The 46932-nt window shown below is 60.2% G+C and carries 48 protein-coding genes (1 of these 48 only partly in view); 21 read left to right on the forward strand and 27 right to left on the reverse strand.

Features of this window, described 5'->3' with window-relative positions; genetic code table 11:
- From HDE77_RS16880 to HDE77_RS16895, 4 genes are all read left to right on the forward strand, one after another.
- Positions 1 to 10: the 3' end of a hypothetical protein gene (locus HDE77_RS16880; RefSeq protein WP_184419087.1), read on the forward strand. It extends 416 nt beyond the left edge of the window; only the last 10 of its 426 coding nucleotides appear in the window; the start codon falls outside the window, past its left edge; it ends in the stop codon at positions 8 to 10.
- 136 nt (positions 11 to 146) lie between these two features.
- Complete coding sequence (locus HDE77_RS16885; RefSeq protein ID WP_184419088.1) at positions 147 to 740, forward strand: TetR/AcrR family transcriptional regulator; 594 nt, start codon at positions 147 to 149, stop codon at positions 738 to 740.
- A gap of 2 nt (positions 741 to 742) precedes the next feature.
- Positions 743 to 1186 (forward strand): PaaI family thioesterase, encoded by a 444-nt coding sequence (locus HDE77_RS16890; RefSeq protein ID WP_221444339.1) that lies wholly within the window; start codon positions 743 to 745, stop codon positions 1184 to 1186.
- 256 nt (positions 1187 to 1442) lie between these two features.
- Positions 1443 to 2150, forward strand: a complete 708-nt coding sequence (locus tag HDE77_RS16895; protein ID WP_184419090.1) for an SDR family oxidoreductase — start codon at positions 1443 to 1445, stop codon at positions 2148 to 2150.
- A 174-nt stretch (positions 2151 to 2324) separates the two neighbouring features.
- Here the strand turns inward: HDE77_RS16895 and HDE77_RS16900 are convergent, their stop codons facing one another.
- From HDE77_RS16900 to HDE77_RS16915, 4 genes are read right to left on the reverse strand one after another with little or no spacing between them, the layout of a single operon-like run.
- Entirely contained in the window at positions 2325 to 2930 is a 606-nt protein-coding gene (locus HDE77_RS16900) for an ABC-type transport auxiliary lipoprotein family protein (protein WP_184419091.1), read from the reverse strand.
- On the reverse strand, positions 2927 to 3865 hold the full coding sequence (locus HDE77_RS16905; RefSeq protein ID WP_184419092.1) for an MlaD family protein: 939 nt from the start codon (positions 3863 to 3865) through the stop codon (positions 2927 to 2929). The genes HDE77_RS16900 and HDE77_RS16905 overlap by 4 nt, the downstream gene beginning before the upstream one ends.
- Positions 3866 to 3867: 2 nt before the next feature.
- A complete protein-coding gene (locus tag HDE77_RS16910; RefSeq protein ID WP_221444327.1) occupies positions 3868 to 4674 on the reverse strand; it encodes an ATP-binding cassette domain-containing protein in 807 nt (268 codons plus the stop codon).
- Positions 4668 to 5840 carry an ABC transporter permease gene (locus HDE77_RS16915; RefSeq protein WP_255482778.1) on the reverse strand — a complete coding sequence of 391 codons (1173 nt, stop codon included), beginning with the start codon at positions 5838 to 5840 and terminating at the stop codon, positions 4668 to 4670. The genes HDE77_RS16910 and HDE77_RS16915 overlap by 7 nt, the downstream gene beginning before the upstream one ends.
- 288 nt (positions 5841 to 6128) lie before the next feature.
- On the opposite strand from HDE77_RS16915, the gene HDE77_RS16920 reads away from it, so the two are divergent.
- Positions 6129 to 6608 carry a nuclear transport factor 2 family protein gene (locus tag HDE77_RS16920; RefSeq protein WP_184419094.1) on the forward strand — a complete coding sequence of 160 codons (480 nt, stop codon included), beginning with the start codon at positions 6129 to 6131 and terminating at the stop codon, positions 6606 to 6608.
- A 173-nt stretch (positions 6609 to 6781) separates the two neighbouring features.
- Here the strand turns inward: HDE77_RS16920 and HDE77_RS16925 are convergent, their stop codons facing one another.
- Positions 6782 to 7411 carry a WHG domain-containing protein gene (locus tag HDE77_RS16925; RefSeq protein ID WP_184419095.1) on the reverse strand — a complete coding sequence of 210 codons (630 nt, stop codon included), beginning with the start codon at positions 7409 to 7411 and terminating at the stop codon, positions 6782 to 6784.
- Between the two features lie 204 nt (positions 7412 to 7615).
- Between HDE77_RS16925 and HDE77_RS16930 the strand changes: the two genes are divergently transcribed.
- Both HDE77_RS16930 and HDE77_RS16935 read left to right on the forward strand, forming a co-directional pair.
- Positions 7616 to 8563 (forward strand): helix-turn-helix domain-containing protein, encoded by a 948-nt coding sequence (locus HDE77_RS16930; RefSeq protein WP_184419096.1) that lies wholly within the window; start codon positions 7616 to 7618, stop codon positions 8561 to 8563.
- Positions 8564 to 8701: 138 nt separating this feature from the next.
- Positions 8702 to 9820: an FAD-dependent monooxygenase gene (locus HDE77_RS16935; protein ID WP_184419097.1), complete on the forward strand. Its 1119-nt coding sequence runs from the start codon at positions 8702 to 8704 to the stop codon at positions 9818 to 9820.
- 138 nt (positions 9821 to 9958) lie between these two features.
- Here HDE77_RS16935 and HDE77_RS16940 read toward each other — a convergent pair whose 3' ends face one another.
- Together HDE77_RS16940 and HDE77_RS16945 are read right to left on the reverse strand one after the other, a co-directional pair.
- Positions 9959 to 10240, reverse strand: coding sequence for a hypothetical protein (locus tag HDE77_RS16940; protein ID WP_221444328.1), 282 nt, complete (start codon positions 10238 to 10240; stop codon positions 9959 to 9961).
- A gap of 292 nt (positions 10241 to 10532) precedes the next feature.
- Positions 10533 to 10973 (reverse strand): lysozyme inhibitor LprI family protein, encoded by a 441-nt coding sequence (locus tag HDE77_RS16945; protein WP_184419098.1) that lies wholly within the window; start codon positions 10971 to 10973, stop codon positions 10533 to 10535.
- Between the two features lie 246 nt (positions 10974 to 11219).
- Between HDE77_RS16945 and HDE77_RS16950 the strand changes: the two genes are divergently transcribed.
- Positions 11220 to 11624, forward strand: a complete 405-nt coding sequence (locus HDE77_RS16950; RefSeq protein ID WP_221444329.1) for an MliC family protein — start codon at positions 11220 to 11222, stop codon at positions 11622 to 11624.
- Positions 11625 to 11791: 167 nt separating this feature from the next.
- On the opposite strand, the gene HDE77_RS16955 is transcribed toward HDE77_RS16950, so the two are convergent.
- Entirely contained in the window at positions 11792 to 13063 is a 1272-nt protein-coding gene (locus HDE77_RS16955; RefSeq protein WP_221444330.1) for a lipase family protein, read from the reverse strand.
- Positions 13064 to 13068: 5 nt separating this feature from the next.
- Positions 13069 to 13449 carry a hypothetical protein gene (locus HDE77_RS16960; protein WP_255482779.1) on the reverse strand — a complete coding sequence of 127 codons (381 nt, stop codon included), beginning with the start codon at positions 13447 to 13449 and terminating at the stop codon, positions 13069 to 13071.
- Positions 13450 to 13763: 314 nt separating this feature from the next.
- Between HDE77_RS16960 and HDE77_RS16965 the strand changes: the two genes are divergently transcribed.
- Positions 13764 to 15155, forward strand: coding sequence for a PLP-dependent aminotransferase family protein (locus HDE77_RS16965; RefSeq protein ID WP_184419099.1), 1392 nt, complete (start codon positions 13764 to 13766; stop codon positions 15153 to 15155).
- A 21-nt stretch (positions 15156 to 15176) separates the two neighbouring features.
- Here the strand turns inward: HDE77_RS16965 and HDE77_RS16970 are convergent, their stop codons facing one another.
- Complete coding sequence (locus HDE77_RS16970) at positions 15177 to 16208, reverse strand: AraC family transcriptional regulator (RefSeq protein ID WP_184419100.1); 1032 nt, start codon at positions 16206 to 16208, stop codon at positions 15177 to 15179.
- A 560-nt stretch (positions 16209 to 16768) separates the two neighbouring features.
- Here HDE77_RS16970 and HDE77_RS16975 point away from each other — a divergent pair.
- From HDE77_RS16975 to HDE77_RS16985, 3 genes are all read left to right on the forward strand, one after another.
- Positions 16769 to 18124: a DUF3300 domain-containing protein gene (locus tag HDE77_RS16975; protein WP_184419101.1), complete on the forward strand. Its 1356-nt coding sequence runs from the start codon at positions 16769 to 16771 to the stop codon at positions 18122 to 18124.
- A 48-nt stretch (positions 18125 to 18172) separates the two neighbouring features.
- Positions 18173 to 19108, forward strand: a complete 936-nt coding sequence (locus HDE77_RS16980) for a DUF2950 family protein (protein ID WP_184419102.1) — start codon at positions 18173 to 18175, stop codon at positions 19106 to 19108.
- A 440-nt stretch (positions 19109 to 19548) separates the two neighbouring features.
- The gene (locus HDE77_RS16985; RefSeq protein WP_184419103.1) at positions 19549 to 19788 is read left to right on the forward strand and encodes a hypothetical protein; all 240 of its coding nucleotides are present in this window, start codon (positions 19549 to 19551) and stop codon (positions 19786 to 19788) included.
- A 70-nt stretch (positions 19789 to 19858) separates the two neighbouring features.
- On the opposite strand, the gene HDE77_RS16990 is transcribed toward HDE77_RS16985, so the two are convergent.
- The 6 genes from HDE77_RS16990 to HDE77_RS17015 all read right to left on the reverse strand — a co-directional run bounded on the left by HDE77_RS16990 (position 19859) and on the right by HDE77_RS17015 (position 25172).
- Positions 19859 to 20665, reverse strand: coding sequence for a DeoR/GlpR family DNA-binding transcription regulator (locus HDE77_RS16990; RefSeq protein WP_184419104.1), 807 nt, complete (start codon positions 20663 to 20665; stop codon positions 19859 to 19861).
- Complete coding sequence (locus HDE77_RS16995) at positions 20658 to 21299, reverse strand: HAD family phosphatase (RefSeq protein ID WP_184419105.1); 642 nt, start codon at positions 21297 to 21299, stop codon at positions 20658 to 20660. Before HDE77_RS16995 ends, HDE77_RS16990 begins: the two co-directional genes overlap by 8 nt.
- Entirely contained in the window at positions 21299 to 22474 is a 1176-nt protein-coding gene (locus HDE77_RS17000) for an MFS transporter (protein ID WP_184419106.1), read from the reverse strand. The genes HDE77_RS16995 and HDE77_RS17000 overlap by 1 nt, the downstream gene beginning before the upstream one ends.
- A gap of 172 nt (positions 22475 to 22646) precedes the next feature.
- On the reverse strand, positions 22647 to 23348 hold the full coding sequence (locus tag HDE77_RS17005) for an SDR family oxidoreductase (protein WP_184419107.1): 702 nt from the start codon (positions 23346 to 23348) through the stop codon (positions 22647 to 22649).
- A 102-nt stretch (positions 23349 to 23450) separates the two neighbouring features.
- Complete coding sequence (locus tag HDE77_RS17010) at positions 23451 to 23900, reverse strand: Ohr family peroxiredoxin (RefSeq protein WP_184419108.1); 450 nt, start codon at positions 23898 to 23900, stop codon at positions 23451 to 23453.
- Between the two features lie 384 nt (positions 23901 to 24284).
- Positions 24285 to 25172 carry a LysR family transcriptional regulator gene (locus HDE77_RS17015; RefSeq protein ID WP_184419109.1) on the reverse strand — a complete coding sequence of 296 codons (888 nt, stop codon included), beginning with the start codon at positions 25170 to 25172 and terminating at the stop codon, positions 24285 to 24287.
- Between the two features lie 166 nt (positions 25173 to 25338).
- Between HDE77_RS17015 and HDE77_RS17020 the strand changes: the two genes are divergently transcribed.
- Positions 25339 to 25962, forward strand: coding sequence for an isochorismatase family cysteine hydrolase (locus tag HDE77_RS17020; RefSeq protein WP_184419110.1), 624 nt, complete (start codon positions 25339 to 25341; stop codon positions 25960 to 25962).
- A 213-nt stretch (positions 25963 to 26175) separates the two neighbouring features.
- Here HDE77_RS17020 and HDE77_RS17025 read toward each other — a convergent pair whose 3' ends face one another.
- The 5 genes from HDE77_RS17025 to HDE77_RS17045 all read right to left on the reverse strand — a co-directional run bounded on the left by HDE77_RS17025 (position 26176) and on the right by HDE77_RS17045 (position 29986).
- Positions 26176 to 27018, reverse strand: a complete 843-nt coding sequence (locus HDE77_RS17025) for an enoyl-CoA hydratase/isomerase family protein (protein WP_184419111.1) — start codon at positions 27016 to 27018, stop codon at positions 26176 to 26178.
- A gap of 127 nt (positions 27019 to 27145) precedes the next feature.
- Positions 27146 to 27823, reverse strand: a complete 678-nt coding sequence (locus tag HDE77_RS17030) for a VOC family protein (protein WP_184419112.1) — start codon at positions 27821 to 27823, stop codon at positions 27146 to 27148.
- A gap of 212 nt (positions 27824 to 28035) precedes the next feature.
- Positions 28036 to 28713 carry a VOC family protein gene (locus HDE77_RS17035; protein WP_184419113.1) on the reverse strand — a complete coding sequence of 226 codons (678 nt, stop codon included), beginning with the start codon at positions 28711 to 28713 and terminating at the stop codon, positions 28036 to 28038.
- Positions 28714 to 28901: 188 nt separating this feature from the next.
- Positions 28902 to 29213: a carboxymuconolactone decarboxylase family protein gene (locus tag HDE77_RS17040; protein ID WP_255482780.1), complete on the reverse strand. Its 312-nt coding sequence runs from the start codon at positions 29211 to 29213 to the stop codon at positions 28902 to 28904.
- Between the two features lie 611 nt (positions 29214 to 29824).
- Positions 29825 to 29986, reverse strand: coding sequence for a hypothetical protein (locus HDE77_RS17045; RefSeq protein ID WP_184419114.1), 162 nt, complete (start codon positions 29984 to 29986; stop codon positions 29825 to 29827).
- A 252-nt stretch (positions 29987 to 30238) separates the two neighbouring features.
- Here HDE77_RS17045 and HDE77_RS17050 point away from each other — a divergent pair, with 252 nt between their 5' ends.
- The 4 genes from HDE77_RS17050 to HDE77_RS17065 all read left to right on the forward strand — a co-directional run bounded on the left by HDE77_RS17050 (position 30239) and on the right by HDE77_RS17065 (position 34609).
- Positions 30239 to 31018, forward strand: coding sequence for a gluconate 2-dehydrogenase subunit 3 family protein (locus tag HDE77_RS17050; RefSeq protein WP_184419115.1), 780 nt, complete (start codon positions 30239 to 30241; stop codon positions 31016 to 31018).
- A 2-nt stretch (positions 31019 to 31020) separates the two neighbouring features.
- Positions 31021 to 32790, forward strand: coding sequence for a GMC family oxidoreductase (locus HDE77_RS17055; protein ID WP_184419116.1), 1770 nt, complete (start codon positions 31021 to 31023; stop codon positions 32788 to 32790).
- 5 nt (positions 32791 to 32795) lie between these two features.
- The gene (locus HDE77_RS17060) at positions 32796 to 34139 is read left to right on the forward strand and encodes a c-type cytochrome (RefSeq protein ID WP_184419117.1); all 1344 of its coding nucleotides are present in this window, start codon (positions 32796 to 32798) and stop codon (positions 34137 to 34139) included.
- Between the two features lie 68 nt (positions 34140 to 34207).
- Entirely contained in the window at positions 34208 to 34609 is a 402-nt protein-coding gene (locus HDE77_RS17065) for a cupin domain-containing protein (RefSeq protein ID WP_184419118.1), read from the forward strand.
- Between the two features lie 246 nt (positions 34610 to 34855).
- Here the strand turns inward: HDE77_RS17065 and HDE77_RS17070 are convergent, their stop codons facing one another.
- Positions 34856 to 35605: a glucose 1-dehydrogenase gene (locus HDE77_RS17070; RefSeq protein ID WP_184419119.1), complete on the reverse strand. Its 750-nt coding sequence runs from the start codon at positions 35603 to 35605 to the stop codon at positions 34856 to 34858.
- A gap of 244 nt (positions 35606 to 35849) precedes the next feature.
- Between HDE77_RS17070 and HDE77_RS17075 the strand changes: the two genes are divergently transcribed.
- Complete coding sequence (locus tag HDE77_RS17075; RefSeq protein WP_184419120.1) at positions 35850 to 36152, forward strand: antibiotic biosynthesis monooxygenase; 303 nt, start codon at positions 35850 to 35852, stop codon at positions 36150 to 36152.
- Positions 36153 to 36260: 108 nt separating this feature from the next.
- Here HDE77_RS17075 and HDE77_RS17080 read toward each other — a convergent pair whose 3' ends face one another.
- Together HDE77_RS17080 and HDE77_RS17085 are read right to left on the reverse strand one after the other, a co-directional pair.
- Entirely contained in the window at positions 36261 to 37145 is an 885-nt protein-coding gene (locus tag HDE77_RS17080) for a LysR family transcriptional regulator (protein ID WP_184419121.1), read from the reverse strand.
- Between the two features lie 732 nt (positions 37146 to 37877).
- A complete protein-coding gene (locus HDE77_RS17085) occupies positions 37878 to 41162 on the reverse strand; it encodes a protease pro-enzyme activation domain-containing protein (protein ID WP_184419122.1) in 3285 nt (1094 codons plus the stop codon).
- A 952-nt stretch (positions 41163 to 42114) separates the two neighbouring features.
- Between HDE77_RS17085 and HDE77_RS17090 the strand changes: the two genes are divergently transcribed.
- On the forward strand, positions 42115 to 42822 hold the full coding sequence (locus tag HDE77_RS17090) for an SDR family oxidoreductase (protein ID WP_184419123.1): 708 nt from the start codon (positions 42115 to 42117) through the stop codon (positions 42820 to 42822).
- 464 nt (positions 42823 to 43286) lie between these two features.
- Positions 43287 to 44810: an MFS transporter gene (locus HDE77_RS17095; RefSeq protein WP_184419124.1), complete on the forward strand. Its 1524-nt coding sequence runs from the start codon at positions 43287 to 43289 to the stop codon at positions 44808 to 44810.
- On the opposite strand, the gene HDE77_RS17100 is transcribed toward HDE77_RS17095, so the two are convergent.
- From HDE77_RS17100 to HDE77_RS17110, 3 genes are read right to left on the reverse strand one after another with little or no spacing between them, the layout of a single operon-like run.
- Positions 44738 to 45661: a LysR family transcriptional regulator gene (locus HDE77_RS17100; protein ID WP_184419125.1), complete on the reverse strand. Its 924-nt coding sequence runs from the start codon at positions 45659 to 45661 to the stop codon at positions 44738 to 44740. The genes HDE77_RS17095 and HDE77_RS17100 overlap by 73 nt on opposite strands.
- Positions 45662 to 45699: 38 nt before the next feature.
- Entirely contained in the window at positions 45700 to 46176 is a 477-nt protein-coding gene (locus HDE77_RS17105; protein WP_221444331.1) for a RidA family protein, read from the reverse strand.
- Complete coding sequence (locus tag HDE77_RS17110; protein ID WP_184419127.1) at positions 46176 to 46421, reverse strand: SDR family NAD(P)-dependent oxidoreductase; 246 nt, start codon at positions 46419 to 46421, stop codon at positions 46176 to 46178. Before HDE77_RS17110 ends, HDE77_RS17105 begins: the two co-directional genes overlap by 1 nt.
- Positions 46422 to 46535: 114 nt before the next feature.
- On the opposite strand from HDE77_RS17110, the gene HDE77_RS20600 reads away from it, so the two are divergent.
- On the forward strand, positions 46536 to 46670 hold the full coding sequence (locus tag HDE77_RS20600) for a hypothetical protein (protein WP_255482781.1): 135 nt from the start codon (positions 46536 to 46538) through the stop codon (positions 46668 to 46670).
- Positions 46671 to 46932 lie beyond the last annotated feature (262 nt).

Genomic DNA, 46932 nt, shown 5'->3' on the forward strand with positions numbered 1-46932 from the left:
CTCACCGTAGATGCCGCTCTACGCACGTATGGAGCTCGACCAACGGGGGAGGTCGGCAGGCGCCGTGCTATCGGGGTTCATGGGGTCACTTGCATCGCTTGGGATTTGTAATATGATGATGATCATATCAACGCGGCGAGACGTCCATGCGCTACGACACCGAGCACAAGCAAAAGACCCGCACCAAGGTGCTGCAGGCGGCCGCGAAAGCGATTCGCGCTGACGGTCCGCATCGTGTCGCGGTAGCTGGCGTGATGGCCGATGCCGGGCTCACGCATGGCGGCTTCTACGCCCACTTCGCCTCCAAGGACGAACTGGTCGCCGCGGCGATCGAGCACATGTTCGATGAAACCCGCGCGCGCGCGCAGCACGAAATGGAAGGGCGCGGCCCCGCCGAAGGGTTGGTGGCGTATATCGATTTCTATCTCTCCAGGAAGCATCGCGATGCACGCGACAGCGGCTGCCCGATGGCTGCCCTGGCCTCGGACCTGCCGCGGCTGGATGAAGCGGTGCGCGAGCAGTTCGCTGACGGCGCAAGTCGACTTACCGCCACGCTGAGCGAAAAGCTCGCTGCGCTGGGTCACGTCAATGTCGACGCGGAAGCGCGCTCCATGGTCGCCGAGCTTATTGGTGCGCTTTCGCTGGCGCGCATCGAGCCTGATTCGAAACGCTCGGATGCCATCCTCTCCGCCTCACGCCATCAGCTGAAAGAGCGGCTGGGCCTGGAGGCAAGTGCGTGAGCATGGTGACCGACATCGGTGCCGGCCTGAGCGGGCTGGAGCAATTACGCGCGTTCATCGCGTCGGGCCAGCGGCCGGGTATCGCTGATGCGCTCGACTTCGACCTGGTCGAGGTGGCCGACGGCCGTGCGGTGTTCGCCGGAGTGCCGGGGCCGCATGCGTATAACCCGATGGGCATCGTGCATGGCGGTTACTTCGCCACGTTGCTCGATTCGGCCTGCGGCTGTGCCGTGCATTCGAAGCTGACTGCGCAACAAGCGTATACAACGCTGGAGTTGAAGATAGCCTTCCACAAGACGGTGACGGCGCAGACCGGTCGCGTTCGCGCCGAAGGGGCTGTGATCACGATCGGTCGTCGCGTGGCATTTGCGGAAGCCAGGCTGATCGACGCCAGCGGCAATCTCTACGCGACAGCCACGTCTACGTTGCTGGTGATGGAGCGATGAGCGCCGAAACGTTCCGTTTCGTCATCGCTTTCGCGCAGCAAGCCCGCAGCGCTTGCTCCTGTTGCGCCACGCATTGCTCGTCGCCGCGGTCACCGTGCGGCTGGAAGCAGCGAGAACGACTGAGGCACGACGCCAGGTATTCCCCGCAGCTTTCTTTTGAAAAGACTATGCCGGCGAATGTTGCATGACCCGGCGAAGAGCGATGGCGCTTCGCCAGGGCCCCCATACCCAGCCATCTCGACAGAGGTAACGAACGATGAAGATCAAGGGCAGCACGGCACTCGTCACGGGTGCCAATCGTGGATTGGGGCTGGCTTATGCGAAGGCATTGCTGGCGGCTGGTGCACGCAAGGTCTATGCGGGTGCACGCGACCCATCAACCGTTAAGCTGGCAGGTGTCGTGCCGCTGAAGCTCGATGTCACCAGCGCCGAAGACATTGCCGCAGCAGTGGCTGCATGCGGCGACGTTGACCTGGTGATCAACAACGCAGGGATCATCGGTACCGACGACTTGCTCGGCAGCAGCGGGGTGGAAGGACTGAGGTCGGTTCTGGAAACCAATCTGTACGGCGTATTCGCGGTGAGTCGCGCGTTTGCCCCGGTGCTGCGTGCCAATGGCGGTGGCGCACTGGTCAACATGCTCTCTGCCTTGAGTTGGGCCAGCCTGCCGACCACCGGTCCCTATTCGGTATCGAAGGCGGCCGCATGGTCGCTCACCAACGGCCTGCGCAATGAACTGCGCGAACAGGGCACCCTCGTGGTTGGCGTACACGCCGGTTACATCGATACCGACATGGTGAAGGGCGTCGATGGCCCCAAGTCGCGTCCCGAGGACATCGCGCAGGCAGTGCTTACGGGCATCGAGGCCGGCGAGCAGGAAGTACTTGCTGATGACACCGCGCGGCACGTCAAGGCGGGTTTCGCGCAGCCGCAGTCGATGTATCTCGGCGCAAGGAATGCCTGAGGCGACGGACAGCCAGCTCTTCGAGGGAGGTCTTCATCAAGAACGCAGCGATGAAGACTGCCTCGAAACCTGGTCTCAGGTCATCAGCGTTCGCCGAGGCCGCGACCACATTCAGGGGTAAGTCCTTTTCGAGAGGCTCTCAATCTGGGTCGCGGTGGGCGGTAGTTGACATTGCTATCGGAGCGCGACGACCCAGGCGACGACGTCCGTGGTCAGCGTATCCGAAGCTACGCCAAAGGCATTGACCGCGCTGACGACGGCCTTGTCGCTGGGCGCGGAGCGCGCCTCGAAGCTCCTTGTGGCGATGATTCGACGCGTGTGAACTTCGACGACCTGCGCGTCGTAGCGGATCACTACGATCGGTGCGCCGTTGATGTATTCCGTCTGAAAGGCCCGAAGCTGTCCGTCGAGTTCACGATCTGCACGTTCGTTCGCATCACCGTTGCTGACCAAGGCGAGGCGGGCATCCATCCGAAAAGCATCGACTAGACGGTCGCGTACCAGCACCGCTGCATCGTCACTCCAGCGTGCGCCCTGATACACGGTAATTCGCGATGCATCAGGCATCACGGCAATGCGGTTGGAATCCAAATATCCCGTCGCTTTCGGTGTGTTGATCCGCAGCGACCAGGTGACCGGCGGCGACGCAGAGGGTGGCGCCCCGGTAGCGGCCGGCAGCACGTAAACATCCCGTGTCTCAGCTTTGGGCAGGATGGAACAGCTCGCTACCGCCGCAGCGAGCAGCACCGCGATGCCGACTCCGATGGCTCGACGAATCATGGCTTGAATTCCTTGGTTTGTTCGCGACCCAGGATGTAACGCGTGGGATTGTCGTTGATCTGACGCACGATTTTGTGCAGCGAGTTGATCGTCTCGTGAAGCTCATGAATCGTCGGTCCGAGCTCAACCAGACCCTGCGCACCACTATCGATGGCGTCTCGATTGGCTACAAGAATATGGTCCAGCGACTCGCTGGTTCTCTCCAGCGACGCCAGGGTCTCGCGAGCGCTGGCAAGTGTCTGTACCCCTGGGCCGGTCACCAGGCCGTTGGCGTTGTCGATCAGCACCCTGGTTGCCTTGAGCGTGTCGTTGGCTTGTTTGCTGGCCAGGGCAAGTTGACTCAGCATCGCGTGGATATCTGCGCGATCATCGGACACCGTGCTGGTTATCTTGTCGATATGGTCGAGCGTTCGCCCGATGCGGGCCGTGTTCTCCGGCGATAGGAGGGCACTGGCGCGCACCACCGCCAGGTTGATGTTGGTGACAAGATCCTCGCCATTGCTCAGTAGTTTGGCCAGCGGCGACGGGTCCGCGATGATGCGCGGTACCGAGCCGTCTGTTGTTTCGAGAGGTTGGCTTGGCGGCGCTCCACCGCTGAGCTGGATGACGGCAACACCCGTGATACCCGTCAACGCGAGCTTTGCACGCGTATTGGTTCGCACGGGCACATCACCGCCAACACGAATTCGCGCGATGACTCGGCGTGGATCGGTGGGATCGAGTTGAATGCGATAAATCGTACCGACCTTGATGCCGTTGTATTCGACGGCACCGCCTCTGCCCAGGCCGGTCACCGCCTCGTTGAAAATGATGTCGAATTCGTGGAACTGACGCTCGGCGCTCGACCGTGCGAGCCAAACGGCAAACAAAAGGCCAGCGCTCACGATGAGCACAGTGAAAATTCCGATAAGCACATGGTGCGCGCGAGTTTCCATAGTCAGTCTCCGCGGGCTTCAATAGATGGGGCGGTGCGCTGCTCGGATTGAGCTGCTCGGCCACGAGGGCCGTGGAAATATTCGTTTACCCACGGGTCGTCTGCAGCAGCGACTTGCGCAAGCGTTCCCGCCACCAAAACCCGCTGGTGTGCCAGAACCGCCACGCGATCACAGACTGTGTACAAGGTATCCAGGTCGTGCGTGACGAGAAAAACGGTAATGCCGAGCGCGTTGCGCAAGGTCAGCAGCAGTTGGTCAAACGCTGACGCACTGATCGGATCAAGACCCGCCGTGGGCTCATCGAGGAACAGTACTTCGGGGTCCAGCGCCAGTGCGCGTGCCAGCGCAGCACGTTTGGTCATGCCACCGGAAAGTTGTGACGGATATTTCGCGCCAGTAGCAGCGGGCAAGCCGACCAACGCGAGTTTGACGGCCGCCAGATGCGTCGCGTTCGCGCGCGACATTCCGGTGTCCTCGATGAGCGGCATCGCGATATTTTCAAAAACGGTCAACGAGGAGAACAACGCGCCGTCCTGAAAAAGTACCCCGAAGCGTCGCTCGATAGCCGAACGCGCGTCCTCCGACAGGGCGAGCAAGTCCTGCGAGAAAACCCGGACGGACCCTGCATTCGGACGACGTAAACCAACGATGGATTGCAGCAGGACGGACTTGCCCGTACCCGAGCCACCCACCACGCCGAGGATCTCGCCCGGATAGATATCGAGGTCAAGATGATCATGGACAATCTGTTCGCCAAAGCGATTGACCAGGCCGCGCACCTCGATGATTGGTTTGGCGTCCATCACCATCCCATCTGCATATAGAAAATGGCGGCTATCGCATCGACCAGGATCACAACGAAGATCGACTGCACAACAGACGAAGTGGTGTGCTCACCCACCGATTGCGCGCTACCTGAAACCTTGAAGCCCTCCATGCATCCGATCGTTCCAATGAGGAACGCAAAGAACGGCGCCTTCGCGATCCCAATCAGAAATTGCGAGACCTTGATGTCGGCCTTGAAGATGGAAATGAACTGGACAGGTGAGGTGCCCAAAGTAAGCTGGCAAACCAGGGCGCCGCCGATAATGCCCGCCATCATCGCAATGAAGGTCAGCAGCGGCAGCGATATGAGCAAGGCGAGAACGCGCGGCATGACCAGCAGCTCCACGGGGTCGAGGCCCAAGGTTCGCAGGGCATCAATTTCTTCCCGCGCCTTCATGGAGCCGATTTGCGCGGCAAACGCGCTCGCGGTCCGGCCAGCCAGGAGGATGGCCGTGAGGATGACGCCGAACTCCCTGAGAAACGCGTAGGCAACGAGATCCACAGTAAAGATGGACGCGCCAAACCCCTTGAGGACGGACTCGCCGAGGAAGGCCACGACGGCGCCGACCATGAACGACAGCAGGGACAGGATGGGTACGGCGTCAAGCCCGATCTGTTCGACTTGCGCCACAAGCGAGGTCACGCGCCAGTGGCGTGGCTGGAATGCAGTCCGGGCGAACGTCTCGAAAATAAGTCCGATGAAGCCCAGCAGCGTGGCAGTCTGCTTGACGAAGTCCTCAACGGCGCAACCGATGCGCGCAAGCACGATGGGAATTACCGCGCGCTCACGCGGAGTGGGTGGTCTTGAGCAGTCGATCAGCGCCTTTCCAACCGCATCAAGAAGCGCGCGCCGCGTCGAGGGCATCGCTGACTGGGAGCTTAGGGACGCCAGGCGCGCCGGGCCGAACAGATCTGAAAGCAGGGAGGCGCCGGCCGTGTCGAGAGCGGCTATACCGGAGATATCAATCTGGGATCCGCTCATCACATCGGCGTTGATGCTCAGTATCTGCTCACGGATCGTGGCGTAGTGGGGAAGCGTCCAGTCACCGGTCGCTATCGCCACTGATTTGCCTTCGCGCGTCTCAAACCGAATAGAGCCGGTGCCTGCTGGTCTCGGCATCTGCATTCGATGTGGCGCAGTCGCATTCATTCGAATTTCCCAGGGGGATCCGTGACGCGTTTGTGCTCTACGTAATCAACTTGTCATTCGCAATGGGCGGCATGTAAGTCGACCGACAAATCGCGCTGGGGCCTCCGGGAAGCTACCGTCTTGGGTCAACGAAAGCGGCCACCGGTGTTCGATGTCTCTTAACGCGCCTGTTCGACTCCACTGGGATCATACTTCTTGATGATAGCGCCGAGAGAATGTTCGACATAGGGTCCGTCCACCGCAGTAGTCCGAAACGCCATTCACACTAACCAGCCCAGGAGAGTCGCGATGTCTTCATCTACCGAACAACGGCCGCCGCTTCCCCCGTTCACGCGTGAAACGGCCATTCTGAAGGTCCGTCTTGCCGAAGATGGTTGGAATTCCCGAGACCCGGCCAAGGTGGCGCTCGGCTATTCGTTGGACACCAAGTGGCGAAATCGCGCGGAGTTCGCGAACAACCGGGAAGAGGCGAAGGCGTTCCTCGAACGCAAATGGAAAAAAGAGCTGGACTATCGCCTGATCAAGGAATTGTGGGCGTTCAATGACAACCGGATCGCCGTGCGTTTCGCCTATGAGTGGCACGACGATTCAGGGAACTGGTTCCGCTCCTATGGCAACGAGAACTGGGAGTTCGGCGAAGACGGCTTGATGAAGCATCGTCATGCAAGCATCAACGATATGCCGATCCAGGAATCAGAACGTAAATATCACTGGCCCCTGGGCCGACGTCCAGATGACCACCCGGGCCTTAGTGAGCTTGGGTTGTAGGCAGGGTTACGATCCCAGGGCGCCGTCTTGCGCAGCCGCATGGCGCAAACCTGTCTGCCAAGGCATAGGGACTGCAGGACATCATCGCGACATATTTAATGGTCAGGGCCAGGCGTTCCGCGGCGTCCGCGTTTTTCGAGCGTCTCGCTGGCCCACAGAATCCTGGGGCACCTTCATCCTCCTTCAGACGCGGGTAACGATTCATCCGTAGGTCCGAACGATTTGCGGTCGGTGGATGCGAGCACGGCTTCGAATAGATCATCCATGCTCGTTCCTTTCGGTGCCGCAGCGAGTACTGGTTTGAGACGGCCGTCCAAAAGCAGCATGGAGAAGCCGTGGATCAGGGACCAGCCGCCGATGATGTTGCCCAACTCTTCGACGGAGGGTGTGTCGGTGACGACACCGCGTGCCTGAGCCAGCAATCTATAGGCCTCCGCGCGCGCTGCGACAAACGATGGACGACTGATGTCCAGGCGGTCCGAGCGAAACATCAATTGGAAGAGGGCAGGGTTCGCTCCGGCAAAGGCGACGTAGGCGCGCGCGCCATCCCAGCGCTTGCGATGGGGCGATGCGTTGATCTCCTTCAGTTGCGCGGCGAATCGTGCAAATCCCACGGCTGCCAGCTCGGTCAGCAGGCCGGGCAGATCGCCGAAATGATGGGAGGGCGCTGCGTGCGACACACCGGCTTCGCGAGCAGCTGCGCGCAAGGTAAGTGCAGGCAGGCCGTCTCGCCGAATGATGGTTTCGGCGGCCGCAAGAAGGGCCTCCCGCAAGGCGCCATGGTGGTAGGGGGTCGTTTTCATGGATTCAATCTTAACACTGTAAAGATTTTACTTGACAAGGTCTTGCAGTCGAATTTAAGCTATCTAGACACTGTAAAGATATGAGGCCCGCGGCTGCTCATAACGCCGCGCCGCAGGCCAACCCCACCGTCACCTCTAGTCAAAGGCGATACCCGACCAAGAGAGCGATCACCAGGCCACAGCAGCTCTGGTGGGAGACCCGATATGTACGTGCAGTTCGATCACCACCCCATGGACCAACGCCTGCGGATGCCCTCGGCGGCTGCGGGCGGTCAGCCAGACGGCCAAAGCGATCTGGCGAGTCCCTGTGAATTTGTTGCGGTCGATGGTGGTGCTGACGAGGTTCGCGCGTCGCTAGCGCGGCACGAGCCCCGTGGCCCGTGCACGCAGACCGCTTTCACGCCGGCCGATACGATCGTCGCGCGGATCTTCATGGGGCCGTGCGCGCTCTCGGTGAAGCTGGGAGCGCAGTGGATCAGCTGCGGCGAGGTGAGCGAGGGCTGTTTGCATGTGAGTCCCCCACAAGAGGGCGTGCGCACCGAATGGCGCGCCGCCAGAGAGGCGTTGATTCTGCATGTGCCTGTTCGCTATTGGCGTTCACGTGTGGCGAGTGATTTGCCCCTTGCGATGACCCCTCACGAGTTGGGTACATGTGTCGACGCGCCTTTATTGCAACTGGCAAAGATGCTCTTCTGCGCTGCGTTGGATGCGCACGATCCTGCTTTTGCCAGGCACCTGGTGGATGCCATCGTGGCGCGTATCAGTGTGTTGTTTGCGCAGCGCACGGTGCCGGCTGCTGCCGTTGTACGCAATGGGTTGCCGCGTTGGCGCCTGCAGCGTGTGGTCAGTTACGTCCGGGAGCACGTGAGTGACGCCATCAGCCTCGCGGATATGGCGGCGGCCGCAGGCATGTCCGCCATGCATTTCGCGGCGCAGTTTCGTGCAGCCACGGGACTTCGTCCGCATCACTATCTACTTCAGTGCCGTATCCAGCAGGCAAAAGTGTTGTTGATGGATACGACGCGCTCGCTGATCGATATTTCCATCAGCGTGGGATTTCGCACCCAGTCGCACTTCACCACGGTGTTCAAGAACTTCGAGTACACCACGCCCATGCAGTGGCGTCGAAATCGCGTGCAAGACATGCATTGATCGCGGCGCAACCAGGCCTCGCTTCTCAACCATCGGGCTATAGACCTTTTCTTATCGACCCGTCATAGGTAACCGACTCATGACCAACAAACGACATCGCACATCGACCAAGGCACCCTTTCTTGCGCGGGGTGCTGCATGAATCGCACCGTACTTATTTCTGGTGGCGGTGTGGCCGGGCTCGCACTCGCTTATTGGCTGCAACGCGAAGGGTTCACCACAACGTTGATTGAGCGATCGCCCGAGCTGCGCAGCGGAGGCCAGGCCGTCGATATTCGTGGCGTGGCATTGGACGTCGTGAAGGCCATGGGTCTCCACGATGCCGTTTATGCTCGCCGCACAAGGTTAGGCGGCATGTCGATTGTGGATGCCGAGGGTCGGGAGATCGAGCGTACGGAGGAGCGAACCTTCAGCGCAGGCCGTCTGGATAGCGACGATATCGAAATCTTCCGCGACGATCTTTGCGGGCTTTTGTTGAATCAGGTGGGTGAGCATGTCGAGTACATCTATGGCGACAGCATTACCGCCATCCAGCAGGATGCAAACAGCAACGCCGTGTCTTTTCGCAGTCACCCCGACCGACATTTTGACTTTGTGATCGGTGCCGATGGCGTTTACTCCAATGTGCGCAAGCTGGTGTTTGGCAGCGATACATCTTTTGTAAAACCATTAGGCGTCACGATGGCCTTGTTCACGACGCCGAACCTGATCGACCTGCAGAGCTGGCAGCTCGCTCATCGCGAAGAGACGGTCGGCTACGTGATTTACCCCAGCTTCGACCAGACGCAGTTGCGGGTGGGTGTGGGATTCGGCGCGGAGCCTGGCGAGGTGTCCCGTAACGACGTGGCCGCTCAGAAGGCGATGATTGCAACGAAGTGCAAGCATCTCGGCGGTTATTTCCCGCAGCTGCTCGACGCCATGCGTGATACGTCCCAGTTCTATTGTGGGGATCTCGCACAAATCCATATGCCGGGCTGGACGCAGGGTCGTGTCGCGCTGGTAGGGGATGCTGGCTATTGCGCGTCGCCGTTCTCGGGGCAGGGTACGAGCCTGGCGCTGGTGGGGGCGCTGATCCTGGCCAAAGCATTGGCGCAAACCCCTGAAGATTTCGCCTTGGCGTTCGCCGCCTATGAGGAGCGCATGCGGCCTTTCGTGAAGCTCAATCAGGAGCTGGTGGACATGGAGCGCCGCGGTCACGTCCCCGATGATCAACTCACTGCCGCGAAGTACGGTATCTCACTCGACGGTTTGCTTTAAGCCCAGCGTTACCCCGCGCAATGGCAGGTGTACAGCGCGCATCTGCCTTTGGTCTCATGCAAGACAAGCACGAAAGACAACGCATGGCCCATGCTTGCATGGTCCATGCGTGTCGGTGGTCTCCTCTCTTGGCGAGGCTTAGCGGCCGTGCTCGTTGGCCACGTCGGCGGCCAGGCGCAGCTCTTCATTCGCCTCGGTGAGCAGTTCCTTGGCACGGCCGGCGTGACCGCCGAGGCGTGAGTCGTTGTCGAATTGTGCGTCGCTGACAAGCTGCCACGCCTGAACAATGTATTCCTGCGCGCTGCGCAGGTTGCCGTGGCGGTTGCCGATATCCACGTGGGGCGCTCCCTGGGCCATGGTGGCGCAACCAAAGGTGCAGGCAGCGCCAAGCAGGGCGCCGATCAAAAATGCTTTCTTCATGTTGATGAACTCTCGTCGGATAGTGAAAGAAAATGGTCCGACCACGCCGGGTCGGGAATGGAATGAGACATCCTTGTTCGGCGAGCTGCCGATACGAGGTCGACGGCGATAGCAATCCTTCATCGGGTGCCGCTATGGAGCGTGCCGGTAGGCGCTGCTCCGGAGTGACTACCACTCGATCGCTTGATGACCTGTGAGCTTATGGTAGGCAGCTCGGCAGCCTCGCGTTTTCCTTACCGCACGCGGCTTTTTCAAATGCCACGGCGCAGACGCGTGGATCTGCTACTGGCGCTTAATCCGCTATGTGGCGACCAAAGGTGAGGCCTGCATTCGCGTCGAACAATTTGAGCAGGGTGTCGATGCGATGGTCGTAAGCGCGATCCAGGCAGGCGGCGTCAGCCTCACAGGCCTCGCGTGCCTTTAGCCATTGGCGCTGGTCGCTGCGCAGCATGTCGTCGAATTCGCGGTACGCCATGCCAGCGGCGGAAGGTTTCAAGCGCAATAGCAGTTGGAAGTAGGCCGCCAGTGTCACGTCTTTGGCACCCAGCGCGGGCGATGCGCACACAGCCTTCTCGGCGCGCGTCGATGCTTTGCCGCAATCGAAGCTTGCCACTTGGGCATGTGCAACACTTGCTGCAGCGAGTAAAAGTATTGAAAACAGTGCGCGGCGTGCGCTGTAACCATCCAGAGAGGCTAGCTGCGGGGAGTGGGCTGCATGGGTGGACTGATTCATGAATCATTGTCCTCGGGTTAGGCGTTGTATTCGTCATGGAGAGTTGTGCGGACGTACGCCTTCATTGTGTTGTTGTAGACCTGTGGCGCTTTGCACAAATGCACGGTCTTATGATCTGCATGAGCAGATAAATGGTGATGCATGAATAACCATCGTTCGTATTGGAAAGACGGCGTGGCAACTGGAAAGTAGAAGATGGCGTGCAGATATCACCATAAGCTTTCAAACGAAATGAGGTTGTTCGCCATGTGCCACGACTTTGTCCTGCTACGTCCACGCTATCGCCTTTGCGCGATGCTGCTTCTCGCGATACCGCTGGCGGGGCTTGCTCAAGCCCCATCCTCTTCCCAATACCAGTCACCACCGCTGGTAGTGCCGCAAATCCAGACGGGTAGACCGATTGTTGCCACGTACCGATGTGTCGGTGGTCAAAGTTTCAGGGTGACGTACTGGAATGCAACCAACGGACAGAGTTTTGCACTGCTGCCCGTGCAAGGCCGGCCGATGTTGCTGGTGAACGGCATGTCCGCAGACGGCGTGCGCTATCAGGCCGGCTTCGTAACGTGGTGGAGCAAGGGTCGGGGCGGCGATCTTTATGACACGCGTGTCAGCGCCGATAAACCGGTGCTGCGGGGATGTCAGTCGAAGTAGCAGGCGCCCTGAACAAAGGCCCAGGGTGCTGTTGGATTTCGGCCAAACCCTCACTCCGTTCGCCCTGAGCGTTGGCCTGTAGTGCCGAAATCGAAGGGCACGTGTCGAGTGCCCTTCGACTTCGCTGCGCTACCCTCGGGGCGAACGGAGGGACTGCTTGCGTTTGCTCAAGGTGTCGCGGCAGTGCAGGTGTTGGGGGCAGCCTTGCCATCGAAACGATCGGCGATCCAGGCAACCGCCTGCATCGCACTGTCGCTGCCGATAAGACCATGATGGACACCGGCCCACTCTTGATACATTACCGTGCTGCCAGCGGCGCATAGGCGCTGCACATAGGAGCGTGTGACCTCGGGCAGGACGAGGCGGTCGGCGGCACCCTGGGTTATCAGTACAGGTATATCAGACGGTAGCGTGCCAGGAATGTTTTGCTCAAGCAGCGAATGCCAGGGTTCCAGTTGAGTGACATCGGGTACGGAAAGAAACTGCTGTTCGAGCGGACGTTGCGAGTAATGCCGTAGCACCATGTCGTAGATTGATTCGATGCATTCGTTGGCTAGCGCATTGACCGCAGGCATCGCGGCGGGTTGCACGACCTGATCGATCGGTGCGCCATAGACGCGTTGCCATGACCATAGCGTCATCGCGGTGACGTTACGGCCGCCATCGGTGTCCGCATCATCGCGGAGCAAGGTCTTCAGGTCGGTCGCGGGCGCCGCAGCAGCGACGCCCTGCAGACGTAGTTCGGGTGCGTATTCGCGCGCAATGATGGCGCTGAACAAGGCGGCCTGACCACCTTGCGAGTGTCCCCACACGGCATACCGATCACTGGCTTGCGCACCGGGCAATTGCCGCGCCGCGCGTACCGCATCGATTACCGCACGTGCTTCGCTTACGCCCACCAGATAGGGATGCGGCCCTGCGGTACCCAACCCTGGGTAGTCCGTTGCCGCCACGATGTAGCCGTGTCGCACCATGTCGCGCAGGCCCATCATGGTCTGGAAAACGAAAAGCGCTTCAGATGGCGCGCAGCGAGATACGACCCCGGTGGTGGGATGAGCCCAGGCCACGATGGGACGTCCGTCGGCAGGTGCAACGCCTGCCGGAATCACCACCACCCCGGAAACGGCGATCGGCTCGCCGTGCAGGCCCATCGAGCGATACAACACGCGATAAGCGTTGGCACCCAAGGGCGCACCGCTCATCGGCTCCATGCGAATGATGGAACCAGGCACGCCCTGCGCCTGTTGCACGTCATACGTGTAGAACGCATCGCTGGCGTGCGCCTGGTCGATGCCGAGTACGGCCTCGCCCAAGCTTGCGCCGGCCAGTGTCAGCATCACCAAAGCCAGCGCGCTGGCCACGCGTCGGCGCTCTTTGGCGAAGGACTTTTTCGGCTCTACAGTCATCGCTGTGCCCTGAGACCGCTGGTTCGTAGGCATCGCGCTCATCCTGCGGCCATGGCCCACGTAATGAAGCCGGTGTTGATCAGGGTGAAGACCATGCCAACGATGAAGACACCGTCTGCCGCGTAGGCGATCCGGTGATTTTGCTTGCGATTGCGCGTGCGTAATGCCCAATACGACAGCAACGCCGACAGCAGATACAACATGGCGTTGATGGAGAGCAGGTCATCGCCGGTCACGTCCTGGCTGCGCAACTTGATGACCATGCGAAGTATGCCAACCACGGTCAGGCATACGCCGACCATGACCGATGATGCAGTGAGGATGTGCACGCAGATGTCTTCATCGAGCGCTCTGCTGCGACAGATCCGGGTGTCCGCCGTTACGGGCGTAGAGGGTAGGGCGCGGTGTGCAAGTTTCATGGCGTCGGTATGGGACAAGTGATCATGAGAGTTTGGCTGGTGGCCAGCGGGTGGCTGCCCGTGAGTCAGTGACAGAGTGCTGATGCACCTTGCTCATGACCTTGGTAGGCATGGCGCATTGTGGCGACAGCACCTGCGGCGGCCTTTTCGATTGGCAGGCACGCTTTCAAATTCGAACGGTCGTCGCATGGCGCACTGCTTTTCGGCCCGCTGAATGCTCGGCTGCCAAGGACATGGGGTCTTGGGGGTGGGGTGGACTTGGCGACTGTGATGCATACAATGCAACACAAGAATCCATACATTTGAGTGCCGCGATGCCAAAACTCCGCGAATTGAGCTGGACGCCGAGCCTGCCGGCCAACCGGGGCCCGATGTATCAGGCCATCGCCGATGCCATTGCAGGGGACATTCAGGCGGGACGACTCTCTCCCGGCGACCGCCTGCCAACGATGCGGGCGCTGGCGTCGTGGCTCGGCATCGACTTCACGACGGTTACCCGGGCCTATTCCGAGGCGGCCCGGCGCGAACTGGTGGACACGGAAGTGGGCCGTGGCACGTTCGTGCGCAAGCGGCCTTTGCCGCCACCGCGCACGGTGACGGTCGGCGCGGTGGAAATGAGCATGAACCATCCGCCCGAATTCGACGACGCCGCTTTGTATTCACGCATGTGGCAAAGCATGCGCAGCGTGGAAGCCATCGGGCCGGATCTGTTGATGCGTTACCAGCCGCCGGGCGGCACCAGCCATGGTCGTAACGTAGGCACGCGCTGGCTGACGCCGCGTATTCCTGACCTGTCGCCAGATCGCCTGATCGTGTGTTCGGGCGAGCAGGGGAGCCTGCATGCCGTGCTTGGTTTGCTCATGTCGCCCGGTGACACGCTGGCGGTCGAAGCACTGACTCATCCGGGCATACGCGCGCTGGCTGCGCTGTTGCGCATCCGGCTGGTGCCGGTGGCGATGGACGAGCATGGCGTGATACCCGAAGCACTGGAGACGGTATTTCGGGAGCAAGGCCCCAAGGCCTTCTATTGCATGCCGACGCTGCACAATCCAACGACCATCACGCTGTCATTGGCTCGCCGCGAAGCGGTAGCAGCGGTGGCGACCCGGTATGACGTGCCGATCGTCGAGGACGACGACTACGGCGCGCTTACGGAGCTCTCGCCGCCGCCATTGGCTGTGCTGGCGCCCCATCTGACGTATCACATCGCGGGCCTCGCCAAGTGCCTGTCGCCGGCACTGCAGATGGCCTATCTGGTGGCGCCCAATGCCTGGACTGCCGCACGCCTGACGTCCGTGTTGCGCGCGACGGCAGGCACGGTGGCTCCACTCAGTGCCGCGGTGGCTTCGCACTGGATCGAGGATGGCACGGCCGCGCTGGTGATGCGCGCCATCCGGGAAGAGTCGGCCGAGCGGCGCGCGATCGCTCGCCGCATGCTACCTCGCACGCAGCTGGCGATGCCCGCAGAAGGCTTCCACCTATGGCTGCGCTTGCCTGAGCCATGGACCAGTGGCGAATTCGTCGGTGGCCTTCGCCACGCCGGCATGGGCATTGTAGGACGCGAGGCATTCAGCGTAGGGCCGTCGCCCGAGGCGGTGCGCATCGCCCTGGGAGCCAATACATCGCGTCAGCAACTCACGGACGGCCTGGGTATGGTTGCTGATCTGCTCACGCAGTTGCCCATGATGTCTTCGACTGTTGTCTGAAAGCGAGCAGGGCTTTTCGGATCAGTCGTTTTTCGAAGGGCGTAGCTGGAGAATTTCCGCGCTGGCGCGCGGAACCTCGCTGATGAGCGACGCCGGACGATAGTTATGGCGCCGCCAAAGACTCGGCGTAGTACCGGTGAAGCGTTTGAACACGGTAGTGAAGTGCGCTTGCGTGCAAAAGCCCACATCCAGCGTGATGTCAATCAGTGCGCGATCCGTCGTTGCCAGCAGCGTCTTTGCGCGATCGATCCGACAGGCCAATAGATAGTCGTGTGGACGCTGGCCGGTGGCGATACGAAACTGTGCCGCAAAATGCATGGGTGACAGGCTCGCTGCGGCGGCCATATCCGACAGCGTGATGGTTTGGCCCAGGTGCAGCTGCACATACTCGCGCACGCGCTGCAGTCGCCAGCGCGGCAACGCAATGCGTCGTGGTGGCTGACCGTCGGTCAGCTGGGCTTGCGTCAGCAGGTGGAAATAGCGTGACACCATGGCGGCAGCCACCCGCTCGGCATATTGCCAACCGCACATCTTGTCGTCGGCGGCCAGCAGGGCGCGCCCGAGCTGCGCGATCGCATCGTCCTGAGACACGCCCACCGATGCAAGGCCGCCCAACAAGTGCAGACCATTCGAAGCCTCGGCCATCCGGCGCATGAAGGCCTCGGACAGATGCAGGTGCAGAATCTCGCAAGGCGTATCGAACTGCGCGCGTAAAGTCTGCCCTGGCGCACTCAATAGAAAGCTGCCGCTGCGCCATTCGCCTTGATGGATCTTGCCGGCATCGGTGGACAGTGCTAGCTGCGTCGTCCGCATGAAAAGGCTGGCCACGTAGTAGCCACGCGGATTGCGTGCCGCATAGTCGCGCGTCGTTTCGCGTTGATCGCTCCAGTACGAGGCGACCACCTGGCGTCCGCTGCGTTCGACGTCCACTTCCGGCAGGCGCCATGACAACTCGCTGTGGACGGCGGCTACATGACGAACCGGTGCGGTGTGGCGATGACCGCGATGTCCTTGCGAAGACATCGTTGTCATTTGAGCGTAGATCTGATGCATCTGTCCTTCCTCCCGAGGTGGACAAGTCACCTAACCCCTGCTGCTCTGCACATTGATTGGATAATGTGGCTAAAGTCAGAAAATAGTATGCATACAATTTTGGCGTGTCAAGTGCAATTTTGTCCTGAACGGGCCGCCAACGGCTCGCGCAACCCGGCGATATATCGCTCATAGTCCGCGCAAAGGCCGCTTGTGGGCTTGAGTTCGCCGAGCGCCGCGTCATATAACGATGGCACGCTAATTGTATGGATTTCCTGATCCGATCCATGGGGGCCAGGCCTGATCGCGGCAGCGCTTCATGTGACGCTGTGCTGCCGGGCGAGCGCTGTGGCCGGAGTGAAGCTGGGCTGATCACGCTCTGCGCCCAAGCCTGTTCGCTGCGCACCGTTCGATTTGGAAACGAATCATGCGCAGTGAAAAAAGGCGGTGCGTATCGGGAAAGGCCATCGCCACCCACGTGGAAGACTGCGCTCCTTCTTACCGGTGGGGTAGCCGCGTGCACTTGATGTCGCGAACAGGTCTGCCGCCGGAAGAACCGTCAAACTTTTCCGGAGTGGCACATGATCATCAACAGCACCACCCATGCCCTTACGACCTTGGCATGCGCCATCGGCCTTGCCGTCGCCGCGACGACGGCCGTTGCGAGCGGTACCGATTCGACCCCGCCTGCCGCCGTTCAGACAAACTCAAATGCAACCTCGGTGGCCCCGCTGCCACCCGATCAGCTCGACTCGCTGGTGGCACCTATCGCGCTGTATCCAGACGCACTGGTGGCGCAGTGCCTGAACGCCGCCACGTTTCCCGATCAGGTTGCCATCGCCAGCTACTGGTTGAGCCAACACAGTTCTCTTACCGGTATCGCGCTCGCTGCCGCTGTAAACAGTCAGTCGTGGGATCCCAGTGTCAAGGCACTCACGCAGTTCCCTGGCGTGTTGGCCGATCTGGCACAAAATCTCGCCTGGACATCCGGTCTTGGGCAGGCTTATCACAACCAGCCGGCGGACGTGATGGATGCGGTGCAGGCGATGCGCGCGAAAGCACAGGCCGCGGGCAACCTGCATTCGACGCCGCAGATTCGAGTGGTGCAACAGGCGCCGCAGACGATCGTCATCCAGCCGGCCAATCCGCAAGTCGTCTATGTGCCGCAATACAACCCCACGGTGATTTACGGCGCACCCTTTGTCGTGCCGTATTACCGACCTGTCTTCGTGGCCGTCGCACCCACCATCTCCTTTGGCGCAGGCATCGTCATTGGTGCGGGGTGGGGCGGCGGGGTCGGCATTGCTGGCATAGGCGGGGGTTTCAACTGGGGCTTCAATGCATGGAATGTGCGGTGGGGTGGTGGTGGCATCGGTGGTGGTGGCGCCGTCATCTACAACCACAACACGTACATCAACAACACGTACATCCACAACACGTACATCCACAACAATATCTGGCACGGCAACAGCTACTCCTATAACGGTTACCGGCCATGGGGGCCGGGTCCCCATGGGCCGTGGCCCTATGGGCCGCACCCTTATGGCTATGGACCGCACGGCTTCGCGCCCGGCAGTGATGCCATGCATCGCTACGACAATCAGTTGGCGCGGCGCTATCCCGCCGATGGCGGCGACACATGGAAGCACGATGGTTACGGCCCAGCGGGCGCCGCTCGCGAAGGCTTTGGGCCACACGGCGATGCTTACTCGCATGACGCAGACGCGCACGCGTTCGGTGGCGGCCCAGCGGGCAATCGGCCGGGTGGTTGGCAAGATCGCGGCGACGACGGGCACTTCAACTCGTTTGCCGGCAATCGTCCTCGCTCGGCCTGGAACGGCAATGGTGCGTCCAGCCGTGCCGAGAGTTTTCGCGGGCACGCCAGCATGGCCCGCGCTCGTCAGGCGCCGCACTGGGGCGGCGGCCGCCGTCGTTGATTTCGCTTGTGCCGGGAACTCTCAATCTCCAACTTTTATAGGTGAATCATGAAAGCAGTTGTTTCTCTCAGCCACACGAAACGAGTCAGTGCGCGCGCGGTTTGTACGCTTGCGATGGCGATCGCCGCCAGCATGGGGCTTTTGCACGTCAATCAGGCGATCGCGCAGTCCTCGCAGGAATACTTTTCCCAGCCCGAACAGGCCGGCCAGGCCTTGGCGGATGCCGTTCGCTCCGATGACGACTTCGCGGTGGCCACCATCCTCGGTCCCGCGGCCCCGAAATTCTCATCCGGCGATCAGACCGAAGACGCCAACGCGCAAAAAGCCTTCGTGCGCAAATACGACGTGATGCATCGGTGGGCACGCCTGAATGATGGCAGCGAAATTCTTTATGTCGGTGCGGACAACTACGCCTATCCCTTTCCGCTCAAACAGGATGGTGCTCAACGCTGGCATTTCGACGGCTTCGCTGGCGCGGATGAAATACAGGCGCGCCGCATTGGCGGCAACGAACTGCTCGCTATGGATGCCATCAACGCGATCGCTGGCGCGGAAGAGGCATACAAAGTGAAAGAGCGGCAGTACGCGGCGCGTATCATCAGCAAGCCAGGCGCACACGATGGTTTGTATTGGCCAGCAAGCAAAGACGAGTCGCCAAGTCCGCTCGGCGATCTGCGCGACCTGCAGGTCTGCACTTCCTGCGCTGGTGGCGGCCAGGTGTTCGACGGCTATGTATTTCGCATCCTGACGGCGCAGCAGGCGAGCGCCAACACCGGCACATCGAGCTTCGTGGTGAACGGCAAGATGACCGGCGGTTTTGCGGTGCTCGCCAGCCCCGTCAGCTATGGCAACACCGGCATCATGAGTTTCCTCATCGACCGCGATGGTGTCCTTTATCAAAAGGATCTGGGTGCGACAACAACGACCGTCGCCTCGGCTATCCATTCCTACAACGCCAAGGATGGTTGGGAAGTAGCAAACTAGAACATCAACGCAAAGGATGTGCAGTTTGTACTTGAGGCCCGACACCGGAGTGGTGTCGGGTTTTTTTGCAGTGTCCCTGCCAATGTCCTTTGCTGCACGTCGGCGAGCGTGCTCCTTTAGAGTCATGCGTAGCGTTGCGCGCGAAACAGCAAGGCAGATTGCCCTTTTGAAATGGGTCCTCGGCGTGCGACGGGAGATCCATGAGTTCGTGCGCGTTCGCGCGCCCATCGATATCTCATCTCCCATTTGAGGCTTGTTCGATGTCCCCGACGCGCATCGGCAGCCTGCCGCCGCTTGCAAAATGCATCACCCGCTCGTCTTCATTTCCTCGTAAGGGCCTCTCGATTCGGATTCGCCGCTTCCAGTCATTCCGATAGGAACATATCGCGCACGTAATGATGCGAATTGGAAAGTTGCGTGGAAATTGGAAATCGTCACGCATGTGGCTCCGCAAGAATGCTATCGAATCAAAGCAACTTGCGAGTATTTCCATGGACAACGATTTCAACCAGCCATTCGTTTGCGCCGATTGCCGCTTCGTCTATGGCGAGATATTGGCGTTCGACAGCCATCCGGATAGGGATCCGCCCCCTTGTCCGCGCTGCGGCGCCCGCAATGGAGCTGTATCGACGATTGAATGCATTTACGACACCGCGTGGGCGTCACTCATGCGCCTATGACAGGGCTGGCCAGGCGCCTTCGCTCGCGCCCCTCTCGTCCTCCCCGGAGAAGAGTGCGCTCAATCGTTGGTCAACCCGATACTGCATCCGCGCGATGCACCATCACACCCTGCTTCGAGAATGCCGTACGCGTGGCGCGGTCGGCTGAGCGCTCGACGACCAGATGCTGAACTCGCGCGAGATCGGCCACCTGATATGCTGCCACCGCGCCCAGCTTGTCGTCAGTGGCCACCACCACGGTTTCGTCGCTGGCTTCGATCATTGCGCGTTTGAATAGCGCTTCCTCGCTGTCAAAACCCCACAGACCGTGTGCGGCATCGATGGCGCAAGTTCCGGGAAAGCACAGGTCTGCGCGTAGCCTTCTCACTTGCTCCACTGCCTGCGCGCCGATGGCGCCGCCAATGGAAGGACTGATGCGGCCGCCGACCAGCAGCACTTCGAAATCTTCGCGATCCAACAGCAATTGCGCGATATGCGGCGCATTGGTGATCACACTGAGCCCGATGCCCATCGGCAGCGCCGCTGCGATGGCGACATTGGTGGTGCCGGCGTCGATCAACAGTGTCTGTCCCGGCTTCACCAGGCTCACAGCCTGGCGTGCCAGCGCTTGCTTGCGCAGTGGGTGCTCATTGCGCCGTTGCTTAAGCGGCGTCAGCGTGATTGCGGGCAGCAGCGCGCCGCCATAGACGCGTTTGCACAAGCCTTGTGCCGCAAGTTCACGCAGATCGCGTCTGATGGAATCTTCCGATACCTCGAATGCCTCGGCCAGCTCGGCCGCCACGACGCGTCCTTCGTTGCGCAACCGTGCCAGGATCCGCTGCTGACGCTCCCCCGGAAACACATTGCGATCGTCGATTGAAGGCGGGGACTTAGCCATGGCTCATCGCCCATGTTCCGCGTTCGAGCAAGCCGAGTTCTACCAGGTGTTCGCGCAGGCCAGCCGGATCGTGGAACCACCAGCCATGCATGCCCAGCGGCTCGACCGCCGCCACGTTACGTGCAGAGTCGTCGATGTAAAGTGCCGTGGCGGGATCGACCGCATAGCGCTCCAACAGTCGCTGGTAGATGCGTGGATCAGGTTTCACCAGGCCTTCCTCGCCGGACACCACAATGCCTTCGAACCACTGCAGGAAGGGATAAAGCTGCCGCGCGACCGGAAACGTCTCTTGCGACCAGTTGGTGAGCGCCAGCAGGCGCACGCCGCGCGTCTTCAGTTCCGCCAATATCTCAACGCTGCCTTCGATGGGGCCAAGCAGGGTCTCCTTCCAGTGCAAATGATAGGCGTCGATCAGCCCGGCATGCTCCGGGAAGCGTGCACGGAGCAGCGCGGTCCCTTCGGCCCACGGACGGCCGGCATCCTGCTGTTCGTTCCATTCGCTGTTGCACACTTCGCGCAGGAACCATTCCATCTGCGCATCATTTTCGATCAATTGACGGAACAAGCGTCGCGGATCCCAACCGATGAGCACGTTCCCAAGATCAAAAATTACCGTATCGATACGTTCGCCCATCACCGCACCATCCTCGCCGACAAACCCACCAGCGCCAGTAATCCGGCCATCGCCACGAAAGCGACCGACAAACTACTGGCATGCGCTACAAAACCGATCGAGGCCGGCCCGCTCAGCAAGCCTACATAGCCCAGCGTGGTCGCGGTGGCGATCGATACTGCTGGTGGCGTGCCAGGCAGATGGCCGGCCGCACTGAACATCACCGGCACAATATTGGAAGCGCCAAGGCCGATCAGCACGAAGCCAAGCAATGTCGCCATCGTCAGCGGTACGCAGGCCACCAGCAGAAAGCCCGCCACCGCAACGCCGGCACCTACGCGCACCGTCCATACCGGACCGTGACGCGCGATCAGTCGGTCGCCGGAAAAGCGTCCGGCCGCCATCGCCACCGAAAAGCATGCATAGCCGAAGCCGGCCGATGCCGGTGGCATGCCCCGTACGTCGCGAAGGAATAGGGCGCTCCAATCCAGCATCGACCCTTCGGCCATGAAGCTGACGAAGCACATGAGGCCCAGCAACCACGCACGCGCGGGCGGCATGCCGAGCCGGCTTTTCTGCCCGATATCCACGCGGTACGAAGACGTATCGCCACGCAAGCCATTGCGCAGCCACAACACGGTCAAAGCCAGTGCGATCGCGATCGTGATGGCAGCGCCGGGCAACGCCAGCCCAAGCGCCAGCAGGCCGCTCAGCAAAGCGGCACCCGACAAGCCGCCCACGCTGAAAAGCCCATGAAAACCGGACATCAGGCGATCGCCACTGCGGTGTTCCACCTCGACGGCATAGGCGTTCATCGCCACGTCCACCGCACCCAGCATCACCCCGAAATAGAGCAAGGTGCCCACCAGCATTGTGACGCTGGATACCTGCGCGAGCGCGGGCAATGCCAGGCACATCAGTAGTCCGGCCGACACGATCACCGCGCGGTTACCCCACCGGTGCGCCAGCCAGCCCACGAATGGCATCGACAGCATCGAACCGCCACCGAACGCCAGCAGCGCCGCACCCAGCTGTGCGTCGTTCAGCCCGAGGTGAACCTTGACGTACGGCACCATCGGCGCCCAGGTCGACATGGCTATGCCGGAAACCAGAAAGATCAGCCGCGTGGCCCGCCGCGCGGTGGGGAGCGAAGCGGCACCGTCGCTGACAGCGACGGGGTCAGGGGTCGTTTCCACACGTAGTTTACCTTGTCAATATTGCGGACAAATATATACAAACGTGCATAAACGTGCAAACGATTCACCACGCCAAGTCGTCGCGAAGTGCGGTCGACGCTGTCAATGACGACTAGCGTGACGTAGCACGGGGGATCGGTACCTCAAGGAGGCCCTGCGATCGAATGCTGCTTCAGGAGGCCTGCGGCAAGTAGCTGGGTCTGGTCGCCGTCAGGCCTTGCTTCACTTGCACGGTGCGTTCATCGGCCAGCACCTCGTCCAGGCCCGATTCGAGTCCGTCGAGCGCGCGTTTGACGATTTCCTCAGCACTCGACTTCGGGGCATCGAACTCGCGCGCCAGGTCGGTATCGACAAAGCCCATGTGCAGTCCCAGCACCTGCGTCTTCTGCGCCGCCAGTTCGAGGCGCAGGGCATTGGTGAGCGACCACGCGGCAGACTTGCTCGCCGAATAGGCGGCCATCGCGCCGCTCACCCACGAGACCACCGACAGCACATTGAGCAACGCGCCACCGCCGTTGGCCTTGAGGATCGGCGCAAAGGCCTTGCTCATGTGCAACATGCCGAAAAAGTTGGTCTCGAAAATGCGTCGCGTGACGTCTACGCTATCCGCTGCAAGAAAGCCGCCGGACTGAGCGATGCCGGCGTTGTTGATCACAAGCGTTACGTCTGACGCCTGTTTTGCGGCTGCCGCCACGTCGTCCGGGTTGGTGACGTCGAGTCGCAAGGGCAAAACACCAGGCTGCGTGATCGTTGCGGGGTCGCGCGCGCCGGCGTAGACCTTGCGGGCGCCGCGGGCGAGCAACTCGCGTGTGAAGACCAGGCCGAGCCCGCGATTGGCTCCGGTGACAAGGACAGTAGCGTTTTCAATTTTCATAAGAAACTCCAAGGGTGGGGAAAAGCAGCAGGAGCGTCGCTTTTAAGCCGGTCGTGAACCGGTTCGTCCGCCGATGGCACGACGAACCGGCTGGGCCATGCGTTACGCCGTGATCACTTCCGTGACAACTTCAATATTGCCCTTCGTTGCCTGGGAGTAAGGGCACAGCTGATGAGCCAAGTGCGCAATAGCTTCCGCCATGGCCTGGTCCACGCCCGGAATGCGGACGGTGAACTTGGCTCCAAGGGACCAAGCCGGGCTGGTCGTCTCGCCCATATTGACCTGGAGGTCAACCGACGTGTCTGCGGGCAGCGCGACCTTCTTCATCGAGGCAGCGGCACCCAGGACGGTAATCCAGCAGGCCGACCACGCGCCTGCGAAAAGCTGCTCGATGGTGGGATGCAGTTCGGCGGCCATGAACTCATAGCTTTTTGCACCCGCGGCCGACACCTTGATGTCGACGACGCCATGCTCGCCACGCTGAACGGCGGGGTCACGGTTGACCTTGGTGTGGGCCAAGCCGGAGTAACGGACTTTTTCGATCTTGATCATGAGACATTCCTCACAAGAGGTTTTTTGGGGGGCATATATCGCGTGAGCCGATCGTCCCCGAGAGGAGTCGCTCTTTCATGGGGTGATCGGATGGATGGAAAGGCTAGAACTTTCCAAATCGAGGCACTAGACGGTAGATTTGAGAGGCAACCTTCCACAGGTGAGAGGGCATGGACCGACTTGAAACCCTGACCATCCTGCTGAACAGTGAGCGGGCTCGGCGAGAAGCTGTTTCTTGAGTCGAACGCGCTCACTCCCATGCTCAAGAAGCTGGAGGGAATGGGCTTTGTGGAGCGCTTGCGCGATGCGGAAGACGAGCGCGTCGTCCGCGTTCACCTGACCAGGAGTGGGCGCCGCCTTCGTGAAAAGCCTGACCTGAGGACTTTACGAATTTTTATAGCAAAGGCGTTCGCGCAATCGTGGCGTTGCGAAGTCCAGGAATGCACGCAGCTTGAGTGGTACGTGGCGTTGTCGCGGATACACCAGGCTTGCGGGCATGGGCGTGGGTTCGAATGCCTCAAGCAACCGGACCAGTGCCCCTGACTTCAGTGGGTCGACGATTTGGTCCGACAGGACGCGGGCGATGCCGGCGTCGGCGATGGCAGCGATGACTGCTGCTTCTGCCGAATTCACAGTGAGGCGCGAGGATACCTGAACCACCTGCGAGGTTTGGCCCGAACGAAACTCCCATTTGTCTGCGGCGGAATATCCCTCGTAGGTAATGCAATCGTGTGAGAGAAGGTCGTCTGGATTTTTTGGTGCGCCGTGTGATTTGAGGTAGGCGGGACTGGCACACAGCACGCGGCTGATGAGTGCTATGCGCGTGGCCACCATATCGCTATCGGGAAGTTCGCCGAGGCGTACGGCGACATCGACATGTTCTTCCAGCAAGTTCGCGACGCGATCGCTCAGCTGGATACGCGCGCGAATTTCCGGATACGCGTGCAGGAACTCCACCAGCACGGGGACAACATGATGACGGCCGATGACCTGCGGTGCGCTGATGATCAGCTCTCCCTGGGGCGAGCGATACTCGCCCGTCGCCGTGCGCTCGACCTCCACGAGGTCTTCCAGGATGCGCCGACACGAGGCGACGTAATCACGACCCGCATCGGTCAGAGTGAGCTTGCGCGTGCCTCGCAACAAAAGGCGGACATGCAGGTGTTCTTCCAATTCCGACACACGACGGCTGACGGTGGCCAGCGGAATGTGCAGCTGGCGACTGGCCGCGGAAAGGCTACCCGTGTCCACCGCTGCCAAAAGGATCGTCATGGCTTCGAGTCGGTCCACAGCCTTTCACCGGTGGAAGGATGCCTACCGAATTTACCGCCTAGTGGGTGGATCCGGAAGGGCCTAATTTCTACCCGTTCCATGCGCCGCGCAAAAGAACAGTTCCACTCGGCGGCGACCGGTACTTCTAGCCTCCAGGAGACACGCCATGTCCAAGACCACGTATCCCGCCAACCGAGCTGCCTATCTGCTGGTCGATCCGTACAACGATTTCCTGTCCGATGGTGGCAAGGTTTTTCCCTTCATCAAGCCGATTGCCGACCAAGTCGGGCTACTCGACAACCTGCGTAAGCTCGATCGTGAGGTGCGCGACCACAACGTTCCCGTCTTCTTCGTTCCGCATCGCCGCTGGGAGCCGGGCGACTATGAAAATTGGGACCACCCCAATCCCAACCAGAAGAGGGTGTTCCAGGGTCACCATTTCGCACGCGGCGAGTGGGGTGGTGAATGGCATCCGGACTTCACACCGAAGGCGGGAGACACGATCGTGCATGAGCATTGGGGTTCGAGCGGGTTCGCCAACACTGACCTCGACTTCCGCCTGAAGCAGAAGGGCATCACGCACGTCATCGTCGCAGGCCTTCTGGCGAACACGTGCATCGAGTGCACGGCACGCTATGCAAGTGAGATGGGCTACCACGTCACGCTGGTCCGCGATGCCACGGCCGCGTTCAAACCGGAGATGATGCATGCCGCGCATGAGCTCAATGGCCCCACCTTCGCACACTCGATCGTGACGACGGACGAGCTCGTCGCGAGCCTGGCGGAGTAAGCGAGGGCCGGCAATGGCGTATTGTCTCTTCTTCCGCGGCCAGTCACGGGGCGCAGCGAGTCGGGTTCGATGCCAAGGCCGGAATCGACTCCGTCTCATTACGACATACCTGGGGAAGGTCTGAACAACTCGGTGTGCGAGGCCGCCTGATGGGTGTCAGATCACCTCCGGCGACATCTTCGCCGAGTTCGGAAATCCACAGCGACGATCAGATCAGTGGGGCGGCGTATCCGCGTGATCGTCGTCTGCCCGCCCGAACTCAGGCAGGTACCGGCCGAAGTTCATTTCGAAGTCGCCCGGAACACCGTACGCCATACTGCGGAGCTTGATGCGGCGCGCCTGCGCACCGGGCGAGACCAGGGTTGAGAAGAATGCGTCGATGCTCGACTGAAGCTCGGTAGCTGTCGGCGTCCCGAACCGATTGATCTGGGCTTTCGCCGCGGCCAACGTCTCACGGTCGAACGAGGCCAGACGCCGGCCGAGCGCATCGACGAACGAGTCGAGGTCGTCATCGTCCAGCGTGCGGTTCACCCAGCCATAGCGCTCGGCGATATCAGCATCGAAATCGTCGGCGCTGAGTACGATCTCGATTGCCCGCGAGCGGCCGACCAAGCGCGGGAGCCATTCCAGCGCCCCGCCGCCCGGAACCAGTCCGACACCGACCTCGGGGTTGCCGAACAGGGCGCTTTGCCGGCTGGCGAAGCGCATGTCGCAGGCCAGCACGAACTCGTTACCGATGCCGCGCGTGCGGCCGCGAATCTTGGCGATGCTCGCGACTGGCGTGGACGAGAGGCGCAGTACAAAATCGCGCCAATCGCCCAGCACCTCTGGCCGTTCAGCTGCCTTGGCCACGTCGAGATGGGCGACGAAAAAATCGGGATTCGCTGACTGGAACACGACGACCTTCACGGACGGGTCCGCCTCGAGGTCGGTCATCAGCGCCCCCAATTCGTCGATCGTTGCGGGAACAAACATGTTGATCGGCGGGTTGCTGAAGGTGATCGTCCACCGACCCGGATAGGTGCGGTCGATGTTGAACTGTGAAAGGTCAGGCATGGCGCATCTCCTAAGGCGAGTGGGGGCCAGATTTGCGTTCAAGGTGATCTGTGGACAATGGGTACCTCCGCAGCGATGGCTTCGTCGCCGCTTGTGCCCAGGATGGTGTCGGCATCCACCACGATCCTCACAAGGGCAGATCCTTACCCGTCTGCTCGCTTATGAGGTACTCAACGTACCAGTCCGGCCAATTCTCATCGCGTTGGCCACCAGTCCGCTTCTCGTGCTCGCCGTGCGCGGCCGCTGCCCGCCGCAGCGCAGCCACGAAGTCCCTCGACGAGGCGAATGTCGTGGCGCCTGGGTCCAGGCGCCCGGGTCTTCGCTGGGTTACCTCCTGGAACAGCCAGCCATTGCCGTCCGGATCGCTGAAGGAGGCGAACGAGCGGTAGCTGTTACGCTCGGGATCCGGACCGCTAACCCGAACCCGCCCGAACAGGTAGTGCTCGTCCGGGCCGGCGAAAACGCCAGCGGCATCGTGAAATATTTCACTGACTTTCACTCCGCGACTGAGCAGGTCTTTGCGGGCTGCCTCGACATCGGAGACGATGAGGTACAGCCCTTGGGCGGAGCCGGGGGCGGCCGTGGTGATGTTCTTGCCGAAGATGATCGAACACCCGGAACCGGGCGGCGTGAAATGGATTCGCCGGAGGTAGCCATCATCCGAGGCGTACTCGGCGTCCAGCCTCCGCCCCAAGCCACCGTAAAAGCGCTTGGCGCGATCGACGTCGGATACAGGGATGACGACGAGCTCGAGTTTCATGTCCACACCCCGCGCATGCGGGGTCTCATCTGCAGTGCTGCTCATGTGAACCTCCCATTACTTGCGCCGCAACGCGGCCTTTGAGATTGACGGCAAGAAGGCTTGCTGAGCGGAACCGGGCATGGTCGATGAGGGCGCAGCCGGCCATGGCTGCGTAGCCAGGCTTGGTTGCTCGTGCTCCCATTCACGGGGCCTTCTGCGAGCGGGCATGGACGCGAGCCATGTTGATGGTGACAACGACCATCAGAACCGTCACCTTACAAGGGCAGGTCCTTACCCGCCTGCTCGCTTATGAGGTACTCGGCGTACCAGTTCGGCCAATTCTCATCACGCTGGCCGCCGGTACGCTTCTCGTGCTCGCCGTGCGCTGCTTCCGCTCGCCGCAGCGCAGCCGCGAGATCCTCTAATGAGGTGAATGTCGTGACACCCGTGTCGATGCGGCCGGGTGCTCGATGGGTGAGCTCCTGGAACAGCCAGCCATTGCCGTCCGGATCGTTGAACGAGGCGAACGAGCGGTAGCTGCTACGTTTGGGATCCGGACCGCTAACCCGGACCCGCCCGAACAGGTAAGGCTCGTCCTGGCCGGCGTACACGCCAGCGGCGTCGTGGAACACTTCGCTGATCTCCACTCCACGACCGACCAGTTCTTTGCGAGCCGCCTCGACGTCGGAGACGATCAGGTAGAGGCCTCGGGCGGATCCGGGGGTGGCCGCGGTGACGTTCTTGCCGAAGATGACCGAGCACCCGGAACCGGGCGGCGTGAACTGAATCACGCGGAAGTAGCCATCCTCTGAGGGGTAATCAGCGTCTAGCCTCCACCCCAGGCCGCCGTAAAAGCGCTTGGCGCGATCGACGTCCGAAACAGGGATGACGACGATCTCGAGCTTCATGTCCACGCCCCGCGCATGCGGGGTCTCAACTGCAGCGCTGCTCATGGGAACCTCCGATTACCTGGGCCGCAACGCGGCCTTCGAGATTGACGACAACAAGGCTTGGTGAGCGGAACCGGGCTGTGAACATCAACGAGACCGGCGCGGCGCGAAGTCCTGCTCGCCCTACCGTATGTCGGGCCGACCGTGACGATAGGGCGGGCATGGCTCGGCCGCCCATGGCCGCCCGGACCTCACTCCGACATCAGGTGCGTTGCGTGGGTGATGGTCCCGCCTGCGCGTAGATCCGCAGCGACGAACGCGGTTTCGGCAAGCTCCACTTCGGTGGCGCCAGCCTTAAGCGCCTCACCCTTATGGATTTCGATGCAATAGGGGCATTGCGTGGTCAGCGCAACCGCCACGGCCATCAGCTCCTTGTACTTCTTCGGGATCGCGCCGTCAGCGCGCGCCGCCTCGTCGAACGCGAGGTAGCTTTTCCAGGTGTCGGGCGCCTTGGCACCGAGCGACTTCAACTTCTTCATATTCGCCATGTCGTACATGCTCATCATCTTCCTCCTGCGCTCTTGCGCGACGAATTACGCACAGCCGAGCCGCCTCATCAGTGACCAAGGCATGCGCGATAGGGGGCGTGTCAGCTAGTGGCGGTTAGTTTGCCCAAGTAGTCGTAGCTGGGCATCGAAAAAAAGAGCAATAAACCTGGACCCGCAGTGGTGAGTACGCAACCGAACTACTACCCAGATCACACTCAGTAAATTTACGGAATCGGGGCTCTGTTCTCGGCAAAGCCATCGGAGCCTTCGTTGATATCCTCGTGGCGCTATCGGTGGTGCATATCCGTAAAACAGGAACTTCAAGACATCGTCAGGTCTGCGCCTGGTGACAAAGTGTGTGCGCTTTTGGAAATCAAAGTACGTGCATTGCTCGGCCGTTACGTACGCACTTTTCCAATCGCTAAATCGTAAGGTTCGTAGACAAATATCCAAAACAACAACTTAGGATGTCGTGATCGCGCAGATCATCTTCACCTTGGTAGCCAAAGTATGTGCGGCGCTTGACCTGCGGACCACCTGTGGAGGGCATTTTTTCCAAATGCTCACTTACGAACATCCAGAGTCAGCCTCGTGCGACACGGGGCTCGCCCGGCGTGATCCGACTTTCATTCTTTCATGAGTGCTGCACGCAGTTCGCAGCCGTCTTGCGATAAATCTTTTGAACGACAGAATGCCCTTGATTGTCGCGCTGCCATGCCAAGTGCTTCCCTTTCGGCAGGCAAACCTTTCGCCGCACCCGATCCGAAACACCAGCCGAACGGCTTCATCAATCAGCTGCATCGACCGACTGAGTCCGCAGCAGTGCCCTCGCGATCAAACGTTGCAATAACTCCTGGAAAAGTTGGTGTCACGAGGATCGCCTTTGAAGTCTTCTTCATAGCGCAACGGCAGCATTCACGAATTCATTACTTATCCACGGAAAGAAGAGCATAGGATCGCCAACAGTTCACGCGTTGTTATCAATTCGCGGGAAGCTTAGACCGCACCCACCGATGTCTTTCGGCAATGCGAGGGGTTCCATGGATAAGCCCGTCCCAGGTCGGCGTCAGTTCCTCATCGGCACCGCTGTCGTGGTAGGCACCGGCCTAGCTGGGGTCCTCGGTACGACGGTCCGTGATGGCGAGTTGGGTGCTCCGCCGCGTAGTTTTAGGGGAGGCGTTCCCTGGACCGAGGGTCAGGCGGATGCGCCGCCGGGCGTTTCAGGCGAAGACTATAAGTTTTTCACCCCCGCCGAGCGCATGTTTATTGAGGCCGCGGTTAGCCGTCTCATTCCAAACGATGAGGTCGGCCCTGGAGCCCTCGAAGCGAATGTGCCCTTCTTCCTGGATCGGCAACTGGCAGGACCCTTCGGTCGCGGTGATCACTATTACTTGGGCGGACCGTGGCCCAAAGGTACGCCCGAGCAAGGTTATCAGAGTCGTTTTTCGCCGGCTCAAGTGTATCGCGCGGCGATTGCCGCGATCGACAAGCACACACGCGCGAACTTCAATGGCACCGACTTTGCGAAGCTTTCCGACGACGATCGCGACAAGTTGTTGAAGAGCATGGAGAGCGGATCTCTCCAACTCGAAGACGGGGTCGATGCGAAGACATTCTTCACCATGTTGTTGCAGAACACCAAGGAAGGTTATTTCTCCGATCCGATTTATGGCGGCAACAAGGACATGGCGGCATGGAAAATGATCGGCTTCCCCGGTGCGCACTACGATTATCGGGAATGGGTGACTCGCCACGGTGAACCGGTGCCTTTTCCGCCAGTGAGTTTCAAGGGCCGTCCAGGCTGGAATGGGGAGAGCTGAGCATGGTGACGACCTTGAAGCCGGTTGATGCCGTCATCGTTGGATTTGGCTGGACCGGCGCCATCCTGGCTCAGCAACTGTGCGATGCAGGTCTTGAGGTCCTTGCTCTGGAGCGCGGTCCATGGCGCGACACATCAACGGATTTTGCAACAGGATTCGCTCAAGATGAGCTGCGCTACATGTGGCGGCATCATCTTTTTCAAAACGTCTCCGACGACACGCTGACGATCCGCAACAACGTCAATCAGACCGCGCTGCCGATGCGGCACCTTGGCTCATTTCTTCTAGGCACGGGTGTTGGCAGCGGTGGTGTGCACTGGAACGGTCAGATATGGCGATTCCTGCCATCGGATTTTCTGACCAAGAGCCACAACCAAGAACGCTACGGAAAGCAATCGGTTACCGACTACGATCTCACGGTACAAGATTGGGGTGTGACGTACGACGATCTCGAACCTTTCTACAATCAGTTCGACGTACTGTGCGGGACCAGCGGGAAGGCGGGCAATCTCAACGGGCAGATTCAACCCGGGGGCAATCCGTTCGAGGGTGCACGCTCAGCGGAATATCCTACGCCGCCCATGGCGCAAACGTATGGTCCGACATTATTCGGTAAAGCCGCAACCGATCTTGGACGTCATCCGTTCCCTCATCCCACGGGAAATCTGTCGCAGCCCTACGTCAACAATCTCGGTGCACAGATTGGAGCTTGCACGTATTGCGGCTTTTGCGAAAAATTCGGTTGCGGCAACTACTCCAAGGCCAGTCCGCAAACCACCGTCTTGCCCTATGTCATGGCCAAGAGCAATTTCACGCTGCGCACGGAAAGCGAAGTGCTGAAGGTTGAGTTATCACCCGGCCGCAAACAGGCTACAGGAGTCAGCTACGTCAACAGCGCCGGTGAAGAATTCTTTCAGCCAGCGTCGCTGGTGATCCTGTCATCCTACATTCTGCAAAACGTGCGTCTCTTGCTGCTTTCGGGCATTGGCACGCCGTATAACCCGCAGACCGGTTTGGGTGTAGTGGGGAAGAATTACGCGTATCAGACGATGTCATCGGTGAATGTTTTCTTCGATGACAAGCTGATCAACCCGTTCATTGGCGCCGGTGCACTTGCCACCGTTGTCGACGATTTCAACGGCGACAATTTTGATCACTCGGGGCTCGGTTTCATTGGTGGCGCCTACATCGCTGGCATGGTTACTGGCGGTCGTCCCATCGAAATGATCTATACGCCTCAAGGGACGCCTGCATGGGGCTTGGCATGGAAGCATGCGGCGGCCAAGAACTATCTCCGATCGTTTAGCTTGAGCGTCCATGGCTCGTGCATGAGCCATCGCGGGAATTATCTCGACCTGGATCCCACGTACCGCGATATTCATGGCCGCGCGATGCTGCGGATGACGTTCGACTTTACGGACAACGAACACAAGATGTCCGATTACCTGACCGATCGCGCTGCTGAGATCGCGAAAGCGATGAATCCCCGGGAGATCAAACTCAATCGGCGTACCGGCTCATGGAACGTGGTGCCATACCAAACCACGCATAACACGGGGGGAGCGATCATGGGCGATAACCCCACCAACAGCGTGGTCAACAAGTACCTGCAAAGCTGGGACGTGCCCAACGTATTCTCGATGGGTGCCGGCGCCTTTCCCCAGAACGCCGGCTATAACCCCACCGGCACCGTGGCCGCGTTGGCGTATCACTCGGCGCAGGCAATCATTCAGCAATATCTTAAAAGTCCCGGTCCATTGGTACAGGCGTAAATGCCATGCGCATGCTACTTCGTGTCGTAGGGGTGCTGATTGTTCTCGGTCTTTTTGTGGGCGCTTATTCAGCCTGGGGTCTGAGCCGCGTCGCCGCGTTACCTGCCGGACCCGTAACATCGGTGGCGGCGGCAAGGATATTGCTGAAGCCCATCGCCGATGGTCCAAATGCGGCGCAGCTTCGCGAAGGGCAATATCTGGCCAGGGTTGGCGATTGTCTGTCATGCCACTTGCGCGCTGACGGCGAGCCGTTCGCCGGCGGCCTGGGACTGAATACGCCGTTCGGGGTGATCTACACCTCGAATATTTCTTCAGACCCTCACCAAGGCATCGGCAATTGGACGCCCGATCAGTTCTATCGTGCCATGCACGATGGCATCGGTGGTCATGATCAGCATCTGTATCCCGCGTTTCCGTATCCGTGGTTTCGCAACCTTAGCCATCAGGACGACGACGCCCTACTTGCGTATTTGAAGACGACGCCACCCGTCAATTATCAACCGCCCGACAATAAAATGGTTTTCCCGATGAACGTGCGGGCTGCCGTATCGGTGTGGAACCTGCTGTCGTTGCCGCAACAGCCAAAGATGCAAACGCCGCAAGGCGCCACTGCCGAATGGCTTCGTGGCCAAGTGCTTGTCATGGGGCCTGGGCACTGCAGTCAATGTCACACGCCACGCAATCTTTTGGGTGCGGACAAGCAGGGTAAGGCGTTCCAGGGCGGCCTGCTGGACAACTTTGTCTCGCCTGACCTGACGGGCAATCAGCGGACGGGTTTGGGACGTTGGACCATCGACGACATTGCCGAGTACTTGCGTACGGGACGAAATGCTCGCGCAGCGGCAGGCGGCCCTATGGGTGATGTCGTTACTTATTCGACGTCGTTGATTACCGACGAAGATCGGCATGCGATTGCGTTATATCTGAAAAGCTTGCCTGCTAGTGCCGATGTTGACGTGACAGCCCCGGATCCAGCATCGATGAAGCGCGGCGGGGCCATTTTCTCCGATGCATGCACGGCTTGTCATCTCGAGAACGCCGTGGGTCAACCAACGCTCTTCCCACCACTGGGGAATAACGCCGTCACCCAACAAAACGATGCCACCGGGGTGCTGCATATCATTTTAGCCGGGGTGCGCGTGGGTCCATCGCCAACTCGTCCTTCTCCTCTGACCATGCCGAGCTTTGCGTGGAAGCTTACTGACCAGCAAGTGGCAGACGTCAGCACCTACATTCGAAATAATTGGGGCAATCGGGCCTCTCCGGTAGGAGCCGCGGACGTCGCAAAACTGCGTGGCAAGTTGCAATTGGATGAGCTTCATCTCACCGACAATTCTGGCGATCACTAACTGCTGAGTTGTTGGTGAGCGAGGAAAAGAGCGTCGCTTGCCGAGGCGTAGCGTATTAAGGATCTGCCATGAAAACGACTCGAGTCATCGCCCGTGTAGCATTGGCACTTGCGAGCACCCTGGTGCTTCAACTGGCGCTGGCGCAGCAGCCAGGAGTCCATCGCACTGAGCTGCAGCGGCACGATATGAGTGTCCCTGGCTGGGAGGCTGTCGAAGTGCGCATCGACATCGATCCAGGAATGATCGTTCCCAATCACAAGCACCCCGGCGAAGAGGTTGTCTACGTTCTTCATGGCTCGCTCGAGTATCGTCTCGAAGGCAGTCCCCCCGCGATGCTCAAGGCCGGCGATTCTCTCTTCATTCCGAAGGGAGTGGTCCACAACGTTAAGAATGTTGGAAGTGATAACGCGTCGGAAGTCTCGACGTATATCGTCGAAAAAGGAAAGCCTCTCGCCGAACCGGTTAAGTGATTCAGGTGATGACAATCATCGACGCAACGCGCGCGTGACTCAATTACTTGGTAGCAAGCCGGCTTGACCAGCCCCATGTGTGCCTCGGATAAGGGCGCCCACCGAATTCGTCCGGCTTTGGGGCCCGTCTCCGCGCAATGCTTGGCTGCGCGATCGAGGCAGTCGGCCACTGCGCCCGCCGTCACATCACGGCAAACGGACGCGTCCCAACGATTACCTATCGCAATCGCTGGGACGGAAGGCCGATCAGGCCCGCTGGCCACCAGAAGCCGTGATCCGTTCGCCGGTCACCCAGGCCGAATCGTCGGAGGCCAGGAACAGCGCTACGCGAGCGATGTCTTCTGGCTGGCCCGGGCGACCGAACGGGATCGTGGCGACCACGGCTTCGACGGCCTCTTGCGGCCAACCCAGAGCCGCGATGCCTTCGGTGATCGTGGCTCCGGGCGCGATGCTATTGACGCGAATCTTCTTCGGCGCGAGTTCGACCGAGGTCACGCGCGTGACGGAGTCCACAGCGCTCTTGGACGCAGCGTAGATCACCGAGTTGGGCATGTAGCCGATGCTGGCGATGGAACTAATGTTGATGATGCTGCCGCCGTTCGGGCCGAAGTATTTCGCCGCCTCTTGCGTTGCAGTAATGACGCCGAGGACGTTCGTGCTGAACTCACGATGGAATTCCTCCTCCGTGGAGTCCTGCAAGGGTCCAAAGGCGTAGACGCCCGCATTGTTCACCAGGATGTCGAGCGTGCCAAAGGCGCGTTTCGACTCTTCGAACAGTCGCTGGATATCGGCGGTCTTCGAGAAGTCGGCCCGGATGGCTATAGCCTTGCCGCCGGAACTCTTGATCTCGGCGACCAGGGCATTCGCCGCTTCCTTGCTGGTCGAGTAGTTCACGACGACCGAGGCGCCGGACTGGGCGAAAAGCTTGGCGATGCCGGCACCGATGCCTTTGGAGGCGCCGGTGACGACGGCGACCTTGCCGGTAAGTGTAGTCATGATTTTGTGTCCTGCAGTGACGGCGCCACGTTGGCGTCTGGATGCACTGTCGTCGATCGATGGACACGCGAGTAGGTGCGTCGACAACTAAGACTTATTCGTCAAATGGATGGCTCCCCACGCTCAAAATGGGCGAACATGTCCAATAGTGGGCCGTCGAGAAAAGGAAGATCGTCGCTATCTGAGCAAGCCCTATCACCACGGATTCGCAGAGCCGTGACCTTCATTTCAGGAGTAGCATTCCATGACCAAATTTGCCTTGTTCGTCCGTCTCGAAGCCAAGCCCGGCCAGGAGGCTGCCCTCGCCGACTTCCTCGCCAGCGCACTGCCGCTCGCCAATGCCGAGTTGGGTACCGTCGCTTGGTTTGCGTTGCAGTTCGGCCCTTCGACATTTGGCATTTTCGACGCCTTTGCAGACGAGGAGGGTCGTCAAGCTCACCTGCGCGGCCCCATCGCGGCTGCATTGATGGCCAACGCCGCTGCCTTGCTCAGCACCCCGCCGACCATTGAGAAGGTCGATCTGCTAGCGACGAAATTGCCTGGCTAACAGACTTTGGCGGCGGTCCGCGCCGATGCGGGCATCGAACCGACGATTGCACGCATGCGCAGCATGCTTCGATCGTGACGCCACAGCTGCACCGCGCAAGCTCGAAGCCTAGCGACGAAGTTCCGCGATCAGATACTCGACCAGCGCGCGTGCCGAGGGCTTCGGTCGTCGGCCTGGAGTGAACATGCCGTGGACTTCGATCTCGCCCATCTTCCAGTCGGGAAGTAGCTGAATCAGCGAGCCACTGGCGAGTTCCGCGCGACAGCCCCACAGCGACGTGGTCACGACACCGATCCCCGCCACGGCGGCCGCTACCGCCGCCTCGTTGAAGGATACGGTCAGGCGGGAGTTGATGCGGACCGATACGCTTTGGCCATCCTTCTGAAACGACCATGTGCCGGCGTTCGTTCCAGCAGGCCCGACGATGGCCGCGTGAGCAGCCAAGTCTGCGGGCGTCTGGGGCGTACCCCTCGACGTCAGATAAGTCGGGGACGCCGCGATCAACCGCTGCGTCCGCCCGATCACTCGCGCGGTGGCGCTCGAGTCGGCCAATTCGCCGAGTCGTAGTGCGACATCGACACCTTCTTTGATGGTGTCTTGCCGTTGATCGCTCATCAACAAGCTGACGTTTAGTTCCGGATGATGCGCAAGGAAGCCTGGCATCAAGGGGATGATTTCGCGCACGCCAAAGCTTGCAGGCATGGCCACACGTAATGACCCGCGCAGTTCCCGCGATCCACGAGCAGTGTGATCGGCTTCCTCAAGCGACGACAGGATCGCTTCGACACGGATGAGGTAGTCGTTGCCGACGTCAGTCAGCGTGACAGCCCGCGTCGTGCGGGTAACCAAGGCCGCGCCAACGTCTTCCTCCAAAGCCGCGATGATCCGCGATACTGACGGCTGTGAAAGATCAAGTTCTCGCGCCGCAGCAGAGAAGCTTCCCGTGCGGGCAACGCGCACGAAAAGTCGGAGCGCCAGCAGCTTGTCGTTCATTCGCGGAGTGTGTCTTAGACCGAGCGGTGGCGGCAAGTAGGCCCTGGCGCTGATTCCGATACCCTCGGACACCCATGTATGTGCACTTTTGGAAACCAAAGTATGTGTAGTGGAGACGTCTTGTGTACGTACTTTGCTGACTTTTGGGTAGCAGAGTATGTACGCGGCTAACTAGAACAAAAGCTTAGGCGATCATGCTCGTTGGGTGCATTTCTGATTTGACAACCAAAGTATGTGCTGGACGGGCCGATGGAGCATTTCAGCCATCTTGCCTTCGAGCAGATAGAGTAACGGTGAGCTCGCAATTAGTCGCCGTCTTACCTCCATCGCGACTCACCATCGTATCCGCAGCTCACCCTTGAGCCCCCTCGGAGCTCGATGACATCAGCAACGAAATTTCCGTAGACGTCTTCGTGTATCAGCTCTGTAGAGCCTCTAGTCCAAATGCGGAGACGATGGTCTTCGCCACAGGTTGCCAATAGTCCGTCGTGGAGAAACCTGACCGGCGAACGGCTGCGTCATGCGCTTTGAAAGACGCCAATTCGTGTAGATCGCGAATTGCTGATTGGCGCGATGCCGCGTAGTGCGAAGTGCGACTGGTGCTATCCCGTACTGGCGTTCACGGCTGTCCATGAGTACGCCGCCGCAACAAGCGTGTGCCCGGCTCGCCATCCTCAAAATGAAAAGTGGCCGGTTCCCCGGCCACCCTTCAAGCGTGTCACTGAACCAGGATCAGTGGCTCGAGCCAATGCTGGTGTTCTGACCACCAGCCGCCGAGCCTTGCAGACGGCTCGCCTGCACCTGCGTGCCCGCCGGGATGACCAACGGATTGCCCGCGGCGTCGGCGACCCTGAACGACTGGAAGCCGCTGCCATTGCTTTGCCACTGGTAGACGTCGCCGGCCGTACCCACCCACAGGATGTCGGCCAGGCCATCGCCGTCATAGTCGGCAATGCTCGCCATGGCATAGCCCGGAGCGACGTTGAGAGTTTGCTGCGACTGCACGGCGAAACCGTTCATCTGCCACCACGCCATCTGATTGCCAGCTGGGTTGGTCCAGATCAGATCGGTATTACCGTCGCCGTCCACATCACCCGCACCAAACAACACGAAACCAGCCGGATGATCGGCAATACGGTGAGTGACAAAACCGCCCTGCTGGTCGTTGATCCACACATAGACGCTGTTGTCGGTCGTGCTGGTCCACACGATATCGGCGTAACCATCGCCGTTCACATCGGCCAGGGTCGGAATAAAACCCGCGGCCACGGTGGTGATCGGCGAGATGGTGGCTTCATATTGGAACGTTGTCCAACTGTAGGCGACCTTCCACCAGCCGAACTGGTGCGTTGTCGCGTTGAACCAGAACAGTTGCGATTGCTTGCTGCCATCGGGCGTACCCGCGCCGATCAATTTCCATCCGGCGCCATAGGAACTGCCGATCGACATCGGGAAATAGTTACCGGTGCCATCGCCGTCCCACAGATACAGGTGATTGTCCGGCCCGGTCCACGCCAACTGGCCAGCACCATTGCCACCAAGAATATTGCCGATGGCACCGATACCGTACCCGGCGGCAATCGATTGAGTCGCTGTCTGCACAACCACCGAGCCCTTCATGCCCAGCGAGGTGAAGGTGCCCTTCGCCGGATCCACCAACGCGATATCGCTGAATCCATCGCCGACGCCATTGGAGGAGGACATGAAGTCGTACGGAGCCACATAGCCGCGCTGGAATGGCCGGTAGAACTTGGCGACCGCTTGCACCAGGTTCGTCACGTTGACGCTACCCAGACCGGTAGCATTGTCATAGCCAGCATTGGTCATCCAGGCGGGTGCCGGCGGGGTCAGGCTACCGGCGTAGGAAATGCCGAACTTCTCCACCTGCGCGCCTGAATAGCATTCCCTGGAACCAGCCAGGCAGGGTTCGGCGATGTCGCCTACGGTGATGTCGTTGAACACGCAACGGCTGTTGATCGCGGCACCGTTGGAGGAATTGCACGCGGCCAGCATCGCCGTGTTGGGCGAGCCATTGGTGCCATATTCCTTGGCTGCAAGAGAGTAGAACGCAGGCAGGATGTTGCCGCTACCAGGCAGAAGATATTTACTTCCGTCGTTCCCCACAGCCTGGTTGATCAACGCCTGCACGCCCGCCATTGCAGGTGCGGCGAACGACGTGCCGCCTGCGCTGTTGTAATACACGTCGTCAGGATTGCTGTAGTCGCAGGGCGTGCCACCGACGTTCGGATCGGACATGCAATACACCAGCGCGTGACCGAACAGCCCATTGGCAGCGAACAACGACACATCGGGCAGGGTGCGGAAGTTGTAGTTGCTACTACCGTACACGCCTGTTTGCCATGGCTGCTGGAACCAGTTCGTGCTGGCGCCGCCGCCACCGCCAGCGGTATTCAAGAATGCCTGCTGCTCAGCCGGGCTAAGGTTGTTACAGGACTCAACGGCGCTGTCGAAATTGAGCAAGGGATAGATCACGCTGCTCGCGCACGAGTCGTTCCAGGTCATCTCCGGCACGTAGCTGACGGCAGAGGAATTCAAGGACAGGTTGGTTGAGGTCCAGTACTTGTTCGCCTCTCCCCGATCATCGAAATCGGTACCACCCACAGCAACGTTGTACGGCGTAGAACCCAGGCCGTTCACAGTTGAACCCTGGAAGGACACCTCCGCGCCTTGATCGCACGCCACCGCACCCGCGTCGCCGGACGAAACGAATACCGTTACGCCCTCCATCGAGGCTGTTTGCCAGAGGAAGCCGGCGAGACCGGCCATGCCATCCACAAAGCCGTCCGGTTCACACTCACCGTAGCTCAGGCTCAGGATTCCCGGCATCACCGCGAAGCGGCTATCCGAGCCAAGGGTGATATTTTCTGCCGCCTGGAACGGGCCAAAAGTGGCTCCCCCCTGATCGCTGCACGATGCGACCACGATGTTGGCATCCGGTGCAGCCGCGCCGGCCCATTCGGCATCCAGCGCTGCCTCGCCTTCGTCCGGATAAACCGCGCCCGGATCGGGGCAACTGGTGTCTGCCGGATAAAGGAGTGGCTGGATATAGCTCACCGTGCCGGTGGCGTTGGCTGGCAGGAATGCCTGGCGGAAAGCCTGGATGTCCGACGGCAGCACGTCCGACTGCTCAAGCACGACCACCGTCTGTCCTGCACCGCGAATCTGCGTGCCCTGTTGCCAGAGCGGATTGACGTTGTAGATCGTATTGAAGTCAGCCGGTGCCACGTCATACGCCGTACCGGAATTCGTTCCAGGCGGCACGGTGAAGTTTGGTGCTGATGCATCCTTGGTTGCGGTCTGCCATTGCCCGCTCTTCTTGTCTTTCTTCACCAGTCCGACATTGCGATAAAGCGGCTTCGGAAAGAAGTTGTGCAAAGGAGCCGCATTCTGCACTAGCGGCTGCAATGCAGCCGGAATCTGCTCCGCTCCGGCGTTGGCGAAATGCTGCTCGCCGTTGACCGAGTAGCTATGCAAGCTGGTATTGAATGCCTTGCCAAGGGCTCCGGCGGTGCCGGAGAAGTGAATGGTCATTCCCGTCGGCGATACCGAATTGACGGTCAAGCCCTGTGACTTGATCCATTGCGTCACCTTGTCGATATCCGACTGCGCGGGTCCGAACATCTGACCGATCTGCGTGGGCGTCAGCCAATGATGGAAATAGGGTGAGCTCGGATTGGTCAGCTGGGCCGAGTAGGCGTCTGCATCCTTCTGCTTGTCATCGCTTCGCTTCAGCAGCAGCGTGACGTTGCGGATCAGCTGCGTGGAAGGCAGCGGCCCCGTGTCGTATTTGGCTACTGCCAATACCGGTCGACTACCCTGCACGGTCGCCAGTTTGCCGTTGTCGATCGCGTCGTGGATTCGCGGACTGTCCGGCTGATAATCCGGATAAGCATTTGTTGCTTGTGGTGTCGCCGCCGACCCCACCGGTGACACGACGCCCCCGAGCGTCATGGCCAGCGCTACGCACCATGGCCGATACCGTCTTTCAATAAGCATCAGATATTCCCTGAGGGAAAATGAGAGACGCCACCCAAGGCCGAGCGGGATGCTTTGCGCCCCCGTTTCTTCTGGCCTAGGCCTTCCCGTGACGTCTTGCGCGGACACCCCCTCTTTGGCGCCCGGGCCGCCATACGCTACAGCGAGGAGCCTTTTTTCTCACAAACCAAAACTTACCTCATGCTCACCAAATCCTTCCTTGTCGCTCACCAAATCTTTCCATGCGATCGCGCATGGAAACCAGATCGCCTGTTCAAGACACCGCGTGGAGCGGTCGTCCAAGTCCGTAGCCTTCCAGATGTCTATGCGGAGAAATTCCAGTGCGACGCCGATCAGGAAAAGAGCGCCGAAGAAGACTCGATCACGATGATTCCGAGTCGCTCACCAAGCTTTCTAGTGTGAGCAGTGCTTGGGAATGAACTGCGATGATCACCGGCAGTTCAATGAGCTATCTGCGGTCCACACGAAGGGTGCTACGCCGCTCCTTAGCTATGCGCGGCAACATTTTCGCTCAACAACGCACCCAACCACGTGAGGACGAGTACGTTGTCCGGATTGCTTCGCGGTGAGTTCTATAGCAAGGCGCGATGCCTGCAAGCGGAGCGCATGGCAAATCCGAGCAAAAATGCTCTTTCGACAAAAGTGAATTGCGCCATCGACTAATTGTTGAAGCGATCAGATCCGACTATCGTGCACGCCATCGAGTTCCTGTCCACCCGCTACCGCGTTTTGCGATGAGCGGGCCAGACAACCTGGCGACCAGAATGAATCCGGCCGATATCGAATTCGGTGCTGCAGATCGGTGAACGCTCCTCTGACGAATTGGCTCGTTGTGCTGGCTCAACGGCCTGCCTGCGCAGGGGGGTTCTCGTTTCTACGGTGATGGACGCCGCGGAGCTGTCGGTCCGATCGGCGTCAAGGCCAAACAACTATTCTTTTTTTGGAGTAAAGCATGAGCACATCACAAAAGGTTGTCGTCGTTACCGGCGCGTCGCAAGGCATTGGCGCTGAAGTCGTGAAGGCGTTTCGAAAGCTCGACTACCGCGTTGTCGCGACCTCGCGCACGATCAAGCCGTCGGACGATCCGAACATCCTGACGGTAGCTGGTGATATCGGTGATCCGGCAACCGCCCAGCGTGTCATCTCCGAAGGTGTCGCGCGATTTGGCCGGATCGACACGCTGGTGAACAACGCCGGCATCTTCATCGGCAAGCCTTTCACCGAAAACACCACTGAAGACTACAACGCCGTCATGAACGTGAATATGGCCGGCTTCTTTTACATCACCAAACTCGCCATCGCCGAAATGGAAAAGCATGCGAGCGGCCACGTGGTAACTGTCACCGGCAGCATCAGCAACGGTATCAGCGGCGCGCACATGACACTGGCGGCGATGACCAAGGGTGGCTTGAACGCAGCTACCAGGACGCTGGCGATTGAATACGCCAAGCAGGGCATCCGCGTGAACGCCGTCGCACCGGGCGTTACCAAGACGCCAATGCATCCTGTGGAATATCACGACATGCTGGGCGGCTTCCATCCGCTGGGCCGCATGGGCGAAGCGAGCGAAGTCGCCAGCGCCATCGTGTTCCTGGATTCGGCAGAGTTCATCACGGGAGAAATCCTGCACGTCGATGGCGGCCAGAGCGCCGGACGGTAAGCGACGCCGACGGAGCCGTTCGCGGCGTCGCGAAGGGCTCTGCATTGCTTCCTGCAAGGGCGAAATGATATGCGCGATACGCAATTCACCGATGAAAAAGACTAGCTTTCCACGCGTCTGATCCCCTCCCGCAAGAAGTCAGCTTCCGCAGCCGCTATCACCACGCCCCCGTACGGCGAGTTCAATAGGGTGGTGCTGCTCAATGAAGAAGGCGCGCTTGCGGGTACGAATGGCCGGCGTGATGACAGCCTCCCGGATATCGCGGTGGCGCCGTCATCTCGCTGACTTTTCCGGCCGCCGGACGGATGGCATTCGACGTCAAACAGTCGCAGCCGGCCATCCCTGAAACGCCGAAAAATATATCGCCATCGTCAATGACGTCCCATCAGGTCGTTCCGCTGCGATAGCAGGACAACGCCAGGCGATTCAGGCCGGCGTTTTTCAGCGCGTCTACAGGAAACCATATGCACACAACATCAAACCCGGCGGCGCAGCGGGCGTCACTGGCTGTGCTGTTAGCCACCAGCTTCGCCTTCATCATCGTCCAGCTGGATGTCACCATCGTCAACGTCGCGCTGCCCAGGATGGGCGCAGAACTTGGCGCCCAGGTCAGCACCCTGCAGTGGGTGATTGATGCCTACACGCTGGGCTTCGCGACCTTCCTGCTGTCGGCCGGCGTGGTTGGCGATAAATTCGGCTCTCGGCGCGTGTTCCTGAGCGGCTTCGCCCTGTTTACGCTGGCCTCCATCGCCTGCGCGCTGGCGCCGTCGGCGATGGCGCTGAACGTGGCGCGAGCCGTGCAGGGGGTGGGCGCGGCGCTGCTCGTGCCCAGTTCGCTGGCCATCCTCAATGCCACCTATGCCCACGACAAAAACATGCTGGCCAAAGCGATCGGCTGGTGGACGGCGGCCGGCGGCGTATCGATTGCGGCTGGCCCGCTGATCGGCGGCCTCCTGCTGTCGACGACAAGCTGGCGCAGCATTTTCTGGGTCAATGTACCGATCTGCGTGATCGGCTTCGCGCTGACGTATTACGTCGTGCCGCGCACGGTGACGAAGGAGTCGTCGCGCCACTTCGACCTGCCGGGCCAGCTGTTGTCGGTGCTCGCGCTGATCAGCTTTATTGCCGCGGTGATTGAGGTGCATGCACTGGGCTTTTCCAGCCGGGTGGTGCAAGGCGGACTTGTGCTGGCCTTCGTCGCCGGTGTCGCCTTTCTGATGGTCGAGAGTCGTGTGCGGGCGCCGATGCTGCCGCTGACCCTGTTCCACAGCATGAGTTTTTCGGGCGCCGTGCTGTTTGGCGTGCTAGCCAATTTCACCTATTACGGCGTGATCTTCGTGCTCAGCTTCTACCTGCAAAAAGTGCGCGGCTATACGGTGATCGAGACCGGCCTGACTTTCCTGCCGCTGACCGGGATGGCCTTCTTTTCCAACATTGCTGTCGGTCGCCTTTCGGCGCGCACCGGACTGCGCGCGCTCATGGTGGGTGGTGGCCTAATCGGTTGCTCTGGCTACGCGTTGCTCGGCATCTTCGGCATCTCGGACCATGCGACCTTCCTCGACATGCTGCCGGGCCTGGCGCTGATCCCGATCGGCATGGGCTTCGCGGTGCCGGCCATGACGACATCGATTTTGTCCAGCGTCGAGCGGCACCAGGCAGGGACGGCGTCGGCCGTGCTGAACACGGCGCGCCAGGTGGGCGGCGCAACCGGCGTCGCCATCTTCGGCGCCGTCGTGGCGAGCGGCACCGGCGCGGCCGTCATGGGCGGCGTGCGGAGCGCATTGCTGATCTCGGCCGCGCTCCTGCTGGTGGCTGTTGCCATTGCGTTCTGGAGCCGCGCCGGCACGACGGCGCCGGGGCACAATCGCGCCAAACGTTCCCCCGACGCTGGTCGAAAGGACATTGCAGTCAAGAGTTACACATCGTCCCAGTACGGGGGTGATCCGATCGCATCGACAAGGAAAGCAGATACCTCGCGCACCCTTTGAGACCGCAGTCTGTTCTCAGGCGAGAGAATTTGAATGTATAGCTCGTCAGCGTATGCGGAGATATCCCAGTCGGTCAGCAAGCTCACAAGCTTCCGATCTTTAAAGCTTGTGGGATCGAACAGCCAGGTTGGGAACAGCACGATTCCGCGTCCTGCCAAAGCGGCGGACACCAATACCTCAGAGTTGTTGCTTCGCAATGGGCCACTCACATTCACCGGCTCAAATTTCTCTTTGGAAGAGTGTCTGAAATTCCACCTTTGCGATTCTTGCGGTCCCTTATAGACGAGGCAACTGTGCCTCAAGAGGTCTTCCGGAGTTTGCGGGGTGCCGTGCAAAGCCAGGTATTCAGGGCTTGCAGCAAGCAAGTATCGATGAGCGCTCACGACCTTACCTATCAGCCCCGAATCTATCAATCGCCCCACGCGGATGGTGATATCCGCACCCTCTTGCACCGGATCGATAAAAGCATTTGTGAGAGTGAGTTCTACCGACAGGTCAGGATATTGGGCTAGCAGCTTGTTGACCAGGTTGGCGATATGGAGCCTGCCAAGCGCTTCTGGCGCGTTGATCCTGACCAGTCCCCGGATACCGCCGGCCCTAAGGGCGAGCTGATCTGCAGCGTCATCCAGAAGCTCGATAGCCTCGCGCACCTGCGCATAGTAGAGCTCCCCCTGCTCGGTGAGCCTGACGGCACGCGTGCTTCTATAAAAGAGCTGCTGTCCCAGTTCCTTTTCCAGAGATGCAATGAACCGCGACACCGACGAAGCTGGGACCTCAAAGTGCCGGGCAGTGGCGAGAAAACTGCCCGTCGTTGAGACCATCAGAAAATAACGTAGGGCTTGGACGTGCATGGCTGCCTTTTAGCATCTTCTCGCGCGCGACGTTTGGATTAGGCCACTTCCAGCACGAATTCAACGATCACGGGCATGCCCAGCGGCATGCTGGCAACACCTAGCACGATGCGGACGGGTAGCTTCTCCTTGCCGAATAGCTTGAGGAGTAAATCCGTCGCGCCGTCAGCCACTTTCGGGTGATCGGCAAAGCCCTGCGTGGTCGCCATGTAGACGGTTAGCTTGATTATTCTGGTGACGTGATCGAGCGAGCCAAGGAATTCACGAGCGGCAGCCAAGCCGCTGAGCATCGCTTGCTCAGTCGCCAGTTTACCTTGCTCGGTGGTCAGGTCCTCGCCAATGCGTCCGCGAACGATCGGCTCGTGTCCCCACACCGGCACCATGCCGCTGAAGTACACAAGATTACCGCTACGCACCGCCTCCACGTACGAGCCAAAGGGTGAAGGCGGTGGAGGGAGAACGATGCCCAACTCGGCGAGCCTTTGTTCCGCGCTCGCTACGCTGTCGGCGCTCATCACCATTTCCCCAGATGGCCGCCGCCGTCCACGCGCACCGTTTCACCGGCGATCGGGCGGTTGGTCCGCGGCGATGTAATGCTGACGATGCTGCCGCCCGTGCCCTGGGTCAGCATCTGGCGCACCACGCGCAGGGTCACGAACAGGAAGCCGTCCACATTGATCGACTGCAGCTTGCGGTAGTCCTCAATGGGAAAGTCGACGAACGGCTTGCCGATGAAGGTGCCGGTGGATTGCGTTTTCATAGGGTTCTCCAGTGAAGGGGGTAAGGATCTGGAGGCGAAGTCTGAGCCGGCGACCATCGCTTGATTGGACGGGACAATGTGGAATCTCTTCCCCGGCCATCGGAAATTATCGACATGCTCAATCTCAACGATATCGCGGTCTTCGTGAGGGTGGCGCAACTTTGCAGCTTCAGCCGCGCAGAGCATCCGCTGGGGATGTTGGTGTCCACAGTCAGACCTTGGGTCAGCTTGCTGGAAGGCCATACCTGAGAAGCTGTGGTTGGCACCGCACTGCGAATCTGAAACGTCCGCCAACCGGCGAGGAAAAGCGTTTGAGTAGCACCTGCGCCTTCGCACGATCGGGTTGCCTACAAGAATGGGTGAGTCTCAGATCGGCCTGCGACGAATGAAGCCAATGTCTGTACATGTCCTCTGACTGGACTTACCCCGATCCCTAGACACATCGGACCCTCACAAGGAAGCCTGTTCAAAGGCTTCGGGGCTGACACCGCCGATGTGGCTGTGCCGACGG

It is taken from the genome of Rhodanobacter sp. MP7CTX1 (genome assembly GCF_014205795.1).
In the GTDB taxonomy this organism is placed as follows: Bacteria; Pseudomonadota; Gammaproteobacteria; order Xanthomonadales; family Rhodanobacteraceae; genus Rhodanobacter.

Excerpts from the sequence above, each read along its gene's own strand:
- HDE77_RS16885 (WP_184419088.1), top strand. The coding sequence starts at position 147 with ATGCGCTACGACACCGAGCACAAGCAAAAGACCCGCACCAAGGTGCTG.
- HDE77_RS16890 (WP_221444339.1), top strand. The coding sequence starts at position 743 with ATGGTGACCGACATCGGTGCCGGCCTGAGCGGGCTGGAGCAATTACGC.
- HDE77_RS16895 (WP_184419090.1), top strand. The coding sequence starts at position 1,443 with ATGAAGATCAAGGGCAGCACGGCACTCGTCACGGGTGCCAATCGTGGA.
- HDE77_RS16900 (WP_184419091.1), bottom strand. The coding sequence starts at position 2,930 with ATGATTCGTCGAGCCATCGGAGTCGGCATCGCGGTGCTGCTCGCTGCG.
- HDE77_RS16905 (WP_184419092.1), bottom strand. The coding sequence starts at position 3,865 with ATGGAAACTCGCGCGCACCATGTGCTTATCGGAATTTTCACTGTGCTC.
- HDE77_RS16910 (WP_221444327.1), bottom strand. The coding sequence starts at position 4,674 with ATGGTGATGGACGCCAAACCAATCATCGAGGTGCGCGGCCTGGTCAAT.
- HDE77_RS16915 (WP_255482778.1), bottom strand. The coding sequence starts at position 5,840 with ATGAATGCGACTGCGCCACATCGAATGCAGATGCCGAGACCAGCAGGC.
- HDE77_RS16920 (WP_184419094.1), top strand. The coding sequence starts at position 6,129 with ATGTCTTCATCTACCGAACAACGGCCGCCGCTTCCCCCGTTCACGCGT.
- HDE77_RS16925 (WP_184419095.1), bottom strand. The coding sequence starts at position 7,411 with ATGAAAACGACCCCCTACCACCATGGCGCCTTGCGGGAGGCCCTTCTT.
- HDE77_RS16930 (WP_184419096.1), top strand. The coding sequence starts at position 7,616 with ATGTACGTGCAGTTCGATCACCACCCCATGGACCAACGCCTGCGGATG.
- HDE77_RS16935 (WP_184419097.1), top strand. The coding sequence starts at position 8,702 with ATGAATCGCACCGTACTTATTTCTGGTGGCGGTGTGGCCGGGCTCGCA.
- HDE77_RS16940 (WP_221444328.1), bottom strand. The coding sequence starts at position 10,240 with ATGAAGAAAGCATTTTTGATCGGCGCCCTGCTTGGCGCTGCCTGCACC.
- HDE77_RS16945 (WP_184419098.1), bottom strand. The coding sequence starts at position 10,973 with ATGAATCAGTCCACCCATGCAGCCCACTCCCCGCAGCTAGCCTCTCTG.
- HDE77_RS16950 (WP_221444329.1), top strand. The coding sequence starts at position 11,220 with ATGTGCCACGACTTTGTCCTGCTACGTCCACGCTATCGCCTTTGCGCG.
- HDE77_RS16955 (WP_221444330.1), bottom strand. The coding sequence starts at position 13,063 with ATGCCTACGAACCAGCGGTCTCAGGGCACAGCGATGACTGTAGAGCCG.
- HDE77_RS16960 (WP_255482779.1), bottom strand. The coding sequence starts at position 13,449 with ATGAAACTTGCACACCGCGCCCTACCCTCTACGCCCGTAACGGCGGAC.
- HDE77_RS16965 (WP_184419099.1), top strand. The coding sequence starts at position 13,764 with ATGCCAAAACTCCGCGAATTGAGCTGGACGCCGAGCCTGCCGGCCAAC.
- HDE77_RS16970 (WP_184419100.1), bottom strand. The coding sequence starts at position 16,208 with ATGCATCAGATCTACGCTCAAATGACAACGATGTCTTCGCAAGGACAT.
- HDE77_RS16975 (WP_184419101.1), top strand. The coding sequence starts at position 16,769 with ATGATCATCAACAGCACCACCCATGCCCTTACGACCTTGGCATGCGCC.
- HDE77_RS16980 (WP_184419102.1), top strand. The coding sequence starts at position 18,173 with ATGAAAGCAGTTGTTTCTCTCAGCCACACGAAACGAGTCAGTGCGCGC.
- HDE77_RS16985 (WP_184419103.1), top strand. The coding sequence starts at position 19,549 with ATGTGGCTCCGCAAGAATGCTATCGAATCAAAGCAACTTGCGAGTATT.
- HDE77_RS16990 (WP_184419104.1), bottom strand. The coding sequence starts at position 20,665 with ATGGCTAAGTCCCCGCCTTCAATCGACGATCGCAATGTGTTTCCGGGG.
- HDE77_RS16995 (WP_184419105.1), bottom strand. The coding sequence starts at position 21,299 with ATGGGCGAACGTATCGATACGGTAATTTTTGATCTTGGGAACGTGCTC.
- HDE77_RS17005 (WP_184419107.1), bottom strand. The coding sequence starts at position 23,348 with ATGAAAATTGAAAACGCTACTGTCCTTGTCACCGGAGCCAATCGCGGG.
- HDE77_RS17010 (WP_184419108.1), bottom strand. The coding sequence starts at position 23,900 with ATGATCAAGATCGAAAAAGTCCGTTACTCCGGCTTGGCCCACACCAAG.
- HDE77_RS17015 (WP_184419109.1), bottom strand. The coding sequence starts at position 25,172 with ATGACGATCCTTTTGGCAGCGGTGGACACGGGTAGCCTTTCCGCGGCC.
- HDE77_RS17020 (WP_184419110.1), top strand. The coding sequence starts at position 25,339 with ATGTCCAAGACCACGTATCCCGCCAACCGAGCTGCCTATCTGCTGGTC.
- HDE77_RS17025 (WP_184419111.1), bottom strand. The coding sequence starts at position 27,018 with ATGCCTGACCTTTCACAGTTCAACATCGACCGCACCTATCCGGGTCGG.
- HDE77_RS17030 (WP_184419112.1), bottom strand. The coding sequence starts at position 27,823 with ATGAGCAGCACTGCAGATGAGACCCCGCATGCGCGGGGTGTGGACATG.
- HDE77_RS17035 (WP_184419113.1), bottom strand. The coding sequence starts at position 28,713 with ATGAGCAGCGCTGCAGTTGAGACCCCGCATGCGCGGGGCGTGGACATG.
- HDE77_RS17040 (WP_255482780.1), bottom strand. The coding sequence starts at position 29,213 with ATGAGCATGTACGACATGGCGAATATGAAGAAGTTGAAGTCGCTCGGT.
- HDE77_RS17045 (WP_184419114.1), bottom strand. The coding sequence starts at position 29,986 with ATGAAGCCGTTCGGCTGGTGTTTCGGATCGGGTGCGGCGAAAGGTTTG.
- HDE77_RS17050 (WP_184419115.1), top strand. The coding sequence starts at position 30,239 with ATGGATAAGCCCGTCCCAGGTCGGCGTCAGTTCCTCATCGGCACCGCT.
- HDE77_RS17055 (WP_184419116.1), top strand. The coding sequence starts at position 31,021 with ATGGTGACGACCTTGAAGCCGGTTGATGCCGTCATCGTTGGATTTGGC.
- HDE77_RS17060 (WP_184419117.1), top strand. The coding sequence starts at position 32,796 with ATGCGCATGCTACTTCGTGTCGTAGGGGTGCTGATTGTTCTCGGTCTT.
- HDE77_RS17065 (WP_184419118.1), top strand. The coding sequence starts at position 34,208 with ATGAAAACGACTCGAGTCATCGCCCGTGTAGCATTGGCACTTGCGAGC.
- HDE77_RS17070 (WP_184419119.1), bottom strand. The coding sequence starts at position 35,605 with ATGACTACACTTACCGGCAAGGTCGCCGTCGTCACCGGCGCCTCCAAA.
- HDE77_RS17075 (WP_184419120.1), top strand. The coding sequence starts at position 35,850 with ATGACCAAATTTGCCTTGTTCGTCCGTCTCGAAGCCAAGCCCGGCCAG.
- HDE77_RS17080 (WP_184419121.1), bottom strand. The coding sequence starts at position 37,145 with ATGAACGACAAGCTGCTGGCGCTCCGACTTTTCGTGCGCGTTGCCCGC.
- HDE77_RS17085 (WP_184419122.1), bottom strand. The coding sequence starts at position 41,162 with ATGCTTATTGAAAGACGGTATCGGCCATGGTGCGTAGCGCTGGCCATG.
- HDE77_RS17090 (WP_184419123.1), top strand. The coding sequence starts at position 42,115 with ATGAGCACATCACAAAAGGTTGTCGTCGTTACCGGCGCGTCGCAAGGC.
- HDE77_RS17095 (WP_184419124.1), top strand. The coding sequence starts at position 43,287 with ATGCACACAACATCAAACCCGGCGGCGCAGCGGGCGTCACTGGCTGTG.
- HDE77_RS17100 (WP_184419125.1), bottom strand. The coding sequence starts at position 45,661 with ATGCACGTCCAAGCCCTACGTTATTTTCTGATGGTCTCAACGACGGGC.
- HDE77_RS17105 (WP_221444331.1), bottom strand. The coding sequence starts at position 46,176 with ATGAGCGCCGACAGCGTAGCGAGCGCGGAACAAAGGCTCGCCGAGTTG.
- HDE77_RS17110 (WP_184419127.1), bottom strand. The coding sequence starts at position 46,421 with ATGAAAACGCAATCCACCGGCACCTTCATCGGCAAGCCGTTCGTCGAC.
- HDE77_RS20600 (WP_255482781.1), top strand. The coding sequence starts at position 46,536 with ATGCTCAATCTCAACGATATCGCGGTCTTCGTGAGGGTGGCGCAACTT.